The sequence below is a fragment of the Vibrio sp. DNB22_10_4 genome (assembly GCF_052879755.1).
This window is the reverse complement of sequence record NZ_JBNNXW010000001.1, coordinates 1,326,445-1,384,115: the sequence shown is the minus strand read 5'-3', so window position 1 is coordinate 1,384,115 and position 57,671 is coordinate 1,326,445. Positions and strand designations below refer to the sequence as shown.

At 45.5% G+C, this 57,671-nt stretch carries 47 protein-coding genes, 1 tRNA gene and 1 pseudogene (1 of these 49 running past the window's edge); 21 read left to right on the top strand and 28 right to left on the bottom strand.

The genetic code is table 11. From position 1 onward, the window contains the following. On the bottom strand, nucleotides 1-201 hold the start of the coding sequence (locus ACVA6Q_RS05975; protein ID WP_446646866.1) for a hypothetical protein. The gene continues 819 nt to the left of window position 1, outside the view; only the first 201 of its 1,020 coding nucleotides appear in the window; it begins with the start codon at nucleotides 199-201; its stop codon lies off the left edge, out of view. 158 nt (nucleotides 202-359) lie between these two features. Further along, nucleotides 360-1,298, bottom strand: a complete 939-nt coding sequence (locus ACVA6Q_RS05970) for a LysR family transcriptional regulator (RefSeq protein WP_446646865.1) — start codon at nucleotides 1,296-1,298, stop codon at nucleotides 360-362. A gap of 154 nt (nucleotides 1,299-1,452) precedes the next feature. On the opposite strand from ACVA6Q_RS05970, the gene ACVA6Q_RS05965 reads away from it, so the two are divergent. Continuing rightward, entirely contained in the window at nucleotides 1,453-3,450 is a 1,998-nt protein-coding gene (locus ACVA6Q_RS05965; protein WP_446646864.1) for a HAMP domain-containing methyl-accepting chemotaxis protein, read from the top strand. 71 nt (nucleotides 3,451-3,521) lie between these two features. Here ACVA6Q_RS05965 and ACVA6Q_RS05960 read toward each other — a convergent pair whose 3' ends face one another. Both ACVA6Q_RS05960 and ACVA6Q_RS05955 read right to left on the bottom strand, forming a co-directional pair. After that, complete coding sequence (locus ACVA6Q_RS05960) at nucleotides 3,522-3,989, bottom strand: nucleoside recognition domain-containing protein (RefSeq protein ID WP_112462870.1); 468 nt, start codon at nucleotides 3,987-3,989, stop codon at nucleotides 3,522-3,524. Beyond that, complete coding sequence (locus ACVA6Q_RS05955) at nucleotides 3,989-4,723, bottom strand: nucleoside recognition domain-containing protein (protein ID WP_446646863.1); 735 nt, start codon at nucleotides 4,721-4,723, stop codon at nucleotides 3,989-3,991. Before ACVA6Q_RS05955 ends, ACVA6Q_RS05960 begins: the two co-directional genes overlap by 1 nt. Before the next feature lie 304 nt (nucleotides 4,724-5,027). Here ACVA6Q_RS05955 and ACVA6Q_RS05950 point away from each other — a divergent pair, with 304 nt between their 5' ends. Beyond that, the gene (locus tag ACVA6Q_RS05950) at nucleotides 5,028-6,200 is read left to right on the top strand and encodes a hypothetical protein (RefSeq protein WP_446646862.1); all 1,173 of its coding nucleotides are present in this window, start codon (nucleotides 5,028-5,030) and stop codon (nucleotides 6,198-6,200) included. A 52-nt stretch (nucleotides 6,201-6,252) separates the two neighbouring features. On the opposite strand, the gene ACVA6Q_RS05945 is transcribed toward ACVA6Q_RS05950, so the two are convergent. Together ACVA6Q_RS05945 and ACVA6Q_RS05940 are read right to left on the bottom strand one after the other, a co-directional pair. Continuing rightward, the gene (locus ACVA6Q_RS05945; protein WP_353499091.1) at nucleotides 6,253-7,380 is read right to left on the bottom strand and encodes a cupin domain-containing protein; all 1,128 of its coding nucleotides are present in this window, start codon (nucleotides 7,378-7,380) and stop codon (nucleotides 6,253-6,255) included. Nucleotides 7,381-7,598: 218 nt separating this feature from the next. Next, complete coding sequence (locus ACVA6Q_RS05940; RefSeq protein WP_112479601.1) at nucleotides 7,599-7,850, bottom strand: DUF2999 family protein; 252 nt, start codon at nucleotides 7,848-7,850, stop codon at nucleotides 7,599-7,601. 641 nt (nucleotides 7,851-8,491) lie between these two features. Between ACVA6Q_RS05940 and ACVA6Q_RS05935 the strand changes: the two genes are divergently transcribed. Both ACVA6Q_RS05935 and ACVA6Q_RS05930 read left to right on the top strand, forming a co-directional pair. After that, nucleotides 8,492-9,781: an outer membrane protein transport protein gene (locus tag ACVA6Q_RS05935; protein WP_446646861.1), complete on the top strand. Its 1,290-nt coding sequence runs from the start codon at nucleotides 8,492-8,494 to the stop codon at nucleotides 9,779-9,781. A gap of 30 nt (nucleotides 9,782-9,811) precedes the next feature. Further along, nucleotides 9,812-12,538 carry a parallel beta-helix domain-containing protein gene (locus ACVA6Q_RS05930; RefSeq protein ID WP_446646860.1) on the top strand — a complete coding sequence of 909 codons (2,727 nt, stop codon included), beginning with the start codon at nucleotides 9,812-9,814 and terminating at the stop codon, nucleotides 12,536-12,538. Between the two features lie 78 nt (nucleotides 12,539-12,616). On the opposite strand, the gene ACVA6Q_RS05925 is transcribed toward ACVA6Q_RS05930, so the two are convergent. Continuing rightward, a complete protein-coding gene (locus tag ACVA6Q_RS05925; RefSeq protein ID WP_446646859.1) occupies nucleotides 12,617-12,976 on the bottom strand; it encodes a glutaredoxin family protein in 360 nt (119 codons plus the stop codon). A gap of 139 nt (nucleotides 12,977-13,115) precedes the next feature. Further along, nucleotides 13,116-14,696, bottom strand: a complete 1,581-nt coding sequence (gene norR, locus ACVA6Q_RS05920; protein ID WP_446647191.1) for a nitric oxide reductase transcriptional regulator NorR — start codon at nucleotides 14,694-14,696, stop codon at nucleotides 13,116-13,118. Nucleotides 14,697-14,992: 296 nt separating this feature from the next. Here norR and hmpA point away from each other — a divergent pair, with 296 nt between their 5' ends. Continuing rightward, the gene (gene hmpA, locus ACVA6Q_RS05915) at nucleotides 14,993-16,192 is read left to right on the top strand and encodes an NO-inducible flavohemoprotein (RefSeq protein WP_446646858.1); all 1,200 of its coding nucleotides are present in this window, start codon (nucleotides 14,993-14,995) and stop codon (nucleotides 16,190-16,192) included. Between the two features lie 37 nt (nucleotides 16,193-16,229). On the opposite strand, the gene ACVA6Q_RS05910 is transcribed toward hmpA, so the two are convergent. The 4 genes from ACVA6Q_RS05910 to ACVA6Q_RS05895 all read right to left on the bottom strand — a co-directional run bounded on the left by ACVA6Q_RS05910 (nucleotide 16,230) and on the right by ACVA6Q_RS05895 (nucleotide 19,252). Continuing rightward, the gene (locus tag ACVA6Q_RS05910) at nucleotides 16,230-16,769 is read right to left on the bottom strand and encodes a hypothetical protein (RefSeq protein ID WP_446646857.1); all 540 of its coding nucleotides are present in this window, start codon (nucleotides 16,767-16,769) and stop codon (nucleotides 16,230-16,232) included. Continuing rightward, nucleotides 16,766-17,302, bottom strand: coding sequence for a YaeQ family protein (locus ACVA6Q_RS05905; protein ID WP_446646856.1), 537 nt, complete (start codon nucleotides 17,300-17,302; stop codon nucleotides 16,766-16,768). The genes ACVA6Q_RS05910 and ACVA6Q_RS05905 overlap by 4 nt, the downstream gene beginning before the upstream one ends. 148 nt (nucleotides 17,303-17,450) lie before the next feature. Then, nucleotides 17,451-17,660 (bottom strand): cold-shock protein, encoded by a 210-nt coding sequence (locus tag ACVA6Q_RS05900; RefSeq protein ID WP_042497416.1) that lies wholly within the window; start codon nucleotides 17,658-17,660, stop codon nucleotides 17,451-17,453. 428 nt (nucleotides 17,661-18,088) lie between these two features. Continuing rightward, nucleotides 18,089-19,252 carry a threonine/serine ThrE exporter family protein gene (locus ACVA6Q_RS05895; protein WP_429759654.1) on the bottom strand — a complete coding sequence of 388 codons (1,164 nt, stop codon included), beginning with the start codon at nucleotides 19,250-19,252 and terminating at the stop codon, nucleotides 18,089-18,091. 247 nt (nucleotides 19,253-19,499) lie between these two features. On the opposite strand from ACVA6Q_RS05895, the gene ACVA6Q_RS05890 reads away from it, so the two are divergent. Continuing rightward, on the top strand, nucleotides 19,500-19,724 hold the full coding sequence (locus ACVA6Q_RS05890; protein ID WP_446646855.1) for a hypothetical protein: 225 nt from the start codon (nucleotides 19,500-19,502) through the stop codon (nucleotides 19,722-19,724). Nucleotides 19,725-19,748: 24 nt separating this feature from the next. Here ACVA6Q_RS05890 and ACVA6Q_RS05885 read toward each other — a convergent pair. Beyond that, nucleotides 19,749-20,243 (bottom strand): annotated as a pseudogene (locus ACVA6Q_RS05885) (amino acid ABC transporter ATP-binding protein); the annotation flags it as partial. Between the two features lie 315 nt (nucleotides 20,244-20,558). On the opposite strand from ACVA6Q_RS05885, the gene ACVA6Q_RS05880 reads away from it, so the two are divergent. From ACVA6Q_RS05880 to ACVA6Q_RS05840, 9 genes are all read left to right on the top strand, one after another. Continuing rightward, on the top strand, nucleotides 20,559-22,067 hold the full coding sequence (locus tag ACVA6Q_RS05880; RefSeq protein ID WP_446646854.1) for a DUF1800 family protein: 1,509 nt from the start codon (nucleotides 20,559-20,561) through the stop codon (nucleotides 22,065-22,067). A 5-nt stretch (nucleotides 22,068-22,072) separates the two neighbouring features. Continuing rightward, nucleotides 22,073-23,416 carry a DUF1501 domain-containing protein gene (locus ACVA6Q_RS05875; protein WP_446646853.1) on the top strand — a complete coding sequence of 448 codons (1,344 nt, stop codon included), beginning with the start codon at nucleotides 22,073-22,075 and terminating at the stop codon, nucleotides 23,414-23,416. Between the two features lie 232 nt (nucleotides 23,417-23,648). Further along, nucleotides 23,649-24,869, top strand: coding sequence for an ABC transporter substrate-binding protein (locus ACVA6Q_RS05870; protein ID WP_446646852.1), 1,221 nt, complete (start codon nucleotides 23,649-23,651; stop codon nucleotides 24,867-24,869). Nucleotides 24,870-24,983: 114 nt separating this feature from the next. Further along, complete coding sequence (locus ACVA6Q_RS05865; protein WP_446646851.1) at nucleotides 24,984-25,850, top strand: carbohydrate ABC transporter permease; 867 nt, start codon at nucleotides 24,984-24,986, stop codon at nucleotides 25,848-25,850. After that, nucleotides 25,850-26,662 carry a carbohydrate ABC transporter permease gene (locus tag ACVA6Q_RS05860; protein ID WP_446646850.1) on the top strand — a complete coding sequence of 271 codons (813 nt, stop codon included), beginning with the start codon at nucleotides 25,850-25,852 and terminating at the stop codon, nucleotides 26,660-26,662. The genes ACVA6Q_RS05865 and ACVA6Q_RS05860 overlap by 1 nt, the downstream gene beginning before the upstream one ends. Before the next feature lie 11 nt (nucleotides 26,663-26,673). Beyond that, nucleotides 26,674-27,705 carry an ABC transporter ATP-binding protein gene (locus ACVA6Q_RS05855; protein ID WP_446646849.1) on the top strand — a complete coding sequence of 344 codons (1,032 nt, stop codon included), beginning with the start codon at nucleotides 26,674-26,676 and terminating at the stop codon, nucleotides 27,703-27,705. Beyond that, the gene (locus ACVA6Q_RS05850; RefSeq protein WP_446646848.1) at nucleotides 27,695-28,462 is read left to right on the top strand and encodes an MBL fold metallo-hydrolase; all 768 of its coding nucleotides are present in this window, start codon (nucleotides 27,695-27,697) and stop codon (nucleotides 28,460-28,462) included. Before ACVA6Q_RS05855 ends, ACVA6Q_RS05850 begins: the two co-directional genes overlap by 11 nt. Before the next feature lie 60 nt (nucleotides 28,463-28,522). Then, nucleotides 28,523-29,527 (top strand): LacI family DNA-binding transcriptional regulator, encoded by a 1,005-nt coding sequence (locus ACVA6Q_RS05845; protein WP_446646847.1) that lies wholly within the window; start codon nucleotides 28,523-28,525, stop codon nucleotides 29,525-29,527. A 168-nt stretch (nucleotides 29,528-29,695) separates the two neighbouring features. Then, nucleotides 29,696-29,770: transfer RNA gene (locus ACVA6Q_RS05840), tRNA-Gly, on the top strand. Nucleotides 29,771-29,971: 201 nt separating this feature from the next. Here ACVA6Q_RS05840 and ACVA6Q_RS05835 read toward each other — a convergent pair. From ACVA6Q_RS05835 to ACVA6Q_RS05785, 11 genes are all read right to left on the bottom strand, one after another. Next, entirely contained in the window at nucleotides 29,972-31,972 is a 2,001-nt protein-coding gene (locus ACVA6Q_RS05835) for a S41 family peptidase (RefSeq protein ID WP_446646846.1), read from the bottom strand. A gap of 346 nt (nucleotides 31,973-32,318) precedes the next feature. Next, nucleotides 32,319-33,488: a hypothetical protein gene (locus ACVA6Q_RS05830; protein WP_446646845.1), complete on the bottom strand. Its 1,170-nt coding sequence runs from the start codon at nucleotides 33,486-33,488 to the stop codon at nucleotides 32,319-32,321. 38 nt (nucleotides 33,489-33,526) lie between these two features. Beyond that, nucleotides 33,527-34,786 (bottom strand): hypothetical protein, encoded by a 1,260-nt coding sequence (locus ACVA6Q_RS05825; protein WP_446646844.1) that lies wholly within the window; start codon nucleotides 34,784-34,786, stop codon nucleotides 33,527-33,529. A gap of 403 nt (nucleotides 34,787-35,189) precedes the next feature. Next, a complete protein-coding gene (locus tag ACVA6Q_RS05820; RefSeq protein WP_446646843.1) occupies nucleotides 35,190-36,026 on the bottom strand; it encodes an ion transporter in 837 nt (278 codons plus the stop codon). Between the two features lie 220 nt (nucleotides 36,027-36,246). Beyond that, nucleotides 36,247-37,455, bottom strand: coding sequence for a tetratricopeptide repeat protein (locus ACVA6Q_RS05815; protein WP_446646842.1), 1,209 nt, complete (start codon nucleotides 37,453-37,455; stop codon nucleotides 36,247-36,249). Between the two features lie 10 nt (nucleotides 37,456-37,465). Beyond that, the gene (locus ACVA6Q_RS05810) at nucleotides 37,466-38,098 is read right to left on the bottom strand and encodes an energy transducer TonB (protein ID WP_446646841.1); all 633 of its coding nucleotides are present in this window, start codon (nucleotides 38,096-38,098) and stop codon (nucleotides 37,466-37,468) included. Between the two features lie 3 nt (nucleotides 38,099-38,101). Continuing rightward, nucleotides 38,102-38,509 carry an ExbD/TolR family protein gene (locus ACVA6Q_RS05805; protein ID WP_042497468.1) on the bottom strand — a complete coding sequence of 136 codons (408 nt, stop codon included), beginning with the start codon at nucleotides 38,507-38,509 and terminating at the stop codon, nucleotides 38,102-38,104. Between the two features lie 26 nt (nucleotides 38,510-38,535). Next, nucleotides 38,536-39,063: a MotA/TolQ/ExbB proton channel family protein gene (locus tag ACVA6Q_RS05800; RefSeq protein ID WP_429759695.1), complete on the bottom strand. Its 528-nt coding sequence runs from the start codon at nucleotides 39,061-39,063 to the stop codon at nucleotides 38,536-38,538. Nucleotides 39,064-39,072: 9 nt separating this feature from the next. Next, the gene (locus ACVA6Q_RS05795) at nucleotides 39,073-40,440 is read right to left on the bottom strand and encodes a MotA/TolQ/ExbB proton channel family protein (RefSeq protein WP_446646840.1); all 1,368 of its coding nucleotides are present in this window, start codon (nucleotides 40,438-40,440) and stop codon (nucleotides 39,073-39,075) included. Further along, nucleotides 40,440-41,207 (bottom strand): DUF3450 domain-containing protein, encoded by a 768-nt coding sequence (locus tag ACVA6Q_RS05790; RefSeq protein WP_429759699.1) that lies wholly within the window; start codon nucleotides 41,205-41,207, stop codon nucleotides 40,440-40,442. Before ACVA6Q_RS05790 ends, ACVA6Q_RS05795 begins: the two co-directional genes overlap by 1 nt. A 74-nt stretch (nucleotides 41,208-41,281) precedes the next feature. Beyond that, nucleotides 41,282-43,936 carry a TonB-dependent receptor gene (locus tag ACVA6Q_RS05785; protein ID WP_446646839.1) on the bottom strand — a complete coding sequence of 885 codons (2,655 nt, stop codon included), beginning with the start codon at nucleotides 43,934-43,936 and terminating at the stop codon, nucleotides 41,282-41,284. 768 nt (nucleotides 43,937-44,704) lie between these two features. Here ACVA6Q_RS05785 and ACVA6Q_RS05780 point away from each other — a divergent pair. The 5 genes from ACVA6Q_RS05780 (at nucleotide 44,705) to ACVA6Q_RS05760 (ending at nucleotide 50,443) form a co-directional block, all read left to right on the top strand. After that, on the top strand, nucleotides 44,705-45,730 hold the full coding sequence (locus ACVA6Q_RS05780; protein WP_353499109.1) for an ABC transporter permease subunit: 1,026 nt from the start codon (nucleotides 44,705-44,707) through the stop codon (nucleotides 45,728-45,730). Between the two features lie 3 nt (nucleotides 45,731-45,733). After that, a complete protein-coding gene (locus tag ACVA6Q_RS05775; protein ID WP_446646838.1) occupies nucleotides 45,734-46,780 on the top strand; it encodes an ABC transporter permease in 1,047 nt (348 codons plus the stop codon). A gap of 99 nt (nucleotides 46,781-46,879) precedes the next feature. Beyond that, nucleotides 46,880-48,715: an extracellular solute-binding protein gene (locus tag ACVA6Q_RS05770; RefSeq protein ID WP_446646837.1), complete on the top strand. Its 1,836-nt coding sequence runs from the start codon at nucleotides 46,880-46,882 to the stop codon at nucleotides 48,713-48,715. A gap of 26 nt (nucleotides 48,716-48,741) precedes the next feature. Further along, nucleotides 48,742-49,596 (top strand): ABC transporter ATP-binding protein, encoded by an 855-nt coding sequence (locus tag ACVA6Q_RS05765; RefSeq protein ID WP_446646836.1) that lies wholly within the window; start codon nucleotides 48,742-48,744, stop codon nucleotides 49,594-49,596. Nucleotides 49,597-49,633: 37 nt separating this feature from the next. Next, nucleotides 49,634-50,443, top strand: coding sequence for an ABC transporter ATP-binding protein (locus ACVA6Q_RS05760; RefSeq protein WP_446646835.1), 810 nt, complete (start codon nucleotides 49,634-49,636; stop codon nucleotides 50,441-50,443). 69 nt (nucleotides 50,444-50,512) lie between these two features. Here ACVA6Q_RS05760 and ACVA6Q_RS05755 read toward each other — a convergent pair whose 3' ends face one another. Beyond that, the gene (locus tag ACVA6Q_RS05755) at nucleotides 50,513-51,655 is read right to left on the bottom strand and encodes an iron-containing alcohol dehydrogenase (RefSeq protein WP_446646834.1); all 1,143 of its coding nucleotides are present in this window, start codon (nucleotides 51,653-51,655) and stop codon (nucleotides 50,513-50,515) included. Between the two features lie 176 nt (nucleotides 51,656-51,831). Then, nucleotides 51,832-52,446: a hypothetical protein gene (locus tag ACVA6Q_RS05750; RefSeq protein WP_446646833.1), complete on the bottom strand. Its 615-nt coding sequence runs from the start codon at nucleotides 52,444-52,446 to the stop codon at nucleotides 51,832-51,834. 435 nt (nucleotides 52,447-52,881) lie between these two features. On the opposite strand from ACVA6Q_RS05750, the gene ACVA6Q_RS05745 reads away from it, so the two are divergent. Then, a complete protein-coding gene (locus ACVA6Q_RS05745; RefSeq protein WP_446647190.1) occupies nucleotides 52,882-55,284 on the top strand; it encodes a chitinase C-terminal domain-containing protein in 2,403 nt (800 codons plus the stop codon). 102 nt (nucleotides 55,285-55,386) lie between these two features. On the opposite strand, the gene glgC is transcribed toward ACVA6Q_RS05745, so the two are convergent. Both glgC and idi read right to left on the bottom strand, forming a co-directional pair. Further along, nucleotides 55,387-56,604 (bottom strand): glucose-1-phosphate adenylyltransferase, encoded by a 1,218-nt coding sequence (glgC, locus tag ACVA6Q_RS05740; protein ID WP_446646832.1) that lies wholly within the window; start codon nucleotides 56,602-56,604, stop codon nucleotides 55,387-55,389. A 380-nt stretch (nucleotides 56,605-56,984) separates the two neighbouring features. Beyond that, entirely contained in the window at nucleotides 56,985-57,521 is a 537-nt protein-coding gene (gene idi, locus ACVA6Q_RS05735) for an isopentenyl-diphosphate Delta-isomerase (protein WP_353499117.1), read from the bottom strand. Between the last annotated feature and the right edge of the window lie 150 nt (nucleotides 57,522-57,671).

Here is a 57,671-nt window from a genome sequence, read left to right as displayed (position 1 = left end):
GGTGCCCCCTACAGCAAGTACATTGTGGTTGCCTTCGTCGCCTTCAACCAGCGCAGCGTTGAAAACATCACCTTCATGAACGGTTACGTTGGCGATTCCATCTTGCGGTGCTTGCTCACCGCCATCGTTACTAGAACCATTAGAAGAACAACCTGCTAGGAATGAAGCGGCGATTACTGCACTGATTAATTTAAGTTTCATGGTTATCTCTCAAAATTGTATTGGAACTAAAGGAGGCTTCTTGCTTTTTGAATTGGCGTTCCGAGCCGATGAGAGAACTATAAAGAATTTGATGAGGCTGAACTAATGAACAGCCTTTATCATGCTAATGAACTTAAGTTATTAATAAATAGCTATTATTAGCCTGATAACCCAGGGTTATCAGCGGTTAAAATTGTCTTAATAAGCTTATGTAGCCACAAGGTTGTGGTGTTGTTTCGGTTTTTGTAGTGGTAGAAGGCATTGATATCTGTGTCTATGGCCGCGCTACCGAAGTAGATATCGAGTGAGCGTAGTCCCGGGTGTGTGTCGAGGTTTAAAAAGCTAGAGCCTGGGAACATCATATCTGAGTGCTTCACTACGTCGATTATTGCCGAGGGAAGTTCGGATCGAAATACGATTTTAGGATCATGGCCTCGCATACGAATCATCTTTTCCGATATGGATTGATTTGAGTTCCAGTCAGCGGCAATAAGCGTGGCAATTTCAAACTCTACACCGTCATCAATTTCTAGGTAGTCTTTGTCGTACGGGTGCCCAGTACGCAAGTAGCCTTTGAACCGGTCTTCTATGATGCGCTTTTGGATGATTTCCTTTGGTGCATGATTGATGGTGTAGTTTAGCCCTAAATGAATATCGTCGTTGACGATATCTTGAATCGTTGACTTACTCCAGTTAAGCAGCTGAACTTGCACATTAGGCGCTTCTGCCCGGATAGCATTAAACAGTTGGTTGGCGATCCCGGCGAGGAAAAAAGGGGAGATAGCAAGCTTTAAGGTGACATCCAGTTCCGCTGGGTCAAATTCTGCAGAGTGATTGACTGCACTCGCCAAATCATCCATGACAGGGCTTAATGCATCCGCCAATTGGTGTGCTTTTTCGGTAGCACGCAATCCATGATGGGTTTTCACGAACAGCTCATCATCAAAGTGATCACGCAGTCGTTGCAGAGCTTTACTTACGGCGGGCTGTGAGACAAACAGGCGCTCCGCCGCTTTTCGCATGTTGCGCTCTTGGTTCAAGATGATGAAGGTTCTCAATAGGTTTAAATCAAGATTTGCGAATAAATCTTTAGCCATAACTGCACCTTGTGATGTCGACTTTGATCTCAATCTTAAAGTCTAATCCATGGCATCGCAAAAAATTGGTAATAAAAACATCAACAAAATGTTTAGAATTCTTTTAATTTACCGATATAGTGATAATTCGGTTGTATTTTATAGAGGTTTAAGGATGAAACTCTCGATATCGAGTAAGCTTCGGATGAGTTATCTAGCGCTTGCAGTACTTTTTATCGTCTCATCTCTGTTTGTGTATCGAAGCGTCGATGGACTGCAAACACAAACACATTCACTATTGCGCTTTGACTTGCCAACGGTTGACGCCAGTCGCCAGCTTGGTCAGTCACTGCAAACCACGGTTTCTGAGTTAAGAGGCCATATGTTGTTGGTGGGTTCGGAAGAGCAGGTAGAGGCCTCTAAAACCAAGGTGCTGGAACATATTGAACGCGTTGATATTCAGCTTATTAGCTTAGAAGGACTGTTGCCGGAACAAACCTATTTGGCAGTGAGTGAGCGCTGGACATCGATTAAAGAGACCGCGAATAAAATATTAGAGATTGCGCAAACCCATGACAACCTCCCAGCGCATGCGCTATTTATCAATGAAGCGGCGCCAATTGCTGAGGTCGCTCTTGATCAAATACAGGGGCTTATCAACGACGAAGCAGGTCGCGTGGCGGGTGGTGAGCGCAAACGCTTATTTAAACTCTATGCCGACGCCTACAATTCTCTTGCTAACGCACTTTCTGCTCAGCGAGATTATCTTCAGTACGGCAATCAAGACTATCTCGATAAGTACAATGACTTTTTGAAATCACACGCTAAAGTCGTCGAGCAAATCGGCTACAAAACACAGCTATTTAGTAGCAGTGATGAAAGTCTATGGTCTCTGTTTAATGAGATGAAAGGCCTGTATTTGCCGCTAGCAAAACAAGTGATTGAACTGCGCCAATCTCCAAGCTGGAACCAGTCTAATTTCTTGATGGAATCTGAGTTGCTGCCATCGATTCAGCGAGTTGAAAGTGAGCTAGATAATGTGGTTCTTCTTGCTCAACAAAAAGCAAGCGAGACAGAAAATAGCATCGGCTCTAGCGTGAAATCACTGCTGGCAATATTAGCGCTAAGCTGCGTTGCTGTTCTTGGTGTCGCCTTTATCGTTTCCCATTTCTTAGGGCGTCAAATTGGTGGCCGTGTGTCGCTAATTGCTAAGCGTGCGCAGTTGATCGCTGCAGGTGATGTGTCGAGTGCACCACTGACGGTCACTGGCCGCGATGAATTGGCGGATCTTATGGTCTCTATCAACAGCATGAACCAATCACTGTCTAGGTTAGTGGGGCAAGTGTCGCAAAGTGTTGGCGCTGTTGAGGACAAGATGGATGACTTGACCAAACATAGTCGCCAAAGTTTGCAGCAAGTTGAATTGCAGTCGTCAAACCTAGATAATATTGGTCATTCGCTGTCTGAGGTTGCGGTGGGCTCTGAGCAAACCGCAAGCCAGGTTCAGATTTCGTCTTCTGCGCTGGTGGATGCTAAGCAAGAGTTAGCCTCTGGTGAAACCATGCTGACCGAAAACCACGGCAATATGACGGATTTGGTTAGTGCGATTCAAACTGCACAGCAGCTCGTCGCGCAGCTTAGCAACGAGAGTCAAGCTATCGGCAAAGTAACCGAGGTAATAGAAGGGTTGGCTGAGCAAACCAATCTATTAGCGCTTAATGCGGCGATAGAAGCGGCAAGAGCAGGAGAGCAAGGCCGAGGCTTTGCCGTGGTTGCTGATGAGGTGAGAATGCTTGCCAGCCGAACAACGGAGTCCACTACAGAGATAAACGCCATTGTGCAAGCTATCCGCAGTTCAACCAATAAAGTGGAAGAGCAAATCAATGAGGGAACTTCGATTGCTTCCGATGCTATGGAGCAGACTCATGAAGCGCTGGGTCGAATTCAGTTGTCGGCAGAACAAGTAGAACTTGTGAATGCACAAATGGCGAGCTTAGCGGCAACCGCAGAGCAGCAGGCGAATGCGACACAAACCATCTCAGGGTTAGTGAATGATATCAATGACTCGCTCAGTGCGGTCGCAGGACAAACACGTTCAGCCAATGAGGTGACAGAGCAGGTCACCGCGAACGTGGGCGAGCTTCATCAGCAAGTCGCTAATTTTAAGGTGTAATCGCCACAAATAGAAAATGCCCATCAACATAGAATGATGGGCATTTTTTTATGGTCAAATTAGTGCTGTTGCTAGACCAAAATGTTCATTAGGAACATAGCACCAAAGGCGTTGAGTACAGAGATTGCGATCATTACTGGAATGTAACGTCCTTCAGTACCAATCGGTCCCATAATACGACCCATGTATTGAATTTGAGATCCCATCAGATAGATAGCAGGCGCTAAGATAGCAATGTGAGTACCATTTAAGATGCCTTGGTCAAACAGTGTGATGACCACACCAACCGCGCCGCCCATCGACATCCAAGCACCAATAAGTACAGCCGCCGCTTCACCTGGCAAGCCAAAAATAGCCATGACTGGAGCAAAAATAGCGCCCATAGCATCTAGAGCACCGGTAATTTGCAGTGCTTTGATGATCACAAATGCCATTAGGACATTCGGTACGGTTGACGTGGTGGCGATTACCCAACCTTTCTTTGCACCTTCAACAAAAATGTCAGTGACCATTGGTTTTTTAGCTTTTACGTCGCTCATTATGCGGTCTCCTGCTGCGCGTTTGTTGAATCTTGTTTTGGTGTTTTGTCTTCTTTACCTTCGGTGATGTTCAAGTACAAACGGAACAAGTTCGCGCCAACGAACTTAAACAAGAACATGACGGCGACGGCCAAGCCAATTGAAGATGTCACGGCAAGTGAGCCGTCCATTAGAGTCAATGTGAACAGCACGGCACCAGACGAGAAGAAGTTTACAATCGCCGCACCTGCGGTGAACTGGAACATGGTGAAAACGTCGGTTTCGCGCTTGGTTAGGTGTCCTTCGTCTTTTAGCTGACGCGTCATCGCCGCACCCGCATCGGTACTTTGCAATGAGGCTATCAATGCGAGACCAGAGTTGCCAGGAATGCCCATTAGCGGACGTAGAAGGGGAGAAAGTAATTTGCGAGCCGCATCCAGCGCGCCATAGTGCTCAAGCACATTAATCATACCCAGAGCGAACATCACGGTTGGAATCAGAGTCAATGCGAAAATGAAGCCGTCACGTGCACCACTGCCACCGACACCGCGAAAAGAGGTGGTTGCAGCTTGAACGCCATTTTCAGTTTCAGTGACGTTGTGGGCAACTTGGCCAAATGCACCATTGAGCGTGGTGAAATCAAATACCCCATACCATTCGTTGGATTGGAGTAAACCGGAGAAAAAGACAATCGCAAAAGCTAGGGCTATGTAGCTTCCGATTGTGACCTTACGATCTTTTGTTAAATCAGACATAGAACAACCTATAGAGAGGGGGAACAGAGTGCATAGTCTGAGGATGTTGAAGCACGAAAATACTGATCCGCATCAACCTAAGGATTATTTTGCAGAAACTAAATATTACAAAATATGTAACTGTGAAATTGAGCATAAAATAGATATAGCTCTGTTAATGGTTTGGGTTAATTTAGCTAATCCGAGTTAATGTGTTTCGTGAAACTCGCGGAGTATGTTACCTATTATTCTGGTTTGATACTGCTCATTGGCAGCAAATAAGAATAGGCTGACAATAGAAATCAGATAATCAGGTCATTAACTTATGCAAAAACACGGACTTTCATTTTGGTATGCCGCAGCGTTTATGTTTGGTGCTATCCAGCTTATCGCGTTACCACTTTTGATCCCTAGTCATATTCTCGACGTAACGGGCTCTATGGTACACACGGGAGCAGCGCTTTCGTTTGTTGGATTAAGCGGTTTTATTGCGCCACTAATAGGTTCAACCGTCGATCGCTTGAAGCTGCATAGCATGGCACAAAAAGCATCACTCGTATTCTATGCCTTTGCCATGGCGTTGTTCGCTTTTGTTCCTACTACGTGGGCGATGTATCTGGCGACATTCTTGGTGGGTCTTGGCTCTATCACACTAATGACCGTCAACCCGACTTTTATCGTGGCAGCAGGCTTTGATAAAGCGCAAGAGGCATTGCGTTTAACTCGCATGAACCAAAGTATCTTTGTTGGCGCGATTGTCATGGGTGCCATTCTGGCTATAGCTGAAGGCATCAGCGCAACGCTCAGCTTCGGTATTGTTGGCGCGCTTTCGATTATTGCGATGATCATTGTATCTATTGATGGCAAGGTGGCAGCGCAGCGCATTGTGTCGGATACACCACAACAAGGTGAAAGCGAAGAAAAAGGCCGCTGGAACCTAACGTTTGTTACTTTCCTGTTGGCGGTGTTCATTGCAATGCTGGCAAGCTCTAACCAAGTCGCTCAAGGTCCTAACCTATTTGAAAGCTTGTTTAACATTGACAAGTCAGCAACGGCATTGTTGCTATCCATCTCTTCGGTAATTAGCCTATTAACATTGGATATTGCTGGTCGTGCACTTGGAAAATTCGGGGCAGGTAAAGTGTGGGTTGTGGGGTTAGTTGGCTACATTGTGGTTGGTACGGTACTTTCAAACTTAGTCACGGGCTCTACAGAATACTTTTATCTACCACTTGTGATGCACCTAGTGTTTATGCAGTGCTTGTCGATGGTCGACATGGTTAAGCCGGCAATTGTTGCCAAGGTCACGACTTTGTCTCCTGCCGCGACTCAAGGCTTCCTGCTGTTCGCGATTGCGGGTGGTTACGCAGCAGGTACAGCGCTTGGCGGTGTTGTGGGTGAGGTTGCAGGTATGGCGAGCTTGTTCAGTTTTGTTGCGCTAAGTGCGGCAGTAGCACTTGCTTTTGCGCTGTTTACTCTTGCTCGTATTAAAGACTAACCGCCCCGAGTAGAAGAAAAAATGGCGTCCAAATCGGACGCCATTTTTGTTGTTAGTCGATGAACCAGTAGCCTTTGTTAATGAGCTCAGTCAGAAGTGGCACAACGTGAGAGTTAGGCTCGATATCCACAATAACGTCACTATCTGTGAGGGCTCTTGCTAACCAAGTTTGCGCTTCTGGCAACTTGAACACTTCACCATTGATGTACACCATGGTCGGCTCTTCTTCATGTAACAGAGCACGTAATCCCGCCACTTTATAGATAGAACCACCGTTTGAAAGGTGCTGGGCGATATCTTCGGATGTCCACTTTTGTTCCGGTTCAATGATATTGAGCTGATGACGCGACTGGCTAAGCATACAACCTAGAAAGTCTTTGATGGTCGACTCGTCTTGCAGTGCCGACATCAACATGTTTGTCAGCGTTTCTTTATCATTGGTGCTGATTTGACCGAAGTGCTTGGTAGCACTGAGAGTCGGCTTATCCATGTGCTTATCGCCATAGTCGTGAGCTAACACATAGTCGGCGAAGTTGCTGATAAGTTCTTGTTCTTTTGGAGAACGAAAGCCAACGGAGTAGCTGAGTGATGGCTCAAGGGCGTATCCATCATGTGGAAAACCAGGTGGGATATAGAGTATATCGCCAGGTTCAAGCACATCGTCGATGATGGCATCAAAAGACTCAATTTGGCGCAGTGCTTCATGGCGCTTAGTTTCTTTGTATTGCCCAATATCTTTCGCGCCAACTCGCCAATGACGTTTCCCCATTCCCTGAACAATAAAGACATCGTATTGGTCGATGTGTGGACCCACCCCGCCACCTTGGACGGAGTAGCTCACCATTAAATCATCAAATAGCCACTGAGGGAGCGCTTTAAACGGCTCGATGAGTTCAGCAGCACCCGCATGCCAATGATTAGTGGCTTGCACAATTAAAGACCAGTGGCTATCTGCAAGCTCTGCGAATTTTTGTTCAGTAAACGGGCCGTGTTCAGCCTGCCAATTTTGATCAAGATTGGAGACAAAGCGAGAGTCGATCTCTTCTTCCATCGATAGCCCTGCAAGCTCTTCTGGCGAGATAGGATCCGTGAAAGAGGCGAATCCACCTTTAATAATAGTTGGCTGCTTTTGCCAGTATTGGGCAAGGAAGTCGGCGAGATTTACGGTTAATTTATACATAGGAAACTTAATTATTTACGAGTAACGGTTGAAAGCTGTGCGGATTCTAGCAACTTGGGATGGAGAAGTCGCCTTAGTTACCAACAGAAGGCCTAATAAGGCGGTTCTTGTTACCTGTATGATGTGATTAGTTGTTTGGGTCAGCATCAAATTGAAACTATGGCTACAAAAAAGCCGAGGATAACGAATGTCACCTCGGCCTTTTTACGTCTCAGGCATTACTTGTTTAGCTGTTCTTTTGCCGCTTCAACTTTAGCAAAATCGAGGCCAAGCTCTTCTACCGCTTCTTTGATGAGTGCTGGGTTTTGCATCACTTGATTCATCAATAGTTGAAGTTTGTCTTGAGGCAGACCCAGTTGGCTAATGGTTGCCATGGCCGCTAATGGGTTTTGCGTTAGTGTCTCGAAAATCTCATTGATTTGCGCGTCACTAATATTGTTCTCTTTCAATAGGGCAATAATTGGATTCATTATCTTACCTTTGTTTTTACTTTTAGCCGTTGGGCGGACATTCTAGCACTAGGTGTTGGTCGAGAGAACCATCAATGTATGCGCAGTGCATGAAAGCAGAGCTTTTAGTATTGCTCTAGCATGCTTGATAGTTGCTAGTGTCGTAATTTTGTCACGGCGAGTCATTATTTTGACACTGTATAGCGTTTAATAATAATCAAGGGTAGGTGAGCTATGTATTGAATTAGAGCCTTCTACTTTAGTAATAAAAAATATCGTACGTTAAATGACTCAGAAAGCCCAATATGCGCATTCAGTTATAAAACGATGCTTGATAAATTGCAGGTTAGCCATACGGTAAAGTGCGATTCTGTTATTTTTTAATCCGTTAAATAATTAAATAACGAGACCGGCTTAACATTTTTGTAACATAAGACTAACTGGATTGGAATTTTCGCTCTAACTTTTTAGATAGTTTGCTCAATAGCTATTTTAAAGAGAGGTGACTCCCCTAAAGCATCATGTCTAATTGCACCCGTTTTATCTTGAAAACAGTGTGCATCAATATCTCAGCATAACAATGGAATGACTTCCTATCATAGTGTGTTTGCCCCAAACGCACGGAATTTTTGCATCCTTATAAAATCATGGAGTAGATAATAATGGATAAAAGGTATGCGACGCTCTCCCTAGCCGGTTTACTGGCAATACCCTCCACACCCTTGTGGGCTGCGGGCTTTCAGCTTGCAGAGCATTCGGCTGCAGGCCTTGGTCGAGCGAATGCGGGTGAAGCGGCGATTGCTGATTCAGCAGCAACGATTGCCCATAACAGCGCGGCGATTACTCGTTTTAGTGAAGCGCAAATATCGTTAGGAGCAGCCTATATTGCGCCGCAAGTTCGTGTCACGGGTAATGGACCTTCTGAGAGTTTTAATCGACAGCTGACCAACAACGATGTAGTCGATGATGTCATTGTGCCATCAGCTTACTTTTCCATGCCTATAAATGAACAGTGGCATGTCGGAGTGGGTTTATTTACCGACTTTGGTCTAATGACTGAATATCCTAAAGACTATTTGGCCGGGCCTATTGCTGGCAAAACCAGCTTAAAAACGATGAATATTAACCCTAACGTTGCTTATAAAATCAATGACAGTTTTAGTGTGTCGGTTGGTGCGAGCGCAGTTTATGCTGATGCAGAACTGGAGCGAACCTTAGGTATATTAGCTGATGCAATTAATAGTCAGAATGGTACTAACTTTAATCGCACCGATATTGCAACTTCATTAAAAGGAGATGGTTGGGGGTATGGTTTTAATCTTGGCGTTTTATGGGAGCTAAATGAAAACCATCGCTTTGGGCTTAGCTATCGCTCGAAAGTCGATATTACCTTGAAGGGTGATTACACCACGGATGTTCCCAACGGCATAGTGACTCAGCCAGGTCAAACCGTCGGCGGTGAACTTGAACTTAATTTGCCAAGCATTGCTGAATTTTCGGGCTATCACCAGGTTACGGAGCCACTTGCACTCCACTACAGCGTCGTAATGACTGGCTGGAGCACTTTCGAAGAAATTCGTGGCACGGTAGATGGCGTGACTGTGCTGCAAAAGGATGAAAAATTCGAGGACTCGTTCAAGTACGCACTTGGTCTTACCTATGGTGTTTCTTCTGCCGTCACGTTGCGCACGGGAATTGCCTTTGACCAAACCCCTAACGTCAATCATCCAAGCATTAGCCTACCGGACTCTGACCGTATGAACTACAGCGTAGGTGCTAGCTACGCGTTTAGTGATTCTACTTGGTTAGACTTTGGTTTTAGCTTCATCGACGCGAAAGAAACCACCTTTACTGAAGAGTTAGAGCCAGAAAATTTGCCTGGAACGACAGTGGATTTCAAATCTGAAGGCGACGCTTATTTGTACGCGTTGCAATTCAACCACCGTTTTTAATGGATGACGATTTTTGATAAGGAATGAATCATGATGTCTACGCTTTTAAGACCGCTCTCGCTAGCGGCAATGGTTGCTGTCATCCTTACCGGGTGTAACGGTGACGAATATGAAGAATCTCAGTCCACCGGCGCTTATGCTTTGTCTGACTATGGGTCACCAACGCATTGTGCTGATGGTATGGAGTGGGCGAGCGCAAGTGAAGTGACCGCCATTGAAAACCTCGTAGAACTAGCAGAAAGCAACAGCACTATCACGTTGCCTGAAGGCTGTTTCAAAATGAACAATCAGCTTACTGTTGATTCGAAAGACAACCTAGTGCTCAAAGGGGCGGGGATAACGAAGACCTTTTTGGATTTCTCTAATGTAGATGGCAAGGACGGCATTGCAGTCAGTGGCGGTAGCAATATCGTGATATCTGACTTGCAGGTGTCTGAAGCGTCGAAAAACGGCATCAAAGCGGACTCTGTCGAAGGGCTGATTATTCGTGATGTCGCAACGGTATGGCTGGAAGTACCCCGTGAACGAGATGAAGATGGTTCACTGCGTGGCACGTACGGTATCTACCCTGTGAAATCGCAAAATGTTTTGATCGAAGATACATGGAGCTACGGCAGTGCCGATGCGGGTGTTTATGTGGGGCAAACCATTGGTGCCGTGGTGCGTAACAATGTGGCTGAGAAAAACATCGCAGGTATTGAAATTGAAAACAGCTCGGGCGTTGATGTATACGGCAACCTTGCAGTGGGTAATACCGGCGGCGTCTTACTATTTGATTTGCCTGGTGCAACCACTATTGGCCGTCTAGTTGATGACGTAAGGGTGTTCAATAACACTATTCGCGACAATAACTTAGTTAACTATGTTGATACAACCTGTGATAAAGGCGTCGGTGGTTGTGGCGTGGTGGGTATCGTACCTCCCGGTACAGGTATAGTGATTTTATCTGGCCGTAATGGCGAGTTCTTTAACAACACTATCGATAACCACGACTCAATGGCTGTGGCAATGACCAGCTACTTGTTGGTGAATGACAACCCAGAAGCGTACGTGCCAAGCTTTACTGGCCCAAGTAGCTCTGAAGGAGCTGCGATTTTACAAGGTTGGAACCCAGTACCGACAGGTATGTATTTCCACGATAATTCGGTTACCAATGTGGGCATGAACCCCAACGGTGCCCTCATTGATGATATGGTGCTGGCGTATTCACTTGAGCATCAAGCGTTTCCTGCCGTTTTCTATGATGGCGCCGGTGAGTCGTTGGTGCGCTCGCAAATGTTTACCGAGCTGCGCGATGCGCTTAATGGCACATTTGGTACTGACCGCTGGAACTACTTAACCAATTTTACGGACGCAGATTCAAACTGTGTCATCAACAATACTGGAACCAGTGTTGGTGTGCTGGTGGATCACTTAGACCCAACAGCAATAGGCCGATACTCAGAGAACCCAGCAAACGCAGATTTCCTCTACCAGAACCCTCATACGTCACTGCTGCGCGGTGGGTGTGATGTTAAACAGCCTTTGGCTGTAAACACCGTAACCATTGATGGGGTGGAATATGGTTGGGGCATTACGGATGCAACGCCAGATGATGGAGATTCGGGCTCAGGTAACAATGGCATAGTTGGTAATGAGATGTGTCGTGCTAATACGGCAGGTGATATTAATTGGGCTGCACTGACTCGTGATTCTGCAAGCTTTGCCGAAAACTGTACGAATCTCTCTGACTATCATCTATTCGCTGATGCTAGCGATCCGACTAAGAACCTTAACCTTGCGACATCAGGTAAAGGTACGTTGTATGAAATGAACGTTGAACTGTTTACAGATTACGCTCGCAAGTATCGCTATGTGTTGATGCCAGAAGATGTGTCGGCGACCTACCGCTCTCAAGAAGTGTTCGATTTCCCAGTTGGTACGGTACTAATAAAAACGTTCACATTACCAACGAGTACTGATAATTCGATTGGCGAAGATGAAGAGTTGATCGAGACTCGATTGTTGATTCGTCGTGATTCAGGCTGGGTGGCACTGCCATATGTGTGGAATGAAGATAAAACGGACGCCACACTCACCGCAGTATCTGTACCATTTGAGCGCACGATTGAACACAGCGGTGAAAACTTGGCATTTACGTACGAAGTACCAAGCCGTAATGAATGTACTTTGTGTCACAAAGTTACCGAAGATGTGGCGGATCCTGTAGGTAGCACCCAAGCGGCAGGCTTCTCACCAATTGGACCAAAAGCACGTAATATGAACAGTGTTCGCGCTGTATCTTCAGGTAATCCGATTAACCAGCTATTGCACTGGGAAAACTTGGGATTGGTGAGCTTACCGGATACACCGAGCAACTTACCGGCAGTACCAGAGTTTGATACCGAAGCTGGGGCAACCAATTTAACTCCGGCCGAGCTAGAAGACTACGCCAAAGCATACTTAGATATTAACTGTGCGCATTGCCATCGAACAGAAGGTAAGGCGGCCAGTAACCCATTTAAGTTGGAATATTGGCGAGAAGGTGTCGGTCAAATGGGATTGTGTGCGCGTGGCATTACGTTCCACAAAGGGCCTAGTCCTTATGTGGTGATGCCAGGGGATGCCGACAATTCGGTTCTGCATTATCGAATCAACATCGATAATGGCAACATGATGCCTGAACTTGGTCGTCATGTCGTACACAAAGAAGGAGTGGCTTTGGTTGCTGACTGGATCAACTCTATCGACCCAACAGGATGGGATTGTGTGGAGTAAGTCCGCCAACACTCCCTAGAAAAACGCCCGGCAACATAGCCGGGCGTTTGTTTATTCGGTGATGAGATTCAAAGTGGGTTAGGCAAATTCTTTTTGCAGGTAACTCACAATGTCCGATGACTCATACATCCATGTTTCTTCGCCATTTTCGACGATTTTCAGACATGGCACTTTAACTCGACCGCCGCCATCTAAAAGCTCTTCTCTAGCAACAGGATCGTTTTTCGCGTCTTTCAATTCGATATTGACAGATTGGCGTTTCATTTCACGGCGAACTTTGACACAAAATGGACAAGCTTCGAATTGATAAAGCTGCATCGCCGATGCTTTGGCATCAGCTTGTTGCTGTGCTTCACTGCTGCGTTTTACGCCGCGTGGCGAAAACACAAAGTTCAGCAATAGAATGATTTTGCCTAAAATAATGCGGATGAACTTCATAACTACCTTTCTTTGGAATTTGTTGAGCTTATAGTTGTTATCGTGTTTTTGTTACCAACACGTACAGCGCCAAATCTTAACACCTCTTTTACTTTACCGATACGTTTAGTCTCTCGATAAACCCATTCGCTAAAGCAGTTTACTCCCTAGATAAACTATGACGCTTGGTGACGCTAAGACCCAAACGCTTAGACAATCGGATAAGATTGGCACGATCCGTTTTGAGTTCGCGTGCCGCTTGAGCCCAGTTGTAGTCTGCACTGACTAACGCATTTGATATCAATGCTCGCTGATATTCTTCCGTGGCCTCGCGGATTCCAGCGCTCTCTTTTGGAAGCTCAATAGTCGTTGCTTTGGTTTGATTTTGTGGTGGAAGTGCATCATCAAATTGCCCACAGTCATCGATGGTGACGGACACAACCGCTTTTCCCATCGAGCGGGCTTTTGCTTTTAGAGCCGCACGGTTTATGACATGTTCAAGTTCGCGAACATTGCCTGGCCATGCGTATCGGTTAAGGTGAGTAACGACATTCGGGTTGAGTTTGATCTGGTTGATCCCGAGTTTTCTGCGCACTTGTTCTAAGAAAAAGCCGGTTAGCAGTTCCACATCACCAAGACGTTCTTTTAGTGGAGGAACGGAAATCGGGTAGACGCTGAGACGGTGGTAGAGGTCTGCGCGAAACTTGCCATTTTCCACTTCTAACTTGAGGTCTCGATTGGTTGCCGCCAACACGCGAACGTTAATTTTCTGAATCTGATCTTTACCGACAGGTTGGATCTCATTGTTTTGTAGAGCGCGTAAAAGTTTACTTTGTGCGGCCAGTGGCAATTCCCCAATCTCATCGAGAAACAGGGTGCCACCGTCTGCGAGTGCAAACTTACCTAGGCGGTTTTTATCGGCGCCTGTAAACGCTCCTTTGACGTGGCCAAACAGTTCGCTCTCAATCAGGTTTTCTGGGATGGCCGCGCAGTTCACGTAGACCAAAGGTTGTTGTCTTCGGGTTGATTGGTAATGCAGCGTGCGCGCAACCAGCTCTTTGCCAACGCCTGTTTCACCATGGATCAAAATGTTGAAGTCGGAGGGCGCGACGATTTCAATATCAGATTTAAGCGCTCGCATTGGCTCACTGTTACCGATCATCTCTCCTCCGTCTCGCTCCCAAGCTTCCTCATTGAGCTCTTCGAGAAGTTGCTTCGATTGCTTTGCTTGATACTCTAGCTGAGAGAAAGTGAGGGCCATTTTCAACGTAGAGGCGGCGATAGCGGACAGAACTTCGAGATTTCTCGTTGGAATGCTATGAAAGGCATTCGGCTCTAGGCTATCCAGCGTTAGCGCTCCCAACATTTTTTCGCCAAAAATCAGCGGAAGCCCCATACAAGAGTGCATTGGCAGGTCGCCGTGATGGTCAATCAATAGACCATCAAAGGGGTCGGGCAGCTCACTATCAGCATCAAAAATCACTGGGCTACTAGCGGCGCAGATTTCAGCGAAACGCGGATGCTCATTAATGACAAAGCGTCGTCCTAATGTATCTCGAGCGAGCCCCTGCATCGCCAGTGGTACTAGCGTGTCTCCCTGCAATGAAAGCAGCGCTACACAATCACAGTGAATGGTTTTCCTGATAGTATTGAGCAGCGAATCGAAACGTTCTTGATCGTTGTTGCTGCTAGCGAGACCAACGGTTAGGTCGATAAGACTTGAGGTGGAGATATCTTGCATGTGGGATACGACGTTGTAAATGAGTATAGTTGTCATTCTAGTGTCATTTGGACATAAATGGAAGTAGTCATTTTGACTCAATTTTCAGGCTGAATGTTCTTTAAAACCAATGACTACCGATGTTTCTATACTTGGCACGAACTCTGCAACACGCTGTCTGTAAAATCAGATGTGAACACGAATAGTTCACTGTTAAATATAAAAAGCGTGCTGCGTTAGCAGGAAACACGTGAGACAGCCAGTCTATTATTATATCTATAAATAAAGTCGTAATTTAAAGCCTTCTAGGGAACACTATGCTAAGTAATCAACACATCGAAATCATCAAAAGCACTATTCCTCTACTTGAGTCAGCTGGACCTGCTCTGACTCAGCATTTCTATCAGCGAATGTTTGCTCATAATCCAGAGCTAAAAGACATTTTTAATATGACTCATCAAAAGTCGGGTCGTCAAAGTGTTGCTTTGTTTGAAGCGGTAGCCGCGTATGCAAAGAACATTGAAAACCTCGCTGCTTTGTCAGCAGCAGTTGAACGTATCGCGCACAAGCACACGAGCTTTCACATTAAAGCTGAGCACTATCAAATTGTTGGGCACCACCTCATTGAGACATTGCGTGAACTGGCGCCAGAGGCGTTCACTCCGGCAGTAGAGGAGGCTTGGACAGAGGCGTATCTATTTTTAGCGCAGATCTTTATCGATCGCGAAGAAGAGCTTTACCAATTGCGTGAAAAAGCACTGGGTGGTTGGCGTGGTACTCGTCGATTCGTCGTCGTCGAAAAAACGCCAGAGTCTGAATTAGTCACGAGTTTTGTTCTTGAGCCTGAAGACGGCGGCAAAGTACTCGATTATCAACCGGGTCAGTATCTGGGAATTCAAGTATCACCAACGGACAGTGATAACGTGGAGATTCGACAATATTCACTTTCTCAAGCACCAACGGGCACAAGCTACCGTATCTCTGTGAAAAAAGAGCAATCGAGTGAGCATGCTGATGGTTTGGTCTCTAACTATTTGCATCGTGAGTTAAATGTTGGTTCGACACTAGACGTTATGCCACCTGCTGGCGACTTCTTTTACCAGCCATCTGATGCACCTGTGGTACTTATTTCTGCCGGTGTGGGCTGCACGCCTATGCAAGCAATGCTACAACAAATAGGTAAGCAAGATTCTTCCCAGAAAGTGACTTACTTACACGCGTGTGAAAATGAGCTGCAGCATTCGTTTGTTGATGAAACGGCGACAATTTTGGCTGCAAACGGCTGGCAACAACATATTTGGTATCGTGAATCACAGAGCAAGCATGAAGCGACGAATTGTCACAATGGGATGATGGATTTATCAGCTATCAAAGATTCTCTACCAGTTCATTTTGGTGAGTTCTATCTTTGTGGACCAGTTGGCTTTATGCAGGCCGTGGTGGCACAGCTAGAAGCGATGGATGTAGAACGCTCACGTATTCACTATGAAGTATTTGGTCCGCATGCAAACCTATAACGCTTAGTCTAATTTGTCGGCTAGTTCAATTAGCCGGCTAGTTAAACCATTTTTCAAACCACCTCTTCCAACCGGATGACGGTGGTTTTTTTGATTCAAATTCGCGAAAGCCCTGATAGTAGCTTTGGTTGAATGCTATACGCAAGTCATCGATACTTTTTTGTGTTAGAGGGCTGAGCGTTTCGCTGGTCTGCAGGGCGTGATCATTGGCAAGGCTAAAGTCCATTCCCAAGTCCCCTTGGATATAGACCCAGATATGGGTGACTAACATCAGTTCTTCAACAACAGGGAGCTTAAATGCACGGGAATGCTCACTGCCCACTTGTTGCTCAATAGCAGATTGCATCGCCTGAACTTGATTGAGGTGTGCATTAAGTGAGGAAAGCGCTTCTACATTAAGTTTGGTGAATAGACCAAGTAGTAAACCAGAAGGGGCATGATCGGGTTTATTCTCTTGTGCTCTAGCGAACAAAAGGTTTTCTCGCTCGCACAAGTTATTCAGAGCTTCTTGGTGCGTCGCCGCAATGCTAAGCGTGTCGGCCTTAATGTCGTTCAGTGCTTCCCTCAGTTCAATCATTTGTCTTGCAGTTCCTCTACAGTGACTTCTACCGAGCCACTCTCCGCATCAACAAACAGGGAGGTTCCGGTAATCATGACAGAAAGATCCATTGTTCGAGTAACCAACCGAGTCAGTGATTCGATAGACTCATTATCGAAGCGATAGACGCTAGCATCTAAATAGCCAAATTTACCTTGGTTTTGTTGCCACCATACATCGCTTTTGGTGTTGAAGCTGTAAACCTTGGTTTTCTTAGAGAGTCGAGTGGCTTTCTTAACGCGATCAACATCTGGCTCACCAATATCAATCCAAACCAAGGTTTGATCATCGAGTGATTTTTCCCAAATGTCCGGCTCTTCAATAGTCGATAATCCTTTGGTGAACTGAAGGTCGGGAGATGCGTTTAAGCAGAATGCCATCAGTCTTGCCATCATACGTTGCTGATTTTCAGAAGGGTGCAGGGCGACGGTAAGGTTGAGAGAGTCGTAGTAGTCGCGATTCATGTCGGTCAAGGCAACACGAAACTTATAAATGGTTGGTTTTAAGGCCATGAGAATGCTCAAAATTTGTGAATATCGTTTGACTCTATAGTACGCGTCTCACTGCAAAAGGGTACTAACAAAGTAGGGGATTGGGACTAACTGATACAAAAATAGCCAGCAGAGCTGGCTATTTATCAAACGTTACTGGAAGTCAGTCTTAAACTGGAACGATTTCTTCAGCTTGAGGGCCTTTTTGGCCTTGAGTTACTCGGAACTCAACTTTTTGGCCTTCAGCTAGCGTACGGAAACCGTCTGCTTTAATGTTGCTGAAGTGAGCGAAAACGTCTGGACCATTTTCTTGTTGAATGAAGCCAAAGCCTTTAGTTTCGTTGAACCACTTAACTGTACCAGTTACTGTGTTAGACATAGTTATATCCTAAATTTTTTACTATCTTGTTTCTATTGCCAATCCGGCAGCTATAGCGTGGAAAATGAAATTGCTATTGCGTACAACGCGTCGGGGGAATCACGAGAATTCAACGAATGCTTTTTGTATACAATGGAACTTTTTTTCTAGCCAGTAACGAATATAAGCGACTTCTTAGGCAAGTCAAAGAGTGGTGAATATATTAATGTTGAATATTTGATGTGTAGCTCGTTTTTAGATGGCACTTTCATGACATTTCAAACAGATAGCTAAATTTTTGACGCTGGATCAACATCTGAGTAGGATGTATAACACATTGATATAAAACATTATTTAGCACCTCGAAATAATGTTTTGTAAAGATTGTGCAAACAATACGATTATTTTGAAGTGCTAAAGCTTTTTATAGAATTACCAATTAATGAGGCCTATCTCTCTATTTTTGGCGAGTATATTGAGTATGCGGTAATTTGACCGGCCACAATAGCTGAAAACATAAATAATGCGGATAAACCGATATTAGGGATCGGTAAAATCGACTGCTCAAACACAGATTGGCTAGCACTCACCATAACACGGCTTCCCGGTACCAAGATAATGATGCCCTGAACAATGTAAATGGAACCTGTGAGATCAAGTCTTTTGGCAACCCAGGTGCCATATAAAGTGATGAGCACCGTGGTGACCCAAGTGCCCACAACCCAGCCGCTATCAAACCCTAAATAGAACGGCCCCCACATGCCAAGCACGGCTACGGGTAGTCCCAGTAGAATGTCAGTTGGGCGGGCGTTAAAAATGACGCCAATGGAGGTTGAGATGAGTAATAGCCCAAAACAATGCAGCCATAGCGGGACTTCATTGGTGTAGGACAGAGACTCTGCTTGCCCCCAAAAGGCCTCACCAATATTGAGCCCCATCATCACACCGATAAACAATTTTATGAGGGTGAGGGCGCTTTGCCCCAAAAGAGCCGTACCCGATACTAAGTCATTAAATGCCAAACACTCAAGTGAGTTGGCGATAGATAACCCGGGAACAAACAGAACGACACTCGCAATACATAACGCCCATATGGGAATTGCAGCGCCGGTACTGGCGATAAATGCCACAAGTACCCCGGTGAGTAGAGCTGAAATGAACTCGACAGCGATAGAGTTGCGCCCACGATAAACAAGCTGACACACCCAAACCATCAAACCTAACAACATAGAAAATGCAATGGCTTCCAACGTGCTGCCTACCAGCATGAGATAAGCGGGTGGGATCCCCATATTAGCCAGGGCGACCACCCACTTTGGGTAACCGACCGGCTCTGGAACCGGCTCATTGCTTGGCTGATTGATTCGAATGATAGTGTTGGCGAGCAAGCTAAGGTTGATGGAGGCGGGTTTTAATCGCTTTAGTACAACCGTGTTGTCTTTATCTGGAAATTGATAGTTGATGGCGGTTGGGGTGGCTTGCACCATGACATCGATGCCGTGTTTTTGCGCGTAGTATTGCGCGTACTTTTCCACTTTATAAGGGGCACATCCACTGCGGTGAAGTGTGTCGCCGATATCTACGATTTTTTTAATTGTTTGAGTGGAAGGCATAGGTTCGTCTAATCAATTGCTGGATACGATTTTGATGGCGTAAAGGTATCAGAGCTTTTATGGTTTTTCGATAGTAAATATTCGATATACAGTCAATTTTATGCAGCTTTATATTTTTTAGTAAAAACAAAGCAAGCGATTGCTTGAGTATCACCATTACGATGGATAGCATCCTACAAGAACGATTTCTGATCTAGCCACTATCAAGGTAACTTTAGTTCATCAAAAGCAGGAGTAGAGGCTCACAATGACACATTTCAGCCTAGTGGCTATCCGAAAACTTGCAAGCTTAATGCTAGAGACAGACTTTGAAGCCATAGATGTTCAGTATCCTAGAGCTCAATCTATTGCTCGGTGTCGAGTAGGGACGATTGATAAACACGGTATTGTGGTGTGGGAGTGGTTATTGGAAGTCGTGAAGGGTAGCAGTGCTGTCTGGAGCAAACTTATTGTAGAGAAAATCGGAGAGTGAGAGTCTCCGATTTTCGAAGGCGAGTTAGCTCGCATCTAGTTTCAAAAACTGCCTCACTCGAGTGGAATCTGGCTCGGTAAAGAATTTTTCTGGGGGATTTTTCTCAATCAAGATGCCTTTTTCTAAAAAGACCACTTGATCAGAAACTTGTCGAGCGAAATCCATCTCATGGGTAACGATGACCATGGTGTAGCCCTCTTTAGAGAGCTTTTGCATAACCGTTAGTACTTCTTCTACGAGCTCAGGGTCAAGAGCTGACGTTGGCTCATCGAAGAGCAGTACTTCAGGCTTCATTGCTAATGCGCGAGCAATTGCCACGCGCTGCTTTTGTCCTCCCGATAGCATGCTTGGGTAACTGTCGAGTTTGTGTGACATACCAACTTTCTCTAGTTGTGTTTTCGCCATGCTTTCTGCGTCGGACTTCGACCATTTTTTCACATGAATGAGCGCTTCCATAACGTTTTGCTTAACTGTAAGGTGCGGCCATAAGTTGAAGCTTTGAAATACCATGCCTACGCGTCAGGCTTGGTCACCATTTGCTATTGAGCGGGATTAGGTCGTTAATTAAAACGTTGTAGCTAAGGTGATAATACGGGTGACAGTATTGTCACCTATACATCTAAAGCATTTAATCATGTCAAAAACGGACAGCACCCATCTATATTGTTTTCTCAACTACCGAGCACAATGAAATGCAAGCCTTGAAACCCCACTTTAATCTTTGACAGCATATCTCTATTTTACCTGCCGTAACATTCCACTGATTTATTCATTGCTAGCCTTTGGTTGACTCTACAAATACCAGTTGGTTTTAAGTTCGATCAAGGAGACTAGATGAATACACAATACGGTGAGGCATTTAGGCTGTTGCAACGTTGCACATTCGGCCCTAGTGCTGATGATGTCAACGAACTGCTCACCCAAGGCACTATAGATGCGTGGATAAACAGCCAGATTTCGTTACCAATGACAAGTTGGTTATCGATATACGAAGACCTAGAGGATAGGTTTGACGGTTTGGGCCATGGTCTATATTACGCGAGTAGTTGGACGCAGATGACGGTCAATACAGATGATACTCTACGCCATCGAATGGCTTATATTCTCTCAGAGCTTTTCGTGGTGAGTGTAACCGATCCAGCATTTAAAGCAGTGGCGCGAAGACGTTATATGTGTAACTACTTTGATGGGCTTGCTGAACATGCATTTGGTAATTTTAGAGATTTACTGCGTTTTGTATCGACCTCACCCGTGATGGGAGAATATCTAACATTCGTTGGCAATCGATCTAATGCAGAGACCGCTCCAGACGAGAATTATGCTCGCGAGTTGCTGCAGTTATTTACTCTTGGTCCAGTTAAATTGGATGGTGGTGGACAGGTTGAGACTGATGATAACAACGAGCCGATACCTAGTTACACTCAAAATGACATTGAAGAGTTAGCTCGCGTCTTCACTGGGTGGGAATTTGAGTCTGCTCAGGGAGCAGAGAAATACCGTTATCCAATGCAAGCTCATGACTCGCTGCATGATGATGGTGAAAAGTGGATATTAAACAAAAAGTTTTCATCTGGGGTAGGAGCCAGTGATGAGCTTGATAGCGTTATCGAGCATTTGATGTCGCAGGGTAATCTGTACACCTTCATTGCCAAATTCTTTATTGGAAAAATGGTGACCAGTAACCCTAAGCCCGCGTACGTTCGTAGAGTTCGCAATGCCTTTAGGAACGCTGACGGTGATATGGTGGCATTGTTCAAAGCTATTCTTAATGACCGAACCGTGCTTAATAACAGCGATGAGTCAGGAAAATTACGTGATCCCATGTGTGTGTTCACACATGCTATGCGAGCCTTAGGTGTGAAGCGACGTATTGAAACAGATATGTGGCCGACGCAGTTCAATTGGTTTGATCGCATGATGCCGATGTCGGCACCTTCGGTGTTTTACTACTATAAGCAAGACGATGCACCTGCAGATCCTTTGTTTCAATATCACGTCGCGCCAGAATTTAACTTATACCAATGGCATCATATCTATGACTACGGCCATCAGTTTAAAGAGCTTATTACTCGCTTAGAGAACGAAGGGCAGAAGTGGTTCATGGATCCAGAAGCCTTCCACCTCTTCCTAAAAAGAAACGACGACGATTCCGGATGGGACAATCAAGATATTGTTGATTATCTCGATGAACACATATTTGGACTCTCTATGTCGGTTAATGCTCGTTCTTCATTTATGCAATATTTGGAAGCGTGTGACGCCCGCAAACCAGAGTGGCACCGAGAGTTTAAGAATCTAGTTATGCACGCTTTATTGTCCCCAGAGTTCGTGGTGCAGAGGTAATAGTTATGGTATCCAGAAGACGATTTTTACAAGGTGGAGCAACTTCATTGGGTTTCTCTGCGTTCAGCCTAACCCCTAGCTCTGCTTTGGCTGGCTTATTTGATTCATGTTCAGGCGCTAATCAGGCAATAGTGGGCATTGACTTAGCTGGTGGGAACGATGGCTTTAATATGTTGATTCCTTCAAAAGGGGAGGCACTTGAGAACTATCAGTCAGTACGCTCAGCGCTCGCGATAAACCCTAGTGACTGTGTTGCCCTAAATGCTGGTGACAGCGCTGAGTTGATGTTACATCCAGCGCTTGAATCATTGAAAGAGTTTTGGCACGAGGAAGATCTTTTACCGATAGTCAATGTTGGACCGCTTATTGAGCCAGTAACCAAGTCGACTTACGACCAAGCCTTGCTGCCAAATCAATTGTTCAGTCATTCGCATCAGTCCTCGATGGTTCAGTCATACTCTGATACTAAGGTCGCAAAGCAAGGTTTTGGTGCTCGGACGGCCTGGCTTACGGAAAGCATTTCTACTGGTGTAAATGATAAAGTGCCGTTATTTGATATCGGTGGTGGACAAATTTGGACAAACTCATTGGAGCACGAAGCTAACTCACTCGGTGTATCCCCTCCGAAAAATATTTTCAACGATGCACATGGTCGAGATATTACGCTATTTGAGCAACTCAATAGTATCGAGCAAGCTGACAGTATCTATCATCAATATTACTCTAAGGTGGCGACGGATTCGCGAAATATGTACGCCGTATTCAGTGAAATATTGGCGTTTCAGATTGATGACTATTTCCCTGAAACTCGATTGGGTGAGCAGTTAGAAGCCGTATTTAAGTTGATCTTAAATCGTCATCGTTTAGGACAGCATAAGCAGTACTTTAGCTGTAAGTTGGGAGGGTTTGATACTCACTCCAACCAATTGACGACCCAACACCAACTGTTGAAAGAGCTCGCAGATGCGTTGGAGGCATTCCACAATGCGCTAAAAAATGCAGGGCTTTATGATGAGGTAATTTCCTTTACGCACTCCGAGTTTGGTAGAACGTTGATCCCTAATGCTACACAAGGTACTGACCATGGTTGGGGCAGTCACTCATTGTTACTGGGGGGAGCGATTAAAGGAAAACAGTTATTTGGTACATATCCATCATTGTCTGATGATAGTGAGAGCCTCCTGTCGAGAGGGCGAGTGATACCAACCCTGTCCACTGACCAAATTCATGCTTCGCTTATGTCTTGGCTAGGACTTCGTGAAAGTGGTATCAATACGCTGTTTCCAACTCTGGACTCAACATCGGGGAAAATAAAGCCTCAAGTTTTAGACATTTTTAAAAGTTGTTAATGATAGGAGAGGGAGGTACTAAGTTGGCTCCGCTCTCTAGGAACTAAAAGTGCACGCGAGTGCATTTTTAGTTCCTTAGCCAGTTTACTACTTTAATCATGAAACCTCCACCGTACATCTAGGTTTAAACAAGCCTTCATCCACGCTTAACAAAAATGACATCTCAGAACGCTAGTTTATTTATTAGTTTTTGCACGCGCGTGCAATTAAGTTAACCCACAAGGAGAGAGTCATGATTAAGCGTACTTTGCTTGCAGCTGCAGTATTAGCAAGTTCAATTTCTGTTACCGCAGCGGAGCTAGTCATTGCTTCGCGTGACAGTAGCTATGGTGATGCGATGCAGTACATCGCAGACGAATACCAGAAAGTAAACCCAGAAACGAAAGTAACTCTAGTAAAAAGACCAAGCAATGGTCTTTACGAGAGCATTGTACTCGTGTCACGTGAGAAAACGGGTCAGTATGATGTCGTTCTTCTCGATGATACTTGGGCGCCAGAATTCTTCTCTAACAACTGGTTAGCGCCACTTTCAAACAATGTCGCGGATAGCGATTTTATCCAAGCGCCTTTTAGCGTTGGTCAAGACAGCGCGAAAGAAAACGCAACTTATGCACTCCCTCTTGTTGGGAACGTGGCGATGTTTGCTTGGAATAAAAAGTCTTTTGAGGCACACAATCTTTCCGAGCCTAAAACTTGGAGTGATGTTCTTGACGCAGCGAAAACCATTAATGCTGATAAAGATCAAAATGGCTTGGTTTATCGCGGTGTGAAGGGTAATCCAATTGTAACGGGCTTCTTACCTATTCTTTGGGGATATGGAGCGGATGTTGTGGACGATGAGGGAAATGCCACTCTGAACACGCCAGAAGCTAAGCAAGCTCTAGAGACATTTCTTTCTATGAAGCAGTATGCGCCGCGCGGCGTTGATGTCTATAACGCAGATGAAGTGAGAGACTCTCTTCAGAAAGGCACTGCCGCTATGGCAATTGAAGTTTGGCCAGCTTGGGTTCCAAATCTAGATAATCCAGAGTTGTCGAGCGTTGTTGGTGATATGGAAATCAAAGCGCCACCTGCAGAAGTAGGTGAACCAGCGCCAATGCTCGGTATATGGCAGTTGGCGATTCCAGCTGAATCAAACAACAAAGCCGAAGCGGAAGCGTTCTTGAAATTTGCTACCAGCGCAGAAATTCAGAAGTCTTTGGCGCTTGATTTCGGTATGCCACCGACACGTGAGAGTGTCTACCATGATGCGGATGTTGTCGCGAAGTATCGCTGGTATCCACAACAAGCAGAAGCCCTTAAAACGGGTAAAGCCAGACCTCGTATCCAAAACTGGGCAGAAGTAGAAAGCATTCTCGGTGACTTCCTACAAATGGCAATGATGGATCAAATGTCGGCAGAGCAGGCGCTTGATCAAGCCCAGCGTAGAATCAGTCGCATCGTTAAGAACTAATAGTGTTCTGGACCGTTCTGTCTGCAGAGTATGAGACAGTCAGAACGGTCTCTATTGCTATTTAGCTACCACTGCATTAGCTACCACGCCATTCCTTTGCTTTTTGGACTCTAAATGCTATTTGAAAACCGCAAGCAGTTGTTTGTGCTGTTATTACCAGCCTTGTTTATACTGACTTTGCTCACGCTTTATCCCATCGTCAATGTTGTTTACAACGCGTTTGGCGAGGTTGATTTTGTCGCCAAACAATACACTTTTGTTGGCCTCGCAAACTTTATCGAGCTGTTCGATGACTTCTTTTTCATTGGCGCGATTAAAAACACCTTCACATTCACGGTCGTGGCTTCACTGTCGCAGGTGTTGCTTGGACTATGGCTCGCTTTGTTGTTTTACAGGCAATTCCCAGGCAGGCGATTCGCTCTACCTATTATTATCTACCCAATGATGCTTTCTACGCTGGTTTGCTCATCAATCTGGCGATCTTGGTACCATTACGATTTTGGCTTATTGAACAGTCTGTTAGTCTCAATCGGCTTACCGGCGCAAGAGTGGTTGTTTGACCCTAATATGGCGCTCTATGCTATCGCTCTTGTGGACACTTGGCAGTGGACTCCAATGGCGTTTTTGATCATCCTTGCTGGCCTTCAATCGATACCAAAAGATATTGGCGAAGCGGCAATGGTTGACGGCGCTGATGGATGGCGTTCGTTTGTCTACATTACGCTTCCTCTCATTCAAAAACAGCTGATGCTCGCGCTGCTGCTTCGTTCAATAGATACCTTTAAGCTGTTCGACAAAGTTTATGTAATGACAGGTGGTGGTCCGGGTAACGCCACCGAAACACTGTCAATGTTTGTCTATAAATACGGCTTTCGATTCTTCAATTTAGGGATGGCGAGTGCGGCTGCGCTTGTCATGCTATCTATTTCACTGATTATGACATTGGTTTATGCCAAGAAAGTACTGGGAGGTAATCGATAATGATGCGTTACCTGCACACTGCTACGGTATGGTTTGCCGTTGTCTTGTTTCTAATGCCGATCGTATGGATGTTTGGAACAGCGTTTAAACCGGCTGGAGAGATTTTGCATTCAGGTACGTCGTTGCTCCCAAGTGAAGTGAGCTTGGACGCCTTTTTGTCACTTTGGAGCGGCAATATCAATACCTTGATTGCTAACACGGTGATCGTTGCCTTGAGTGCTACAGCTGTCTCACTGACTATTGCCTTTTTTTCTGCGTATGCTTTGGTTCGTTATTCATTTCCTGCCAAGCTCGACATTGTCTTCTTATTGCTGGTCTTGGTCATCAAGATGATGCCTCCAATTGTCGTTGCGATACCTTTGTACTCATTAATGAACTCTATTGGACTGTTGAATACAAAACTCGGTCTCGTGTTGGCCTATCAGGTATACACTCTACCGTTCTGCATTTGGATGTTGCTTGGGTTTATTCGTGATGTTCCGCTTGAGATTGAAGAAGCGGGAGCGATGGATGGGGCGAATCTACTCAAACGCTTAGTTTATGTAGTGTTTCCTCTTTGTGCACCAGGGCTGGTCGCCACAGCAATATTCTCAATGATTTTGGGATGGAATGAGTTCTTGTTCTCTCTACTCTTTATGCACCTTCCTGATAATTTTACGATCCCTCTGTTTATCTCAAACTTCATGACCGAAGACGGCACTGCTTGGGGAGAGTTGATGGCAGTAGGTATCGTCTCTTCACTACCAATGCTTGCGCTGGCGAGTTATATGCAGCGCTATCTTCTACGCGGATTCTCAATGGGACTTAAATAGGATTACTAAAGATGACTAAATTAACGATTAACAAACTGACGAAATCCTATGGCGACAATACGGTAATCCCAGAGATTGATTTGACAGTTGAAGATGGCGAGTTTGTTGTTTTTGTCGGTCCTTCAGGTTGTGGAAAATCTACCTTGCTGCGTATGATCGCCGGTTTAGAGTCGATTTCTAAAGGGGATATTTCGCTCAATGGGCGCAGCCTCAATGGTGTCCATCCTTCGAAACGAGAGGTGGCTATGGTGTTTCAGTCCTATGCACTGTATCCGCATATGTCGGTCGAGAAAAACATGGCATTTCCATTGAAAATGTCGGGAGTTGCGAAGGACAAAATAGCGAAGAAGGTACACTCAACGGCCTGCGACTTGCAGCTTGACCCTTATCTCAATCGACTACCGGGTGCTCTTTCTGGTGGACAGCGCCAACGTGTGGCAATAGGCAGAGCGATTGTTCGTGAGCCAGAGATCTTTCTATTTGATGAACCACTGTCAAACTTGGATGCAAAGCTACGCAGTGAAATGCGAGTATATCTAAAACAGTTACATCAAAGGCTAGACGCAACCATGATTTATGTAACGCATGATCAGGTTGAAGCGATGACCTTAGCGGACAAAATTGTGGTACTAAACCAAGGACGAATAGAGCAAATTGGCGCTCCAGAAACCTTGTATGATTATCCTGAAAACAAGTTTGTGGCATCGTTTATTGGTAGTCCAGTGATGAACTTTTTGTCTACGGAACTTTTAGCAAACTTTGATGCGCTTCCGACAAAGACTCATTCATTGGGTATTAGGCCAAATCAAGTTGTCATTGGGGGCGAGGGAGAAGGATTGTCAATGACAGTAGAGGTGGTTGAGCCACTTGGTCACGCAAGGCTTTACTACGGTCAAATCGCTGGTACGTCGTTTGTGGTTGAAAGTACCGATAAATTTGAATTGGGTACAGAGCTTTTCATTAATATCACAAAGTCACACTGCCATTTCTTCGATGCTGAAGACAAACGAATTTCAACGGGAGCTATTGCCAATGCAGCGTGATTTTAGTGTACGTGTACTAGGCTGTGGTGATGCCTACGACAGTCAGAATCACAACTCAGGTTTGGTGGTGACGGAAGGGGACTTTGACTTACTTATCGATTGCGGCCCTTGGTTAACCCGCTCTTATTTAGAGGCAGCAGAATCAGCAGATGAGTTAGACGCAATCTATCTAACGCACACCCATCCAGACCATTGTTTAGGTTTGACGACTTTACTCAATTGGATGGATTCAATGAAGCGTTCAAAGAGTCTTAAAATCTTTGTCCAGCAAAAACAGAAATCACTAATTGAGCCATTGATAGCCTTTGCTCCATGGCCAAAAACACACTTGAGTTTTGACGTTGAGTTTGAGTTTAGTGACTCTCTGTCTCACATAGGTCCTTGGAAGGTAAACACTGCGCCAACCGAGCACGCTGTTTCAAATCTTAGTCTGCAAATTCGAGGTGTGACTGGCACAGTGCTGTTCTTTTCTGGTGATGGCTCGTTGACGGAAGCTGGAGCAATTCTCGCGTCTGAATCCGATTGGGTGTTTGTCGAGTGTGAGACTTTAGAGGTGCACCCAAGCCATGGCTCGTGGAGGCAGGTTGAAGGATTAACTAAAAAGTCAGGCAGTCGCTGGCGTTTGTATCATATCGACCCGATGGAGAGGGCAGTGATTGCTGGTGCATTGGGCTCTAATTACCAAGTTTCTATTGCGCATGAACAAGAAATACTTGTAGCAGAACATGTTCCGCCAATTATTGAACTTAGTGCTTAACTTATTGAAGAATCAGGGCTTAGGCAGTAGTCTAAGCCTAAAAGAATAGACACATTAATTATGAACAAGAAAGTTACAGCATCAGATGTTGCTAGTTATCTTGGGGTATCGCGCAGTGCGGTATCCAGAGCCTTTACTGAAGGCGCGAGCATCAATGATCAAAAGCGAACTCGCATTCTAGATGCCGCTAAGGCACTAGGTTATCAGCCAAATATGTTTGCTCGAACTCTCAGTACACCTACCGTAAAAGCAAAATCGAATCTGGTCGCTATCTTGATCAGCGATTTTTCAAATCCATTTCAATCTCACTTATTTGAGGTCTTGTCATCAGAGTTGCAAACGTCAGGCAAGCAGCCGATGTTACTCAACGTTAAGCACGAAAATGACCTCGATGAAGCCCTGATGCGTCTTTCTGGCTACCAAGTTGATGGGGTCATAGCCGTCATGGGTTCATTACCGGCAGAGAGCCTGAATCTTTGCCTAAAGCTATCGCTGCCATTAGTTACACTCGGACGAGCCGACAAATCAGGAAGCATCCCGTCAGTGCAAACCGATAATCACAAAGCCGGTCAATTGGCTGCAGAGTACCTATTGTCGAATAGATGCCAAAAGCTCGCATTTGTATCTGGGCGAGCGGATGGACAAGCCTCAAACGAGAGGTGGAAGGGGTTTGAAAGCGAAGTCATTCAACAGGCAGGTATCCAACCTTTTGTTTTAGAGGGAGGGCGTTATGGTTACAGCGCTGGATTTGAAGTCGGCATCAGAGAAATGGAGTCACTCCGAGATGTCGATGGTGTATTTTGTGCCTCAGATGCACTAGCACTAGGTCTATTAGATGCTTGCAGGCAAATAAGTCGAATCGAGGTGCCCAACCAACTTTACGTCGTAGGTTGCGATGATGTACCTCAAGCGGCGTGGCAAGGCTATCAGTTGACGACCGTTGCCCAGCCTGTACAAGAAATCGCTAAACAAGCGTTGCTGGCACTCGAAAATCAGTGGCAAAGTGAAACACGAGATATTATGGTCACGCGTGTTCAACCCTATTTAAAAGTTAGAAGGACGTAATACGGTGACCATTTTGTGCAATAGCTCACAGTTTGATTGAGCGAGTTGAGACCGAGTGTTCGTTCACTGAGCATAGAGAATAAAAAACGCTCAAACAAACACTTATCTTCAAATTAGCGCTTTTCTTTTCTATCAGATGTGGCATATTAACTCTCGTCCCACGATGATGCGTGCATCGTATAATGGCTATTACCTCAGCCTTCCAAGCTGATGATGCGGGTTCGATTCCCGCTGCACGCTCCAATTCTTCACCAGAAGCTCCTTTAAGTTACAAACACGAAATGTCTGTGTACTTTAGATGTTTGATGTCTATCGTAAGAGCGCTGACTATATAAATTTTAGTTCTGAGTGGTACGAATTAGTTTAACTACAGTTTTACGATTGATTATCAGACCGATGTATTAACACCACCGGTCTGTCTTTACTCGATTCGAGTTTGTTACCCTATTCAGTGATCTCAACACCACGCTTGAAGTTCCAAAGTGGTTCATTGCCGCCGTCGAGGCCTTCAACTTTGATTACAAAGCTATCGGTATCAAGAGAAGAGGCTGTAATAGGCAGAGTGAACAGCTTGGCATTATTCCCATACGCGTTAGCATGGTAGGTTGCCTCGGTTTCCATTTTACTCCACCAATCGCTAGCAACGGAGATTCGGACTTTTTCTGTGTTTTTAAGCAGCAGGTTGATCTTGGCGTCTTGTAAACTGAGAGTCATGTAATAAGTTCCGACTTTATCGTCAGCGAAATCAAAACTGCTATTCAATATGGCTTGATTTTTCAGTCCTTCGAGTACTTTAGTTAACATCGTATGATTCCCATTGGTTAGATCCTCGGGCGTTGGGCTTATATCAACATCGGCAGTACAGCCGTAGTCTTCGATGATTTGCCCGGCGTGATGACCAAACCTCACTGCCTGCCTGAACGAGAAGTCCATATCAATACCTAATGGTAGTGGTGTATGTATTCCAGTAGGGGAGCCGTAAAAGAAGTTGTAGGAAATAATATTAGCACCACCGGCGCCCGTCTTTGGGTCTGCCCCATAAATGACAGCAGCGTCATTGTCTTGCATGGAGCAGGTAAACAAATCACCGGCGGAATAAGTACTTGAATTAGCCATGACTGCTACTGGCTTTGTATACACTTGACCATGTATATTGGCCATTTCTGGAGTGGTGATTGGAGCGGTTGAGGAATATTGGGCGCCACTGTTTGCGACATTGTCGAGTGCTTCTTTAAAGTATGGGAACAGTTGCTGGACGTCTTCATAGAGGAACAAATACTGATTCAACTCCGAATTTAGTAGTCGAAAATCGTGTGCTTTACTTGTTTTCTTCGTAAAGAGACCAGGCAGTGCCTCTGCATAGTAAATATATCCTCCAGGGTTGTTTGATACATTTATAATTAATCCGTTCGTCAGTGCGTTTTGCTCTTGTAATAGATCTCTTATCGCTTGGTACTCATTCCACCATCCTGTTGATGGAGTGAATGAACTTATATAAAGGTATCCGTAGTTAGCTCCTTCATAAGGAATATGAGTATAGTAAAACGTTTCCCCGTAACGCTGGATACTTGATAACATGGAGTTAGCCATAGGTTTGATGTGGCGTTCTAATGATTGGTTGTATAACGCTTGTTGGTGATTATAACTGACCGCAGGTGAGTTGGATAAAGCCTGGTTTTCTGGTGCTGATAGTCCGCCAATTTTTGAGCCTGAATACACTAGCCATTCATAGGCGACCTCGTACTCTTCTCCAGTTTCTGCCGAACGAAACCTAAAGCTAGCAGTATCCTCTTTGGGTAATAGATGGACTCCATTCCATCGGAATGTCATGTATCGGAGAGCATGATTAAATCCCGCATAAGGGTTAGAACCTTGTCCCTGAGGAATTAATTCTCGCATTGCTTCTTCAATGCTTTTTCCTTGGTAACCTATTAGAATATCGCCAACTTTAGGGTTAGGTCTTTCGGGGTGCAAACTAAAGCCATTCCATGCGGCAGTTACACGAATTTGGAAAAAATCATCTTTATCTTTAACGCGAGAAAACCGCATTGGCATTTCAACAAAGTGATCATAGAAGCGCAGAGGTAAGCGGTAGTTGAAATGGAGATCTCTTTGATTGATAAACAGCGTACTAAGTGAGTCATGTAATTCGTAAGTCGACATGGTATGAGCCAGCTTAGCGATCTTGTCCACTTCTGTAATAGGATCCAGGTGACCCTTTGGTGTGGGGCTTATCCCGTAATATTCGTTTTTGTGGAATTTGTTAACGTACAACCCATCAATCACTAGTTTTGCACGGTCAGCAATTAACTGGCGCTCTTTAGGTAGAAGTTCTACAAACTTCATCCGTTCGCGAGCTTCAGAAATAGGTAGTATTTCTTCTGCGTAGCTTGCATTTGCTAAAAGTAGGACGGTGAGTGAAATTAGACTTATCTTTGAACGCATAGTTAGGTTAGCCCTTTTAGGATTAATAGGAAGTAAATAACAGGAGCAACAGGCACTAAAGTCACAACGTATTGAATTTATGAGACGCAACAAGCATCTCCCAATACGCAGTGCGTTAGTAATAATTATTAGAAATTGAATTGTGTCTGGCAGCACTGGTTCATGTCCAGTGAAAAGCATTTGGCGGTATTGTTATGCGGCTGGGTGTGTATAAAGGGTAAGGTTGTTGTAATAAAATTCAGCGAAAGAGTGCGTTATATCTGATTGAGTAAGTGCGATGATGACAGGTATGTTCGCAACACCGCCTTGGAGCGAACATACTCTCTAATTATTTTATCTGGTTGTACTACTCACTCAGTGCAGCCCAAGATGGTGTATACACTTCTGAATGTTGGTCTATAAAGTATCCGCCAGTCAGTGTATTCGACTCAGACTCACCATAACGACCAAAACAACCGCGTTGAATCGCTAGACCAAATTGACCACCACTCCAACTCAGTGAGCCGCGCGTCTCTAGATTGCCGTCAATATCAAAAGACGAGGAGTTGGAACATTCCATTTCCCCGGCAGACAGGTTCCCTGCAACTTGTGCTGCGCTATTTTGAAAGACATTGAATCGACCATCGCTGCCTGTACCAACGGTTACATCACCATGGACGTAAAGGTGAGAGTTACCCCAAATATCAACAAAATCGGTGACTTGAAGAGAGCTTGCCTCTATCGCTGAACCTCTAGAAGCGTACAGATCATCGGCGATTAAATTGCCATGACTGTGAACGAATGAGCTGGCTACGGCTTCGACGGTATCATAGGTGGCAGTCTCTGATTGGATTACGATAGTAGAGTTTCCATCTGCGACGACTTGGTAAGCATTACCTGTCACTGCACTTCTAATATCCGCTGATGCGTTACGATTGAGCAGCAGAGATAAATTATTAATAGAACCAGTATTGATGCGAAGATAGGATGTTCGCATATAAATGTTCGGCTCGTACTCATCATCATTCTCGGCAGGCATTGGTAGGACTACATTCTCTAGTCGTAGGTTAGAGCTGTTACGGACGAACAGGGTGCCCTCCAATGTGAGGTTTGAAAGTCGAACATTCGCCTGTGCATCGATAAATAGCGATTCGCCATCCATATCGTCGCCTTCGGTAATGCTAGCGTTTCCAGAACCATCTATTCTAACGTCGGCACGAGCGATTTCTGCGCCCTCACATGCTCCGCTAATTTGATATTCCATTTGTGCGCTCGAATTACGTGTCCCTTCGAGAGCCTCAACTAACGCTTTAGCATTTTCTGAACAATCCAGCTGAACGGTGATATAGGAATTTGAATTAGCTTCAGAGCCTTCTAGCGCCTCAAGCCTCGAATCCAGTTGTGAGAAGTTTTCGTTTACTTCGCTTGCAAGGGCAGGTGAGCCAGCGCTGAATGTGTGTGGGACAGCAGCGAAAGTGCCGGCTGCAATAGTGTGACTTATCAACGTCGCCAACAGAAGTTTGTTTGAAGTTTTCATGATACTTATCCTTAAGGTTTCTAATCTTGCGTTTGCAGCTACTGCCAAGTCGCGTCGTTCCAGTTGGTTACGCTCCAAGTAAGGTCAAGGTTGTCGTCACAGACATCTCCTAGGCCATCTCGGTCAAAGTCCGCTTGGTCTTGGTTAGCGACAGATGTACAGTTGTCAGTGTCGTTTGCGATAGTGTCGTTGTCGGTATCGTTGGGTGACTCATCATCTTCGTTGTCACCAAGGCCGTCATTGTCGTTGTCTTCCCACTCGGTACTATCATTGGGAAAACGATCGACATCATTGGCGTAGCTGTCGTTGTCACTGTCGTTTAGGTAGGGATCGTCTTCGTTGTCACCGAGACCATCGTTGTCATCATCAAACCACTCGGTAGCGTCATTGGGGAAGAGATCGACATCATTGCTGTAGCTGTCGTTATCACTATCATTAAGATAAGGGTCGTCTTCATTGTCGCCTAGGTTGTCTTGGTCGTGATCCACCCATTCTGTGGGATCTTGGTCAAAGGCGTCGATTGAGTCGGGGATCCCATCACCATCACTGTCGATTGGCGCGGCTGGTGGTGGAATCGTTGCCAACTCTTGTTTTATTTCCTCTACTGTTTGCGAGTCAGAGACTGTATCGAGAATCTCTTTAATATCTTGATTTACAGCGGTTACGACGAGCTCGAACTTTGAGGATTCTGTAGACGTTTGATCGGCAGCTTTAGCCAGTTCATCAGCCGTTTCAGGTAAGGCGCCCATACTCACGATTTTCTCTGCCGCGTAAGCTGCTTTTGGCTTGGCATCACCGGTAATAAAGTCTCCTAAAACATCGTCAGACTCTATTCCCAAATCGCTTGCGAGTTGCTGAACAGCTTCATCTTTACTTAGAGCTGGGTTCTTTTTCATCGTATTGTGCACGATGGTGGTCAGAGGCGTCACCGCGGTTTCTCCAGCAGGAGCTGACATAACAAAAGGCTCGGTGACGTCGCCTTCAGTTTCATCTACGGTTTGGCCGACGATCGCTCGAACGACAACAGGGTAGAGCGAAGGGTCGTCTACTCCTGTGACATCCAGAGTTGCGACACCTCCAGCACCTGAAATGGCGCTCGGTTCATTGGGGTCGAGTAAAAAGTTGTTGTTGAGGTCTAGCCAGACTTCTGCACCATTCAAGTATCCATCGATGGCAGTGACGCTGTATGTTGCACCCGCACCACTATCATCACTTGATGTGTTGTTGTCACCATTACAGCCATAAATAGTGACAGTGAAGAATAAGCCTAAACTGACCCTGAATATTTTCTGTTTCATTTTGTTATCCAGGTTATAAGGGGCAATATAAGTCATGAACCCAATTGATCGGTTTGTCAATAATGAGTGCAATTGCGTATAAATAGAGTTCACAAACTGCATTTCTGGTCACGTTTTGTGCAGGCGCGACTGGGTAGTTATTAACATATCCAGGTAAATAACGATGACAACCTAGGTATGGTGGAATATTTATCTTTTCAGGTTTTAAGGATTAGGTTTTCTATCTGGGAAGTGAAGCGTCACAGTATAATGTGCTTTATCCAAGCGATCTTTATGACATATCTAAATTAACTACTAATATACTAAGTTTATTTGTTTTCATATTTGGCGCTAATTCTAAACAGCCGCTAATAAAGAGAATTAACGGCTCGATAATATTAAGAAAAGCGAAAGAGTCCCCTTACTACGGCTTGGACTTCAACAGCGCCTTCATCTCTTCCAACTCCCGATGTAATGCTTCAACTTGCTGATGCGTCGCAAAAGTTTGTCTAGTTTGGTGATCAGCGCTCAACTGGGGAAGTTCCGATTTTTTATCCTCTTCCGCGAGAGCATGTTCTGCTGTCATGGTCTCAATGACAACACCAATCATCATGTTTAAAAACACAAATGCGGTAAGGAAAATGAAGGTGAGGTAGTAAACCCAACTGATTGGGTAGACCATCATGGTCTCATACATGACATCAGTCCAATCTTCAAAAGTAGCAATGCGGAAAAGAGTCAGCATAGAGATTGAAACGTCTCCCCACAATATGTCATTGATATCCGAGAAGACTAAGCTGCCAATAACCGCATATATGTAGAAGATGATAAACATAAGTACGGCGATATAACCCATCTTGGGAATCGCTTTAATCAGGGCATTAATAAGAAGCTTTAGTTGAGGTACTGCAGAGACCAATCGCAATACTCGAAATACTCTGAGTAGTCGAGCGATCAAGATCCCTTGTCCCGCAGTTGGGATTAAGCTGCCTATAACAATCGCAGTATCAAATAGATTCCAACCACTTTTAAAGAAATCGAGTTTGTTTTGGTACGAGAAAAATTTGATCACGATTTCAACCAAGAAGAACAGTAAAATAAACACATCTAACCAATATATTGCAGTGTTCAACACCTCAGGTAGCTCGAAAGTTTTTGCGCCTATTGTCAGCGCTGCAAGTATGATCACAACTACAGTAAATGTTTGAAAGTACTTATTGTTGTTGACCGCATTTAACTTTGCTTGCAAAGAGGAGAGCATAGATATCTGTCCTTTGTATTCGTCATCACTTGTTACTTAAATGTTATGACGAGCGATGTGATTTACGCTAGTAAAGAATTGCGACATTTTATTAACAATTGAGGGCTGGACTTAGATCTGAACAGAAAAAAGGGAAGCCGAAGCTTCCCTAAACGTGCGACTGACTCACACTTAACCAAGAGAAGAACACAACCATCTCCTCTCGATATTCTTATCAGTCTTATTGCTCCAAAAAACTGATCCAAGGGCTGACTGTTGGACGTAGCTCCTTTGAGCTTGCGGCCTTTTTCATTGAGTTGAGCGCGAGTTTTGGCTGTTTCATCTCAAAGTGTGCCATTCCTTTTATGTATTGCAGCTCTGCTACTTGATCCTTAGTTGCGTTAGGCGCATAAGTCTTAGTGTATTCAGAGGCGACCTTATACTGTTTGTCTTGAAGCATAAGACGAGCAATACGGATTTGACTCTTGGCTGTTGGGCTCATTTTGTACGCTTGTTGGTAGGCCAAAATCGCTTGGTCTACCTCTTGCGCTTGATGATAAAAAGACGCGAGCTTTTCAACATGCTTTTGCGTTTGCTCTATATTCCCTTGTTCCATCGCAAGCTTAAGTGTTTTCGCTGCTCGATAAGGGATGCCCTGATAAGCCATAAAGTTTACAAGCCTTAGGTACTCCTTTTCACTTTCCAGTAGGTTGAGCTCATAAGCAGCTTCGAGTGCTGCTAGTGAGTTTCGATCCTGGTTCATTTCCATGTAGATCCCAGAAAGCTGCATCCAATAACGCTTCTTCTGTGGATATTTGGAAGTGAGTGTCTTGAGTACACCTGCCGTGCTCTTGTACTGCTTGAGTTCATAATGAGAAGCGAGCAGTAGCAGGTACCAAGATTCACTCGGCTCTTTGGTCATCGAAATGGCTTTTTTGGTCGGTGCAATGGCGTTTTTGTAATCCGCCATTTGCACATAGGCACTTGCCAGCGTGATGTAAGCGTGAGCGTTGGGCTTGTCTTCAGTGGTTTCTGCCACCTTAAACCAAGCCTTCATGGTATTGACCGACTTTTGATACTGCTCCTCGGCGAGATAAAGCTGAGCCAAACTGTAGCGAACTTGCTGCGCTACAGGCACGGGGAGAGCATTGACCTCGAGTGCCTGAGCAAAGTAGTTCGCCGCTTGTTTGTAGTCTTCGCGAAGTGAGTACAGAAACCCCATCTGTTGCAGCAGCACGGCTCGGTCGTACTTTTTCTTCTTGGTGGATTCAATGGCGCTTTCTAGCTTTTCTATGGCGTAAGCGTATTTTTCTTCAGCTATCCACTTTTGTACCTTATTGACGGTGCGAAAGGTCTTGTCGGAAAGCTGAGGTGGATCCTGAGCGATAGCTGGGCTGCTCAAACAGCCCGCTATAAGCAACACAGAAGCCATTTTTTTGAACGTATTCATGTTCGACTCCTTAGTTGGTAGAAAACTCAATTTCTTGTGACATACGAGTACTGACCGCCTGACCATCGACTTGCTTAGGCTTGAATGTCCATTTAGCGATGGTCTTCTTAGCCGCTCGGCCAAGGCCAAGTTTGCGTGGGTTCTCTTTGAGGACTTTGACATCTTCAACAGTACCGCGCTCGTTCACAGTAAACTCCACCAACACCAAACCTCTCTCAATTCCAGATCGCGCTGCTTTACGTGGCATTTGCGGCTGGAAAGTAGCCAGTGGTACAGGACCGTTATTGCCAAGCACTTGAGCTCCACCGCCTTGGGTGTAGTGACCCAACACAGAACCCCCTGTGACATTCACAGGCAGATTAAGGTTAGGCATATCCATAGCGATCTGCTCCATCACCGGCTTGACCGTCGACGCCACTTTCATTTCTGGTGGCGGTGGTGGACGTTTCGGTGGTGGTGGTTTTGGTAGCTCTCGTTTTTTCTCCTGTACATTTTCTTGCGGTTTAACGCGAATGAAATCGACCATACGAAGATCGTCACTCGACGCTAACTCGTGGCGCTCTTTGTTTACCAGCTTGTCCATCCCCCAGAAGAGTCCGAGGGCGACAATGAGCGCCAGTGCTACAGAGGCCAGATAACGCATAGGTTACCCCTTATCTGTAGCGGCGATGGAGATGTTTTCTACCCCAGCCATTTTTATTTGATCCATCACTTTCACCACGACACCGGCACTGGCTTCCTGGTCTGCTTGGATCACCACGGCACCTTCCGGGCTTTCGGCTTTGAGTCGTTCGATGTTGGCACGTACGGCATCGACTTCGATACGGCGCTTATCTACCCACACATCGCCTGCCGCGCCAATGGCGACCATAATGTTGCCGTTTTTCACCACCTGCGCCGTGTTAGCGCTTGGTCTACTCACTTCGATACCGGCTTCTTTTACGAAAGAAGTGGTAACAATGAAGAAAATCAACATGATGAAGACAATGTCCAGCATTGGCGTCATATCGATCGCTGCTTCTTCATTGCTTTCGCTGCTATAGCGTCTTTTCATGACCTATATCCTTATAATTCCGTTTACTAAGCGACGTGTTTCAGCTGATCTTCCAGCTTTTGCGTGGTCACTTTGGCAAGATGATCCAATCGTGTACTAAAGAACAAACCAGACAGAGAGGCGACCATTCCCGCAAGGGTTGGTATGGTTGCCTTCGAAATACCTGATGCCATGGCTCGTGGGCTTCCTGTGCCTACCACTGCAAGGATGTCAAACACGTGAATCATGCCGACAACCGTACCCAGTAGACCCAGCAGCGGACACAGTGCGATAAGCACTTTAACGACCGGTAGCCCTTTTTTGTTCTCAATATCCTGAAGAGAAACAAGCTCTTGGCGGATCATTTTTGCATTCCAGCTTTGGTGCTCAGAGCGTGCAGTCCACTCTGCGAGTGTTTTCTTGGTCATGCGCGGAGCAACGGCTAAGAAATAGAACCAGCGTTCAAGTAGCACGCTCCAAAGCAAAAAGCTGAGAATAAAGATGGCGAATAGGACATCGCCCCCCATTCCTAAAAAGCGTCTTATCGACTCAAATTCTTCGACTAACCACCACATAGCCGCTCCTTATGCCTCTGATGAGTGCAGTTTTTCTTGGTAGCGAGCAATAAACCCAGCGCTTTGCTCTTCCAGAGTCTGAATCAGTCGACGTGCTTTGCTATGGACAAGGGTGTAGAAAAACAGCAGTGGAATAGCGACAACTAGGCCAAGCATGGTGGTCACGAGAGCTTCTGAAATACCGCCTGCCATGAGCTTAGGATCTCCAGTACCGAATAACGTGATGGCTTGGAACGTACCGATCATACCCATTACTGTACCAAGCAGGCCGAGTAGGGGAGCAACGGAAGCAAATAGCTTAATAGAGCCAACAAAACGTTCGATTCGCGGCGCATTGCGCATAATGATCTCATCCAGTTTCGCTTCCAGATCTTCAAGGTTGCTGCCTTTATGAGATTGGTAGGCTTCGATAACTTCGCCAAGAGGGTTACTCTTGAGTACTTGGTCAGATTTGGCTTGTTTGCGCATTTTTCCACCGATAACTATAAGGCGTAGGTAACAAGCGATCGCAATTAAGGCTCCAATAAGACCCATACCCAAAATGATATAACCGACGATGCCACCTTGGTCGACGCGCTCTTTAACTGTAGGGCTTTGCACTAATAGTGAAAGGATCACACCACGTGATGGGTCAACAAACAGCGGTTGATAACTGTCTTCAGTGCTTTCAAACGGTGATACAAGGGTAGTGATGTTGGTAGATGGCTGACGAGACAGCTCTTCAAACTTGCCCGTTTGTGGAACGTACGTGACGTACTTACCGTCAGCGATAGCATTGAACTCACCCACTAAAGTGACGTCAGTTTGTGCTTCGTTACCTTCACCATAAACCACGGTGGCGTTAGCCTTTGATGTTTCACCAGAGGCCACAATTTGCTGAAGAATGGTGTACCAGAAACCTTCAAGCTCGGCTGTCGATGGGAGCTCTTTACTCTCTGCGAGCTTTGTCAAGAGTGCACCACGCTCTGGGAACTTAACCGCGTTTTGAGAGGCGTTAAATAGCCCTTTAAACTCACCCGCGTACTGTCTAAGGACACCAAACATTTCACCGAGAGTGCCTGAACGTTGGCGAAGAGTTTCAGTGAGCTCAGTGAGGAGGACATCGTTGTTATCAAATGTCGCTTTAAGTGTGTCGCCGCGAGTCGTTTCTTGCGCGAGTTGAGCTCGGGCTTTTTCAAGTAGCGCCTGCTGGTTATTTCGATCGGCTAAGAACTCTGCTTCACGCTCTTTGTTCTCTTTAGATTCTAGCGAGCTTTGCGATTTAACCGTTTTTAGAAGCTCGTTCATGGAAATCGGTTTGGTTTCTGCGCTCGCGACGCTCGGCAAAAGCAATAGGCCAGAGAGCACAAGTGAGGCCATAGATTTAAATGCAGTCATTATTGTTTCTCCCCGGTGTAGATTGGTAGCTTGATCAGTGCTGGTGGCGCTTGCTTCTTAGCAACGCGTAGACCTTGTTGAACTGCGCCGCGATATTGCTCTGGGAGTGCCTCCCATTCGCGAGTTTGCTGATTCCACATACCTGTTTCTAGACCGTCTGGAGATTGATAAAGAAGCGCTGTGCGACCGATGCGTAAGAAGTCATAAGTGACGACTTCGCCATCGCGCTCGAGGCTGGCTTTGTAAGATTCGATTGAGCGCGAGAAGCCTTCTTCAATTTGGTAGGCTTCCATTACCTTACGGTATTTCTCTGATGTCGTAACATCAGCACGATCCATTAGGCGTTTAAGCTCGGCAACACGTTTGCCACGCTCTTCGATTTGGAAGGGGAGGTCGAGCTCTATGAAGTCTTCGAGTGCTTGCACCATATTCAGCGTAAGCGGGACGACTTCCATTGCGGTTTGGTCAATCTGGGAGATCTGACTATTGAGTGAGTCAATCTCGACTTGTTGTGAGTTCACCATCTTTTCGATTTGCTGGTTATACGCTTTCATGCTGTCGATTTGACGCAACAAACCCTTGTATTCTGCTAGCATCGAGTCGGTATTCTCCGCGTATTTGTCGATTTTTGCCTGCGATGTTTGCGCGTTTTTGTTCGCTTTTGCTTGTGTAGCGACGACTTGGCCACTATCCGCAGCGTAGCTGGTTCCACCAATAGCGAGCATGGCTATGGTGAGACTACTCAGCGCGATATCCTTAATCTTCATGTGTGCATCCTTGTGTTATGTCAGTCGAAAAAAGCCGGCACGCGAACGTGCCGGAAACAGGAGGAAGGGATTAATTAGAATTTCATGTTTACATTGGCGTAGAAGTAACGGCCAATAACGTCATAGGTTGTGGAGTCTGTGTTACCCGAGATGGTGTCTAGGATAAGCGGTGGTGTTTCGTCAAACAGGTTGTTGACACCGCCGGACAGAGTGAAGCCGTTATCAAACGCGTAGCCAGCGCTCAAGTCATGGTAGAACATGGTAGGTACGCTAAAGTTGTATGTGTCTTGTGGGGCGTCAGCAGCCCCTGACAGTTCGTAGTCAACACCTGCGATCATGCGAGTATTCCAGTTCACACGCCATGCATCGCGAGTTACGCCCAAGTTAAGCGTTGAGCGGTACTTACTGTATAGGCCGATTTGGTCGCTGATGAATTTACCAGCGTAATCGACAACAGAGCCATCCGCTTGTGTGACTTCGTGCTTGAAGTTGTAGGTGTTGTCCCAGTTAGCTTTGAAGACGACGACGTCAAAGTCATGCACATAGCGCAAGTTGAAGTCGATACCGTTTTTCTCAAGCTTACCTAGGTTTGTGGTACGAGCATCGATAGAAACAATGTCGCCGTTTCCGTCACGGGTGATCTTGTCACAGTACTCACCAGTTTTGGCACATTGATCCAACATCAACTGAGGGTCAACGTTGTCAATTAGGTTCTCAAGCTCTACCTGCCAGTAGTCAACCGTTGCAGAGAAACCCTCTGCGAATGATGGTGACAAAACAAAACCAAGTGACGCTGTGTGGCCTTCTTCAGGCTGAAGTTCTTGGTTTGAGCCGTAGAATACAGGGAACTGCGTGCGGCCACTGGTATCTTGACCCGTAGGATCCGATAGAACATCCGCACTTTCTTGCGCCCCGCCGTACAGATCAGCAATTGATGGGGCACGGAATACTTCATTGTAGGTACCGCGAAGCATCAAATCGCCAATCGGTTGGTACAAGAAGCTGTAACCCATAGTGGTCGCGCCACCAAATGTGGAGTATTTATCATGACGAGCGGTGATCTTTGCTTCTAAATATTCTGCCATCGTCACTTCGGACAGAACTGGAACCAGTAATTCGCCGTAGAATGAGTCAACTGTGTAGCCACCCGAGGTTTCTGATTCTGCATTCCCCGAAGCGTTACCGAGAACAACTAATGCATCTGGTTGGTTCGCACCTTGCTCATCACGGTTTTGGTAACCGGCAGCAAAAGCAATGGTGCCCATCTCGGTTTCGTAGATGTCGCCCGTTACGTTGAAGTTGATGATTTGCTGTTGGTTAAAGCCGGTATCTTGGCGAGTGAATGTCGCGTAATCCAGTGCTTCTTGGCTTACGTTTCCAAGAATGTCCATGGGCACACAGCCAGCAATCACGTTACCACCCGCATCAAGACATTGACCATTTGCAGATGGACCTACCGCGTTACTCACGCGATCTTTCATAAATACGCCATCTTCAATTTGCTTGGTTTTGGTTTTACCCCAGTTGTAGTTGGCATCCCACGTCCAACCATTTTGGAACTCACCATCTAGCCCTAATACAACACGGCCCGTATCTGACTCGAAAAAGCGGTTACGACCACCAGTCTCAACCATGCGTCGGCGCCAATCAACGATATCAGAACCTGTGTTGTTGAATTCATTGTCTTTTGAGATAGGGTCATAGCCATTGAACTTACCGAAGATAGGTTCAGCTGCAAGTAGATAGTTAGACTCAGAGTTCGAGTAGAGAGCTTCGAATGTCGCCGTTACTGGACCAAGAATACTGGTTTCACCAAGTAAGTAGTTACCTTGAGCAGCAAGATAGCGACGCTGCGCTGGGCGTTTTAAGTAGTTGTCCGGCGCATAGTTGTAGAGATCACCAGGCGCATTGAAGTCACGTAGAGTATCGCTGCCCTCTGGTCCAAATGTCTTACCATCGTAGTAACCCCATGGAGGAGCCGAGCTACCACTTTGGAACTGGCCGCCATAGCCATCATGTTGTTGGTCGGTATTGGCAAAACCACGATCACCGGCCATGATTTCATCTTCTTTGGTCATGCCTGCAGAGAAGGTAATATTACCGCGATCGTTTGATGCACCTGCGAGCATGCTGATGTCGGTCACCTGGCCATCGCTGTTTGATGTGGTGCCGCGCTTAGCATTAAGCTCGAACCCTTCAAAATTCTGTTTAGTGATGATGTTAACTACACCACCGATTGCATCAGAACCGTAGACAGAAGACGCACCATTTTTCAGTACTTCAATACGTTCTACCATTGCAGCAGGAATCATATTCAAGTCAACGGATGCGTCTGCCCCCGTGCCACCATTAACCATACGTCGGCCATTGACAAGAACGAGCGTACGTTCAGCGCCTAAACCACGTAAGTTGACCGTTGCTGCGCCGTTACTGCCGTTGTTTACAGATGTGCTTTGTACCGTACCACCCACGCCAGGTAATTGGTTCAAGACATCACCTATTGCAACTAGACCTGTATTTTCAATGTATTCTGATGAAAGGACTTGAACTGGCTCAGCGCCTTCCATCTCTACACGAGAAATGCGTGACCCAGTCACTTTCATTTTTTGAAGCTTTTCTACGTCCTGTTGTCCCGTTTCTTCAGCAAACGCTATAGGCACTGCGAATAAATTCGCGGTACCAAGCGCAAGACTCACTGCTACCGAGAGACATGTGCTTTTTTTTAACATCCTTGTACTCCGTTTCGCCAGATTTCCACTGACGTCTGTTGTGTATTGCATTTTTGGTTGAGTCGTTAATTCGGTGTTAACAACAAGCGCAACTTATGACGGGTTAAAAAAGTAATGTCAAATCAGCCAGTTAAAACGAATGCTAGTTTGTAAAAAGTATCATGTTCTTTAAATTGTCATTAAAACGGTGTTTTCTTGTAATTAAGCTGCAAAAACTAGTGTGATTTATAAAAATTTCCATTGAATCTAGCAATTGCCGTAAAAGCAGATCATTATTCGATCTTACATTAAACAATTGGTATTTTATGCTATAAATTAACATGAATTTGAACTTATTGGCTAATTGTAAAATTACACAATAATTCATCGCATAGACTCATCGTCTATAATTTAACCATTGGGGCAACAAAGCTTTAATGCATAAGCGATATGAGATTCAATAGTATACTTGGTTCATACTGCTAATCTGAATATTTATGCACAATTAATGGATCGATTCTTACATTTTTATGTAGAGTCAATGCTCTATCTTCCAGTTTGATATATTGGAGAGGGTTTATTTATGAAATTTTGTTCTTTTTTTAAAATTATGAGTGTTATTAATTAAAAGTGACAGTGTTTGTGGTTTGTGATAAAAACGTTGTCGAAAATAAAGAGTGATAAAATTAATTGTCTGAGCAAGGAAGCCGAGTAATTAATTTTTAGCCAAAAATTAAAGGCTAATTAGTATCGCTATTTAGTGAACAGCAAACATGGAGAAGTTGATAAATGCTGTCTTATTTCCTTCGTCGTCTGGCACTCGTAGTGCCGACATTTATTGGCGTAACAATTCTAATATTTGCGATAACAAGGTTTGTCCCTGGAGGGCCAGTAGAGAGAATGTTAGCGAATATGCATTCTCAAGGAGATGGCGGCGGTTCTCTGTCCATGTCGGGCACAAACTCAGCATTATCTGAGGAGCAAATCCAAGAGCTTAATGCATTTTACGGTCTCGATAAGCCTGTTCATGTGGCCTATTTTGAGTGGCTGAGCAATTTAGCTAGCTTAGATCTTGGTGAGTCGACCCGATATTATGAGCCTGTATCGGATATGATTGCCGAGCGCTTACCAGTATCGCTGTTCTATGGAGGGATGACCTTCTTTATCAGCTATTTTATCTCTATCCCTCTTGGTTACTATAAAGCATTGAAACACGGCTCTATTTTCGATTCAGTGTCTTCCGTTGCCATCTTCGTTGGCTACGCACTTCCTGGTTATGTCGTTGGCGTGTTGCTGATCACACTGTTTAGTTATCACCTCGAATGGACTCCCATGGGAGGTTTTACGAGTGATGATTTTGAAGACTATGAGTTATTGTCCGAGCAAGTAAAAGATATTATGTGGCATGCCATACTGCCGTTAATTTGTTACTTGATTGGTGACTTTGCGACACTGACAATGACTATGAAAAACAATCTCATGGAGAACCTATCAGCAGACTATATAAGAACGGCAATTGCCAAAGGTTTACCGTTCAAACACGCAGTAAGAAAGCATGCACTTCGCAATAGCCTGATTCCTATTGCCAGTCACTTTGGTAACTCATTGTTATTTTTTATGACAGGCGCATTTTTGATAGAAGTAATATTTAATATAGATGGCATTGGATTGCTTGGTTATGAGTCCATTATGGAACGCGACTATCCGGTCGTAATGGGAATAGTCGCAATTAATGCCATATTATTACTGTTCGGAAATATTATATCCGATATATGCGTCGCGTTTGTTGATCCGCGCGTGAAGTTTGGGAGTTAGTTCATGGTTATTAGTCCTCTTACTAAGAAGAAGCTCATTAACTTCAGGCGAATCAAGCGAGGTTACTGGTCGTTTATTATACTGTCCACAATATTAGTGTTGTCTTTATTTGCGGAGTTCCTAATAAATAGCAAAGCACTGCTGGTGAAGTATCAAGGTAGTTATTATTTTCCAGTTGTCAGTGATGTGCGATTAGGAATTGAATTCGGTCAAGACAGTGCTGGCGAGGCTAATTATCGCGCGTTACAACTCTCCTTTGAGGCGGAGGCGGAGGCGGGAGAGGATTTTGTCATCATGCCTTTAGTACCTTGGAACCCTTACGAGCAAGATTTTTCTGGCGAATACCCACCTAATGCGCCGAGCGTTGAGTCTAGGCACTTTTTAGGCACGGATGTGATAGGGCGAGATATTTTGGCTCGCCTAGTTTATGGCTTTAGGACGGCTATGGGGTTTGCGCTGCTTACTATGGCGGCGTCATACGCTATTGGGGTTGCTGTAGGCTGTGCCATGGGTTTTCTGGGTGGCAAGTTTGATCTGTTTGTTCAGCGTTTTATCGAGATTTGGTCAATGGTACCGTTCTTGTATGTGATTATGATTTTAGTGTCGATTGTGCAGCCGAGCTTCGCGTTGTTTGTGGCAATAAACGTGATGTTTGGATGGATGGGGATTACTTGGTACATGCGCACCATGACTTACAAAGAAGTCGCACGGGAATATGTATCTGCTGCCAAAGCATTGGGCGCTTCTAATATGCGTATCGTATTCAATCATATCTTGCCTAACACCATGGTAATGATTGTTACTTTGGCGCCATTTACCATCGCTGCGAATATTACGGCGCTGACGGCACTCGATTATTTGGGTTTAGGTCTCATGCCACCAACACCGAGTTGGGGAGAGTTACTGCAGCAAGGAAAGTCGAATTTAGACTCCCCGTGGATAGTGACATCTGTCGTAACGGCTATTGTAGCGGTGTTGGTAATGGTGACGTTTATTGGAGAAGCAGTGAGAGCGGCCTTCGACCCCAAGAAGTTTACCCGCTATGTTTAAAATACACGGTTTGAATGCGGGCGAGTCTAGGACCGTATTAACCTTTTGAAAAAGGCGTTTGGGGCGTCTTGCGATTGGAAGTAAGGATAAGGATATCTCATGCATAAGAATACATTGTTGACTGCGGCAGTATTGGCTGCACTCTCTTTTGGCAGCAGCGCTAATGAACTCCCGTCCGGATTAACCTGGATTGATAATATGAATGAGCCGCTATTTGCTTCTGATGAAGCAAAGTTCGGTGGGACTTTGCGCACTCATATGTCGAGTTTTCCGCAAACGCTAAGAAGTGTGGGCCCCGATTCTAACTCGGGTTTACGGCACTACTTTATGGACGGTACTCCAAAACTTGCGGCGAGACACCCAAATACAGGTAATTGGATACCTCAATTAGCGGAAGCATGGGCCTATGGTGATGACAACCAAACTGTCTACTTCAAGCTCAACCCCGAAGCAAAATGGTCTGACGGTGAGAAGGTGGATGCCGACGACTACCTGTTCATGCTTACTTACAACCGTTCAAAAGACATTGTAGCGCCGTGGTATAACGACTTTTTCACTAACAAAATTGAAGACGTCAGCAAAATTGATGACTACACCATTGCCATCAAGTCAGCGACGAAAATGAGCCAAGAAGAGTTGATGATACAAATCAACTTGCCAAGCAATGGGCTTCAGCCAAGACCGGAGCACTTCTTTGCCAATCCTAAGAAGGATGAAAATGGTGATGGCATCGAAGACAATTTCGTGCGTAAGTTTAATTTCAAGGCAGAGCCAACGACTTGGGCTTATTACATGTCCAGTGTGAAAAAAGGCAAGAGCGTGACCTTTAAACACGTCGGTCAAGACTGGTGGGGTTACAGCAATCGCTATTATAAAAATCGTTACAATGTTGAGAAAGTGCGTTTAACGGTAATTCGTGACTCCGATATCGCACGAAAACACTTTGAGAAAGGTGATCTTGATGTGTTTGGTTTAGTGCTTCCAAGCCTTTGGCATGAGAAAGCGGATAGCAAACCCTACCAACAAGGCTATATCCAAAAATTTTGGGGTTACAATCAAACCGCTCAAGGTGCAGGTGGTCTTTGGATGAACACTTCAATGCCGCTGTTAGAGAGTCGTGATGTAAGAGCGGGTATCGTCTACGCCTCTGATTATGACGGCATGCTAAAAAAAGTGCTTCGTGGTGACTATCTTCGTATGCCTCACAGCATGGGGGCGGGTCATGGTGGCTACGACCGACCTAATAATCAAGCGCCAGCCTTCGATCCTAAAAAGGCAATTCGTTATTTTGAAGCCGCGGGCTTTAACAAGGTCGGTGCGGATGGAATTCGTGTCAATGATAAAGGTCAGCGCTTGAGTTTCGATATTACTTACGGCTACCCACCACACACTCCAAGGGTTGCATATCTCAAAGAGCAAGCGAAACAAGCGGGGTTGGAGTTTAACCTCAACCTGGTTGATGGGTCGTCTGCCTTTAAGTTCATTTTAGAGAAAAAACACCAGCTTGCTTTCTTACATATGGGCGGTGGCGAAATCCCGGCGTATTGGGAGTATTTACATTCAGACAATGCTAAGCCGCAAACCAATAATCATACCTTCTATCAAAACCCAGACATGGACAATCTGATCGACCAGTATGTGGTTGAGTTTGATGTCGCGAAAAAGCAGCAACTGTCTCATCAGATCCAACAAAAAGTGTCGGATGAGTACTTAATTGTTCCTGGTTATATGGTGCCATACACTCGTGAAGCGCATTGGCGTTGGCTACGGGTGCCAGAAAAAGGAATGACTAAGCTGACTGAAACCATGTTCTCGGTAACGGATGTGGCAAACTTTTGGATTGATAGCGATGTAAAAACACAGACCAAGTCAGCCCTGAAAAAAGGCGAAAGCTTTGAGCCTGTCACCATTATCGACGATACCTATAAACTGTGAAGAGTAGCGAACAGGGAGAGGTAATTATGCAAGATGATGTGATATTAAGTGTAAGAGACCTCGCGGTACGTTTTCATAACGATGAAGGTAATCGTGAGGTACTGCACGGCGTGAGTTTCGATGTAAAAGCGGGGCGCACTTTGGGTATTGTGGGTGAATCTGGAAGTGGAAAGAGTGTTACTGCCATGTCTATTATGGGACTTTTGCCAAAACCATACGGAGAGGTCACAGCAGGACAGATTCTATATCGTGATACTGATTTACTTCAGTTAATACCTGAGCAAATGTACGCGATGCGGGGTGACCGAATATCGATTATCTTCCAAGACCCTATGACAGCGCTAAATCCAGTGCAGAGCGTTGGCAAACAGCTCAATGAGGTGTTGGAGCTGCATCGTCCGGAGCTGAACAAAGTCGAGCGTCGTGCTACGTCATTGGAGATGCTCACTAAGGTTCGGATACCACTTCCGGAAAAGCGTCTTGATGAGTATCCTCACAACCTGTCTGGGGGAATGCGCCAACGCGTTATGATAGCAATGGCGCTCGCTTGTAAGCCTGACATCTTGATATGCGATGAACCTACCACGGCGCTCGATGTTACTGTGCAGGCGTCTATTTTGGAACTAATGCAGGAGCTACAGCGAGAGACTGGTATGTCGATGATTTTTATCACACATGATCTAGGCGTCGTAGCTGAGATCTGCGATGACGTAGCAGTGATGTTCGCGGGGCGAATTGTCGAACAAGCCGATGTCTTTGAGCTCTTTGATCATCCTAAGCATCCATACACCGAGCGTTTACTGGGTCTGATACCGAGCTTAGAGAATCCGCCAAAACACAAAATTGATATTAAACCGATTACCGAAGACATGTTCCATTAAGGTAATCCTTTGAGTTACAGACTCTTAAGGTATTTAGATGAGTGAATTACTGAAGATAACGGACTTGAAGCAGTATTTTCGATCTGGCAGTGGCATTTTCCGTCGCGGCTACGTGATGAAAGCGGTGGATGGCGTTTCATTATCGATAAAGCGCGGAGAAACGCTGGGACTTGTCGGGGAGTCAGGATGTGGTAAAAGCACATTGGGCAGAACGATTTTAAAGCTCCTTGAGCCGGGTGATGGCAAAATATTCTTTGAAGGCAACGACATTACTAAGCTGTCGCCAAAGGCTATGCGTCCGCTTCGCAAAAAAATGCAAATTGTGTTTCAAGATCCAATGGAGTCACTGAACCCAAGGCACACTGTTGGGATGATTTTGGAAGAGCCGTTTATCATCCATAAATTAGGAAATCCGACCGAGAGGCAGAAATGGGTAAGAGAACTACTTGAGAAAGTAGGCCTGCCAGAAGACGCCATTGATCGATATCCCCATGAGTTTTCTGGTGGGCAGCGTCAAAGGATTGGAATAGCGCGAGCTATAGCGGTTAAACCTAAGCTGCTTATCTGCGATGAATCCGTATCGGCTCTCGATGTATCGGTGCAGGCGCAAATTCTCAACTTACTGCTCGATTTACAGCGTGAACTCAATTTGGCCATTATTTTCATTTCCCATGATCTGTCGGTGGTGAGACACGTTTCGGATAATGTGGCGGTGATGAAAGCGGGCAGGGTCGTGGAATATGGCACTAGTGATGAGGTGTATCGCACACCAAAGCATGACTATACGAAGACTTTGTTATCCGCTATACCTATTACTCACCCAAAATATCGAAAATCAAGAAGCTAGATAAACTTCATTAATTACACAAAAAAGCTCGGGCAATAATGACCGAGCTTTATGTATAAAAAAGGCTATTTACAACGCGTTTTCTAAGATCTGACGCGATACATCTATGGTGATGGCTTGATTTTCACCAAGCTTGAGATAGCCGTTGTCTTCGAGTTTCTTAATCACCGCTTCTACAGCCTCAGATTTGTCGCCTTCAACTTCTGAAAGGCGCGTATCTACCTTCAATTTGGCATAGAAAGTCTCGATTGCATTGATGGTGCGTTCGGCTAAATCGTCACTCGACGAGAGACCGAATACGTTTCGACCCATCTGCTCGATTTTTCCTTGCTTAAACTCCATTTGGCTGCGAAGTAGTGACGGCTGAACAATGGCTAGCGAACGTGCGTGATCCACGTGCCAAAGGGCAGTAAGCTGGTGGCCTATCATATGCGTCGCCCAATCTTGTGGCATACCAGTACCAATTAGGCCGTTTAGAGCTTGGTTCGCTGTCCACATTAGATTCGCTCGCCATGCATCATCACGTTGCTCAAATGAATCTCCAAGCACAAGCAGATTGCGAAGCAGCACTTCAGCGTAACCTTCCTGAACCATGTGACCTGTTGGCGAAGTGATGTATTGTTCGCAGACGTGCACCCAAGCGTCAACTAAGCCATTGATCAGTTGGCGCTCTGGCAGAGTTTTCATAGCATCTGGATCTAGAACAGCGAATGCAGGTCTGACGGTAGGCGATAGGAAGCCGAGCTTTTCTTGGGTCGCTTTCTTAGTCACAACGGCGCCCATGTTTGACTCAGAGCCGGTAGCTGGCAGTGTGAGTACGACACCTAGTGGAATCGCAGTTTCTGGCTTGTAGACACCGGTGATCAGATCCCAACTATCGCCATCGTGCAAAGACGCGGCGGCCACGTATTTGGTACCATCTATGACGCTACCGCCACCCACAGCAAGCAAATACGTGACGTTTTCTGCTTTCACTATGTCGATGGCTTTATCAAGAGTTTCTTTTGTTGGATTAGCCTCAACGCCTGAGAACTCGAGCCACTCATGATCGCTCAGTGCCGCGGTTACTTGGTCATAAACGCCGTTCTTTTTGATAGAGCCACCGCCGTAGATAACGAGGACTTTTGAATCTTTCGGGATGCTATTGGTGATCTGTTCAATCTGACCTTGGCCAAAGTGAATCACAGTAGGGTTTACATAGCTGAATTTCATGACTTTGCCTTCTGCCTAGTATAGGAAGCTTTGGATGTATTGCTTTGTATGTATAACCTGGAGAATTGATTCTCGGTTAATTCAATGCTGTTACTTATACTTGGGGCAAATAGATCAGGCTTCAAGGGGAAGCCTGAGTCAGATTGGTTTATTTCGAAGAGTGTGATGGTGTCAAATTAGCTACAATTTGGCGCGCTACCTGCGATTTGACGCTCTTGTTGAAGCTCTTTGTGTAATGCTTCCAACTGGACTTTTGCTTGGTTTACATCATTCATACTAGAGCTGAGTTTGACGTATTTGCTCACCGCTCTATCAACACCTTCTGTGTTGTCACGGTCGTAATCAATCAAGGCTTGCATGGCGACGCCTGCTTCTTTGTAGGATTGCTGTGACGCTTCCTCAGCTCTTAGTGCAGCACGGTAAGCATCATCATGCTGACAAGCTATCAATGCTGTTACGGAGCTTTCTACATCGGGACCGAATTCAAGCGTTGGTTTTGCCGGTGGAGGTGGGGCACTTTCCGACGCTTGCTTGGCTTCTGCCTGTTGGTCTTTGGCATACCCATCCACAGCACCTGCAGTCCCCCCAGCCAGAGCGCCAGCTGTTACGTTGCGGCTCAAACGATATGTATCGACTTCACCATCAACAATGAGGTCAGTTAATGCGCCAAGCATTCCTGCAGACACTGCGCCTACAGCTGCGCCTTCTGCGGCTCCTTGGGTTGTGTTGGCACCGCACCCCACTAGCAAACTAGCTGCGATAGCACTCGCTAAAAGCGATTTTAACTTCATGGTTTCCATCCTATGTAACCGACTGTAATAAAAGCATTATAGGACGATTTTGTTGAAAATAGATCGACAAAATCTGAATTGCTTTTTGACCGACTAAAAAACAGTATTTTTGTCTAGAGCGAAACGCTGTAGATGAAATGTTCTGTAACATTCTTCACCATCGAAAATTGGGTTATTGCTGCAAATTAAGTTCTAGTCATTTACATCTAAGTAGCAAATTATTGCGAGGCATTTCTTAATAAAACCTATTAAAAATCTCAATAAGCGCAAATTTCACCCACTTTATTTTCTTGGTAACTAAAGTGTTTGTGATTTATCAATCGGTCGCTAGCTATGTATTCTTCAGGTGAATGGGCTTGTTGGGTATGGATGTCTAGTGTTAAACACTGCTTAATGGAAAATAAACCAATGGAAAATTCTATTCAGAAGGAGCTGGTGAATACAGGCAGTAAACTGAGTTTACTGGCTGCTATTTGCGCTGCTACGATCTACTCACCAATTTCAGCTGCAACTACAACGCAGCCTGACTGTCGACCTGATGGTCTCTACCAAACCCCAGGTGTTCAAGTTCCCTATTGCACGATTTACGATGCAGAAGGGCGCGAGATCATGGGAGCGGATCACCCAAGACGAGTGATTGGCTATTTCACCAGTTGGCGTTCTGGTGATGACCCGCAGGCTGCCTATCTTGTTAATGACATACCTTGGGAGCAGCTCACTCATATCAACTATGCATTTGTCAGTATAGGCTCTGATGGCAAGGTTAATGTTGGTGACGTTAACGATCCGACCAACGTAGCAGTTAATAAAGAATGGTCTGGGGTAGAAATCGATCCCGCTCTTGGCTTTAAAGGACACTTTGGTGCACTGGCGACAGCTAAAAAGAAACACGGTGTAAAAACGCTTATTTCAATTGGTGGCTGGGCTGAGACCGGTGGTCACTTTGGTCCAGATGGTACACGAATCGCCGATGGCGGTTTTTATACGATGACGACCAACGCCGATGGATCTGTAAACACCCAAGGTATCGAGACGTTTGCCAGCTCTGCTGTTGAAATGATGCGAAACTATCAATTTGATGGTTTAGACATTGATTACGAATACCCAACTTCAATGTCAGGAGCGGGTAACCCAGATGATAAAGCCTTTGCCGAGTCCAGGCGCCCGCATTTGTGGAAGTCTTACGAAGTCCTAATGAAGGTGCTGCGTGAGAAGCTTGATGCGGCGAGTGCGCAAGATGGCGTTCATTACATGCTGACGATCGCAGCACCTTCGTCGGGCTACTTGTTACGTGGTATGGAAACCATGTCCGTTAATCAGTACCTCGATTACGTTAATATCATGACCTACGATTTGCACGGTGCCTGGAACGACCACGTGGGTCACAACGCAGCGCTCTATGATACGGGCAAAGATTCTGAACTTGCGATGTGGAATGTTTATGGCACTGCCGCTTATGGTGGGATTGGTTATCTGAATACGGATTGGGCGTATCATTACTTCCGCGGCTCGATGCCAGCAGGTCGAATCAATATTGGTGTTCCTTATTACACTCGTGGATGGCAGAACGTTACCGGTGGTACCAATGGCTTATGGGGTAGGGCACCGTTACCAAGTCAATCAGAATGTCCAGCGGGCACGGGTGAAGGTGAGAAGAACAACTGTGGCTATGGTGCGCTGGGTATCGATAACATGTGGCATGACAAAGATGCCAATGGCAATGAGATGGGCGCAGGCTCTAACCCAATGTGGCATGCCAAAAACCTTGAAAAGGGTATTTGGGGCTCTTACGCCGAGGCGTATGGCCTAGATCCAGTGAATGATCCTACCGATAAGTTTGTTGGTACCTATACGCGTAACTACGACAGTGTTGCAGTGGCTCCTTGGTTATGGAATGCAGAGAAAAATGTCTTCCTTTCCACTGAAGATGTCGATTCTATCAATACCAAAGCGCAGTACGTCATCGACAAGGAGATTGGTGGCATTATGTTTTGGGAGTTAGCGGGTGACTATAACTGCTACGTCCTTGATGCTAATGGTAACCGTGGTGCAGTTGATTTAACGGAGAGTGCGTGTGCGACGGGTAATGGTGAGTACCATATGGGTAACAGCATGACCAAGGCCATGTACGACAAGTTCTTGAGTGCTACGCCTTATGGCAACAAAGTTGCTACAGGAGGGGTGCCTGAAAAAGCGGTGGATATCACGGTTTCCATCAGTGGTTTCAAAGTCGGTGACCAAAACTATCCAATTAATCCGAAAGTGACCTTTACCAACAACACGGGCAGCGATCTTCCTGGTGGTACTGAGTTCCAGTTTGATATTCCTGTTTCTGCGCCAGATAATGCGAAAGACCAATCGGGTGGTGGTTTGAAGGTGATTGCTTCGGGCCACACGAGAGCGAACAATATTGGTGGTCTTGATGGACCAATGCATCGAGTAGCGTTCAGTTTACCAAGTTGGAAGAACTTAGCGGCTGGTGCCACTTACGAGCTGGATATGGTGTATTACTTGCCAATTTCTGGGCCTGCTAATTACACCGTGAATGTAAATGGCTTAGATTACGCGTTCGCATTTGAGCAGCCTAATCTTCCGCTTGCAGATCTAAATGCAGGTGGCGGTAACGGTGGTGGTACAGGCGGTGGGGGTAGTGATACTTGTAGTCTTACAGGCGTAAACGAGTACCCGAATTTCCCTAACCTTGATTGGGAAGGCAAGCCAAGTCACGCCAGCGGTGGTGATAAGATGAGCTATCAAGGTGTCGTATATAAAGCGAAGTGGTGGACGAATTCGGTACCGGGAAGTGATGGAAGCTGGGAAAAAGTGTGTGCTATCTAATACACGAGAGTAGCGAACACCCATGAACAAAAGCCGCTCGGGGGAGAGCGGCTTTTCTGTATTTTCTAATTGGGTATTATTCAAGGAGAAACAATAGCTTAACTATTCAAAAACATAGCCTTCAGGGATCACTACAATGCCTTTCTCTGAAATATGAAAGCGTCGAGCGTCTTCTTTCGGGTTCACGCCGATCACTGTGCCATCAGGAATATTGACGTGCTTATCGACGATACAGTTGACCAACTGACAGCCTTCCCCCACCGTCACTTCACCAAACAAGATGCTATCGGCAATGGTTGCGCTATCATTAATACGTACATTGGATGACAAAATGGAATGGTGCACAGAGCCGCCGGAGTTCACCACGCCATTGGCGATAATAGAGTTAATAAAAATACCTTCGTTACCCGTCGCCGAAGGTACAGTGCGCGCTGGTGGAAGCTGAGGCTCGTAGGTGCGAATTCCCCAGTTTTCTTGATATAAGTTCATGGGAGGAACGGGCTCTAGCAAATCCATATTTGCTTCATAAAAAGAATCAATGGTGCCGACATCACGCCAGTAACAATCACGCGCTACACGACCCTTGTCATCACCAAAGTTGTATGCGTAGACTCCTTGCGAGTCGATAAGTTTAGGTATGATGTCCTTACCAAAGTCGTGACTTGAACTGTCGAGCTCCGCATCTTGCTCCAGTGCTTGTTGCAGCGCTTCCATTTCAAACACATAAATCCCCATAGAAACCAAAGAACGATGTGGATCGTCTGGCATTGAGGCAGGATCGCTCGGTTTTTCGTAAAAGTCGGTGACTTGCTTTTGCTCGTTGGTGGCCATAACACCAAAGGCCGTTGCTTCTTCTCGAGGGACGTCCATGCAGGCCACAGTGAGTTTAGCACCGCTTTGTTTGTGTTCCTGGACCATGGCTTCGTAGTCCATGCGATAGATATGGTCGCCGGACAAAACCACCACATGCTTGGCTTCACTTCGCGACAGCAGCCACATATTGTGATAAATCGCGTCCGCAGTTCCTTCGTACCAAGCTCCTCCCTTTCTCATCTGTGGGGGGACCACAGTAATGTACTCTTTGAGTTCTGGGTTGAAGATGGACCAGCCATCACGGATATGTTTATGTAAAGAATGGGATTTGTACTGGGTCAGAACCAATATTTGACGAAGGCCTGAGTGCAAACAGTTGGTTAGCGTGAAGTCGATGATCCGATATTTTCCGCCAAAAGGAACTGCTGGCTTGGCTCTGTCATCGGTTAGGGGGCTTAACCGTGAGCCCATGCCGCCCGCGAGGACGATGGTAAGAACGTCTTGCATCTTATTTCTCCCTGAAATTGTGCAATTAGAGTAGGTCTAGTCTTTTACCTTTCAAGAAACACGCCAGAGGCTAACGTGTTGAATATCAATGAAGAGCTTAGTTGTTGACGGTGTGATTGCACCAATTTAGGGATGAAGTATGACAGGATGCACGTTTGTTGTGCTTGAGATTTATTGATGTTTCAACTTGGTGCAAAACAAGGTAGATATTGGGGTTATTGCGTTGTGAGCAGCTATTTGTCACTAAACAAGATTAAAGCTGTACAGCGCTTGTCTTGAAAGCCAATTGTGTTCTTGTTTTACATTGTAAATTGAAGCGGTGAATCGACACTAAAATTTGCGAGTTAGTGCCGATTCTCTAGATGAGTGATGTGCAATGATCAGTCGTTGAGATGCGCTGTGACTTTATTTAAGACCAGTTTAAACCAGGCGGTATAGGCTTGCGGCTGAGCGATTATTCCCTGTTCAATCGCACTGATCGTTTGCCATTCACACGTTTCTGCCTCGCGGGGGTTGATATCTAATGTGACATCGCTGCTTTGTGCAATCACAATATGATCCAACTCGTTTTCTGTAAGGCCATTGTCGAACTTGGCAAGATAGCTAATAGTACCGATATCGGTAAATGTTAAAGCATCTCGGATACCGAGCTCTTCTTCTAGGCGACGTTTTGAGGCATGAATGATGTCTTCGTCGGGTCTAGGGTGAGAGCAGCAGGTGTTGCTCCAAAGTCCACCACTGTGATACTTGTTTGACGCACGTTTTTGCATTAGGAACTCAAGTTCACCATCACGATAGCGATAGAGCATGACTGAAAAGGCTAGGTGGCGAAAGCCCATTCGGTGCGCATCTAACTTATCTTCGGTTCCAATTGGGTTTCCAAATTTATCGACAACAACAACGAGATCTTCAAGCATAGGTACTCTCATGGTGTGGCAACCGCGACATCCACTGTTCGCTGTACCAGTTTAAAAAGCTCACTCAACTCCTGTTGTGAGCGCGAATCATACCACCAAAGATTTAAATAGCACACAGATTGAAAGTGCGGCGAGAAAATCAGTAAGATC

Bases quoted from the DNA above. Each gene is read 5' to 3' on its own strand.
- glgC (WP_446646832.1), bottom strand. From the start codon at position 56,604: ATGCAAGACGTTCTTACCATCGTCCTCGCGGGCGGCATGGGCTCACGG.
- ACVA6Q_RS05845 (WP_446646847.1), top strand. From the start codon at position 28,523: ATGAACAAGAAAGTTACAGCATCAGATGTTGCTAGTTATCTTGGGGTA.
- ACVA6Q_RS05775 (WP_446646838.1), top strand. From the start codon at position 45,734: ATGGTTATTAGTCCTCTTACTAAGAAGAAGCTCATTAACTTCAGGCGA.
- ACVA6Q_RS05960 (WP_112462870.1), bottom strand. From the start codon at position 3,989: ATGAGCGACGTAAAAGCTAAAAAACCAATGGTCACTGACATTTTTGTT.
- ACVA6Q_RS05870 (WP_446646852.1), top strand. From the start codon at position 23,649: ATGATTAAGCGTACTTTGCTTGCAGCTGCAGTATTAGCAAGTTCAATT.
- ACVA6Q_RS05900 (WP_042497416.1), bottom strand. From the start codon at position 17,660: ATGTCTAACACAGTAACTGGTACAGTTAAGTGGTTCAACGAAACTAAA.
- ACVA6Q_RS05945 (WP_353499091.1), bottom strand. From the start codon at position 7,380: ATGTATAAATTAACCGTAAATCTCGCCGACTTCCTTGCCCAATACTGG.
- ACVA6Q_RS05820 (WP_446646843.1), bottom strand. From the start codon at position 36,026: ATGCTCTCCTCTTTGCAAGCAAAGTTAAATGCGGTCAACAACAATAAG.
- ACVA6Q_RS05875 (WP_446646853.1), top strand. From the start codon at position 22,073: ATGGTATCCAGAAGACGATTTTTACAAGGTGGAGCAACTTCATTGGGT.
- ACVA6Q_RS05825 (WP_446646844.1), bottom strand. From the start codon at position 34,786: ATGAAACAGAAAATATTCAGGGTCAGTTTAGGCTTATTCTTCACTGTC.
- ACVA6Q_RS05970 (WP_446646865.1), bottom strand. From the start codon at position 1,298: ATGGCTAAAGATTTATTCGCAAATCTTGATTTAAACCTATTGAGAACC.
- ACVA6Q_RS05805 (WP_042497468.1), bottom strand. From the start codon at position 38,509: ATGAAAAGACGCTATAGCAGCGAAAGCAATGAAGAAGCAGCGATCGAT.
- ACVA6Q_RS05865 (WP_446646851.1), top strand. From the start codon at position 24,984: ATGCTATTTGAAAACCGCAAGCAGTTGTTTGTGCTGTTATTACCAGCC.
- ACVA6Q_RS05950 (WP_446646862.1), top strand. From the start codon at position 5,028: ATGCAAAAACACGGACTTTCATTTTGGTATGCCGCAGCGTTTATGTTT.
- ACVA6Q_RS05810 (WP_446646841.1), bottom strand. From the start codon at position 38,098: ATGCGTTATCTGGCCTCTGTAGCACTGGCGCTCATTGTCGCCCTCGGA.
- ACVA6Q_RS05925 (WP_446646859.1), bottom strand. From the start codon at position 12,976: ATGAAGTTCATCCGCATTATTTTAGGCAAAATCATTCTATTGCTGAAC.
- hmpA (WP_446646858.1), top strand. From the start codon at position 14,993: ATGCTAAGTAATCAACACATCGAAATCATCAAAAGCACTATTCCTCTA.
- ACVA6Q_RS05965 (WP_446646864.1), top strand. From the start codon at position 1,453: ATGAAACTCTCGATATCGAGTAAGCTTCGGATGAGTTATCTAGCGCTT.
- ACVA6Q_RS05855 (WP_446646849.1), top strand. From the start codon at position 26,674: ATGACTAAATTAACGATTAACAAACTGACGAAATCCTATGGCGACAAT.
- ACVA6Q_RS05790 (WP_429759699.1), bottom strand. From the start codon at position 41,207: ATGAAGATTAAGGATATCGCGCTGAGTAGTCTCACCATAGCCATGCTC.
- ACVA6Q_RS05795 (WP_446646840.1), bottom strand. From the start codon at position 40,440: ATGACTGCATTTAAATCTATGGCCTCACTTGTGCTCTCTGGCCTATTG.
- ACVA6Q_RS05935 (WP_446646861.1), top strand. From the start codon at position 8,492: ATGGATAAAAGGTATGCGACGCTCTCCCTAGCCGGTTTACTGGCAATA.
- ACVA6Q_RS05770 (WP_446646837.1), top strand. From the start codon at position 46,880: ATGCATAAGAATACATTGTTGACTGCGGCAGTATTGGCTGCACTCTCT.
- ACVA6Q_RS05895 (WP_429759654.1), bottom strand. From the start codon at position 19,252: ATGCCTTCCACTCAAACAATTAAAAAAATCGTAGATATCGGCGACACA.
- ACVA6Q_RS05830 (WP_446646845.1), bottom strand. From the start codon at position 33,488: ATGAAAACTTCAAACAAACTTCTGTTGGCGACGTTGATAAGTCACACT.
- ACVA6Q_RS05785 (WP_446646839.1), bottom strand. From the start codon at position 43,936: ATGTTAAAAAAAAGCACATGTCTCTCGGTAGCAGTGAGTCTTGCGCTT.
- ACVA6Q_RS05905 (WP_446646856.1), bottom strand. From the start codon at position 17,302: ATGGCCTTAAAACCAACCATTTATAAGTTTCGTGTTGCCTTGACCGAC.
- norR (WP_446647191.1), bottom strand. From the start codon at position 14,696: ATGCAAGATATCTCCACCTCAAGTCTTATCGACCTAACCGTTGGTCTC.
- ACVA6Q_RS05850 (WP_446646848.1), top strand. From the start codon at position 27,695: ATGCAGCGTGATTTTAGTGTACGTGTACTAGGCTGTGGTGATGCCTAC.
- ACVA6Q_RS05835 (WP_446646846.1), bottom strand. From the start codon at position 31,972: ATGCGTTCAAAGATAAGTCTAATTTCACTCACCGTCCTACTTTTAGCA.
- ACVA6Q_RS05940 (WP_112479601.1), bottom strand. From the start codon at position 7,850: ATGAATCCAATTATTGCCCTATTGAAAGAGAACAATATTAGTGACGCG.
- ACVA6Q_RS05800 (WP_429759695.1), bottom strand. From the start codon at position 39,063: ATGTGGTGGTTAGTCGAAGAATTTGAGTCGATAAGACGCTTTTTAGGA.
- ACVA6Q_RS05930 (WP_446646860.1), top strand. From the start codon at position 9,812: ATGATGTCTACGCTTTTAAGACCGCTCTCGCTAGCGGCAATGGTTGCT.
- ACVA6Q_RS05880 (WP_446646854.1), top strand. From the start codon at position 20,559: ATGAATACACAATACGGTGAGGCATTTAGGCTGTTGCAACGTTGCACA.
- ACVA6Q_RS05780 (WP_353499109.1), top strand. From the start codon at position 44,705: ATGCTGTCTTATTTCCTTCGTCGTCTGGCACTCGTAGTGCCGACATTT.
- ACVA6Q_RS05760 (WP_446646835.1), top strand. From the start codon at position 49,634: ATGAGTGAATTACTGAAGATAACGGACTTGAAGCAGTATTTTCGATCT.
- ACVA6Q_RS05910 (WP_446646857.1), bottom strand. From the start codon at position 16,769: ATGATTGAACTGAGGGAAGCACTGAACGACATTAAGGCCGACACGCTT.
- idi (WP_353499117.1), bottom strand. From the start codon at position 57,521: ATGCTTGAAGATCTCGTTGTTGTTGTCGATAAATTTGGAAACCCAATT.
- ACVA6Q_RS05750 (WP_446646833.1), bottom strand. From the start codon at position 52,446: ATGAAGTTAAAATCGCTTTTAGCGAGTGCTATCGCAGCTAGTTTGCTA.
- ACVA6Q_RS05755 (WP_446646834.1), bottom strand. From the start codon at position 51,655: ATGAAATTCAGCTATGTAAACCCTACTGTGATTCACTTTGGCCAAGGT.
- ACVA6Q_RS05955 (WP_446646863.1), bottom strand. From the start codon at position 4,723: ATGTCTGATTTAACAAAAGATCGTAAGGTCACAATCGGAAGCTACATA.
- ACVA6Q_RS05765 (WP_446646836.1), top strand. From the start codon at position 48,742: ATGCAAGATGATGTGATATTAAGTGTAAGAGACCTCGCGGTACGTTTT.
- ACVA6Q_RS05815 (WP_446646842.1), bottom strand. From the start codon at position 37,455: ATGAATACGTTCAAAAAAATGGCTTCTGTGTTGCTTATAGCGGGCTGT.
- ACVA6Q_RS05890 (WP_446646855.1), top strand. From the start codon at position 19,500: ATGACACATTTCAGCCTAGTGGCTATCCGAAAACTTGCAAGCTTAATG.
- ACVA6Q_RS05860 (WP_446646850.1), top strand. From the start codon at position 25,850: ATGATGCGTTACCTGCACACTGCTACGGTATGGTTTGCCGTTGTCTTG.